The following is a 54,940-nucleotide window of genomic DNA, read 5'->3' on the forward strand; positions in this document are numbered from 1 at the left end:
CGCCTCTGTCGTCGTGGCGCTCCCATGAAGAACCTGGCCCATAGCGCATCCTTTGATTCGGACGAAAAGTATGCGCCATCAAAGCTTGGGATCAAACACCTAGAGCGTTTCACCGTTCACGGAAACGGCGAACCGCTCGATCTGCTTGTTTTTTGCAATCCCCAGGGGAAAGCGCTACGCGCTTTTCCCGAGAAAACCGCTCACACTGCGATCCTCGCCTTCATTGCCCGACTGCCAGTTGGCTCCTTTCGGCCTGCTGGAGGCAGTGCTCAAGGAGAGGGAGCCATTCCTCAACCAAGGCCCTTTACCTAGACACTCCCCAAACGAAACCTCCAGCGCTTCCCTGCACCATGACCGCCGCTTCCCAGCCATCCTGCGGTCCATGGGTGTCCCACCAATGCGTCTCGCAGTACAGTAAGGTTCTCCGCTAGCTTTTTATTTACTGCTCTTTATGGTTTAATTCTTGTCGCTTGGGGCTTATCCCGAGTTTCAGAACAAGGGGGGAGTAATTGATGGCACCGGTTAAACCGACGATAGAACAACGCGTGGCAGAGCTAGAAAGAGCACTTAAACTGCTTACTCCGCGAGTTGACATCATGGAAAAAGGGGAAGTTCGTATCGTCGCAAAAGAGATGTCCGAGAGACCCTTTGACCTCGCCCTGTGGACAGCGGGCTACGGCGTCGCGCTTGAAAGATGGCCCACTACCGACCCTAAGGCGAACTTCACTTTAGTGTGGGGCGCAGGCAAGAGGAAGAAGCCCAAAAAGAACTAGTCTATCGGAAGATGCCGCCCTAGCGGCGGCGATGGCGCAGCGGCGCGTACTCACTTGGGGCGCGCCCTGCGCTTGTCCAGCTTTTGAGAACAAACTTCGGGTTCTGTCAGTCGGCTCGCACGGGACATGACTAATGCGCCACGAACAGAGGCGCCTCTTGGATTACAGTTTTGGCGCTACCATTTGTCATGCGGGCAAATAGCCGCCAAAGGGGGTGAACGATTGTGGGTGTGTTCTTTGAACCCTATTCGCCGGATCGCTGCTGCCTCTGCGGCTCTCCTGATGGCCTCACGGGTGAGCATAAGATCAAGGCTTCTGCGCTAAGATCAATATTTGGTCGTGATGCTATGGTGATTGGCCACTTCGACGGCCTACGTGCGCCGCGAGCCGCTCAGGGGCCAAAGTCACGCGAGTTTCATTTTTCAGCTAAGCTATGTGGCGAATGCAACTCAGTTCGAACTCAGCCAGCCGACAATGAGTTCGTTAGGTTTCATGAAAGCGCACTGGCACTTTATTCAGCAGGAGATGATCCGGCGCAGGCCTTTCGTCTCGATCGCTACCGCATCGGCTCTGAGCCATATTTGAACGTGTTCCGGTATCTGGCCAAACTTATGGCGTGTCACATTGCTGAATCGAAAGGGCCACGATCGCTATCGATTGCAAGATTCGCGAGCGGCGATTCGGATTTCAATCCAATCAAGCTCTTTATGGACCCTGATCCGACTTATCGCGAGTTTGCAAATCTAACTGGCGACCATAGCTTCGCTGCTCATGGCGGATTGGTAGTTAAAACGGACCCGAAAACTGAGCTTCCGACTGGCTTTCACACTTTCCTCACACTTGGCCAACTTCGTTATGTTTTCTCGGTTGATTTTTCTCCACTTGTCGCGATCGCATTGAAGATGTTCCATCGGGATTTCTTCAACAAATGTCAGGCTGCTTACCGAGCAGCGCTAGCAGAACCGATCTCGGCGGATACACTGACAAAGCTTGGCCTTGACAAATCGCTAGCCCAAGATGAGCAGATCTGTAGCGAGGAAGATCGCGAAAGCTGTTGAACGTCCCATGGATGTTCCGAGAGCCTATCGAGAATTGCTGCAGCAAAGCAAACTGGCGGAGAGGGAGGGATTCGAACCCCCGATGGGCTTGCACCCATGCCGCATTTCGAGTGCGGTGCATTCGACCACTCTGCCACCTCTCCGCGGTCATGGTCGGCCGTTGCCGGCGCGGCGCACTAGATAACGGCTGGGCGGGCAGGTTACAAGGCCAAATTCACTGGGAAATTCAGCTTCCTGTGCGGGCTCTGTCTGGAGGGCTGCGTTGCGGCCACGTCGGCAGATGGGGCCAACCGGTCCTCGACCGGAGGGATCGGGCGCGGCAAGGAGGTCGCATGGCCAAGGAATCCGGCCGTTTGCCTTGACTCGTACCGAACCTTCGGTTAGGGGAAGCGCGCAATCGGCGTGGAGGGTTCTTCCACGCCGCTTGTTTTTCGAACCCGCAGACTGACAAAAAGACGGCCGAACCGCGTGACGCGGTTCATCGAGGCCGACCGAACAGCGAAAGGCAAAAAATGTTCGCAGTCATTAAAACGGGCGGTAAGCAGTATCGCGTTGCCGCCAACGATCTCCTGAAGATCGAGAAGCTCGAAGCCAATGTCGGCGATATCGTCGAAATCGGCAGCGTCCTCGCCCATGGCGAAGGCGAAAATGTCACCTTCGGCGCCCCGTTCGTCGATGGCGCTCTGGTCACGGCGGAAGTCGTCGAGCAGGGCAAGAACCGCACCGTCATCGCTTTCAAGAAGCGCCGCCGGCAGAATTCGCGCCGCAAGATCGGCCACCGCCAGCTTCTGACCACCGTGCGGATCGCCGAGATCCTGCTGGGTGGCGCCAAGCCTTCCAAGAAGGCCTCAGCCAAGGTGGAAGCCAAGGAAGTCAAGGCTGACGTAGCGCCCGAGGCGAAGGCCGAGGCCGCGCCGAAGGAAGCCAAGGCGAAGAAGGAAGCCAAAGCCGAGGCTGCTCCGAAGGATGAAGCCAAGACGGAGACCGCCGTCGCCGCGCCGCTGTTCAAGGCGCCGAAGGGCGAGCCGGACGATTTGGCCGTGATCAAGGGCATCGGCCCGGTTGCCGCCGGCCAGCTGCACGAGCAGGGGATCACCACCTTCGCCCAGCTTGCCAAGCTGTCGGACAAGGACGTGGCCAAGATCGACGCGCACATGCCCTTCAGCACCGACCAGATCAACGACTGGCGCGAGCAGGCCAAGGAACTGGCGAAGAAGTAAAACGAACCGGCGACAAGGTTGCCGGATCGGACTTGAAACGGAACGCGAACGCGTTCATAAGACCATTCAAGCGCCCCAGGGCGCATCGGAGTTAGTTAGATGGCACACAAGAAAGCTGGCGGCTCGTCGCGCAACGGTCGCGACTCGCATTCCAAGCGTCTGGGCGTGAAGAAGTTCGGCGGCGAAGCCGTCATCCCGGGCAACATCATCATCCGTCAACGCGGCACCACCTGGCATCCCGGCGTCAATGTCGGCATGGGCACGGACCACACCCTTTTTGCGCTCGAGACCGGCGCAGTCACCTTCAACAAAAAAGCCAACGGCCGAACCTACGTATCGGTCAACCCGATTGCCAAAGCCGCGGAGTAGCCGGTTCCGCACTATAAAACCGGCGCCCATCTCGGGAACCGGTGTCTGGCCAAACCAGTGAATGGAGCCAGGAAAAGGATCAGGGGAGATGGGTTTTCCATCTCCCCTTTTTTCTTGCCTGGAGGACGTCGAATGGTTGCCGAAGCGGAAGACACCGAGGACGAAAGTTACGCGATAGACTGCCCGGTGCTGGCCACGGAGCGGCTGGTGATGCGCGCTCCCTGCGAAGCCGATATCGCCCAACTGGTCGAGCTTGCCGACAACCGTCATGTCGCCGAGATGCTGGCCCGCATGCCGCACCCCTATGGCGAGGCCGAGGCACGCGCCTTCCTGGCTATGACGAGATCGCGCCGGGCCGGCATCGCCTATGCGCTGACGCTGGCCAGTACCGACATTTTCGTCGGCTGCGCCGGCCTCAACATGACCGACCGCGGGCTGGAGCTCGGCTACTGGATCGGCGAGCCCTACTGGAAGCGCGGCTATGCGACGGAGGCCGCGCACGCGTTGGTCGACCTCGCCTTCCAACGGACCTCGATCCAGGTGCTGCAGGCTTCGACGCGGGTGATCAATCCGGCCTCGCGCCGCGTCATCCACAAATGCGGCTTCCAGTATGCCGGCCAGGGCATGCTGAACTCGATCGTCGCCGGCCAGGTGCCGGTCGAGCGGTACCGGCTGGACAGAAAGACCTGGATCAGTCTTCGAAACTGGGTGCATTTCTAGGTGTTTTGATATTCAGGTGAGGCCGGCCTGCAAACGCGGGTTTATGCGCTTCCGGTGCACGTACTTAAGTACGCTCCGCTCCGGTTCTCGAAAACCAGTGTTTTCGGCTCGGCCTGACCTGAATCTCAACACACCTAGCGCGTGCCTCCAAACGACAGGTTTGGCAACGTTGGTTGTGGATCGGACTCAACTCAGCCCATCTCGACCCAAATCGGGAGATGGTCCGAACCGACCGCTTGCGGGTCGACCCACAGGCGCTTCAGCGATCCGGCGAGCGAGGCCGAGGTAAAGATGTAGTCGATGCGCTTGTGGCGGCTTGTGTCTTCGGGTCGCGTGGGATCGACCCAGGTGACGACGTCCGGCGTGTTGAGGCGCTGGGCGACGTCGACGGCGAGATCGGCGGTCAAGGGCATGCCGAATTCATGATCCGGGCGGCCGACGAGTTCGACATATTCGGCCGAGCCGGGCAGCATGTTGAAGTCGCCCATGACGATGAAGGCTTCGGGATAGGGCAGGTCCGGCAGGCCGATCTCGGGAATGCCGGAGAGACCGCCGCCCTCGAAGGCATAGTTCAACAGGCGCTGGCGCAGGAACCGGATCTGGCTGGCGCGCTCAACCGGACTGCGATGGTCAAGATGCGTGGAATAGAAGCGGATGAAGCCGAGCGGGGTCTCGACCAGCGCCTCGAGTGCGCCGCGCTGGAAGTTCATCGCCTCCAGGCTACGGCTGCGCGGCAAAAGCAGATTGCGCGACAGATGGATCGGTGTCTTCGACAGCACCATGTTGCCGAGCTGGAAAGTGGTGGTGATGGCGCGGCCGGCCTCCAGGCGCGAGCCGACATTGACCTCGAAATTGCTGCCGTAGGCGACAAAATATTCGGGCAGCGCCTCGCCGATCTCGGCGACCATGTCGCGGTTGCCGTTCCTCGGATTGTTGCGGGTCACTTCCTGCAGCGCGATCACGTCGGCGCCGCGAACCGCCTCGGTGATGCGGCCGAGATCGTAGCGGCCATCCAGACCGATACCGTACTGGATGTTGTAGCTTACAACCTTCATTCCCGCGCCCCTCAAGCTCCGTCCGCGAACACTGCTACCGCGTCCCCGACAAAAGGGCATCCGGCGCTTTAGTCGCAAAACGGCCTCGCCCTTGGCCGCGCCTTGGTTTAGAGCAAGGCGCAAGATCTAGAGCAAAGCCGCAAGGCCAACAGAAACTGCGTAGTCCAATGAAATTTCTCGATCAAGCCAAGGTTTATATCCGCTCCGGCGACGGTGGCGCCGGCTCTGTGTCGTTCCGGCGCGAAAAATTCATCGAGTTCGGCGGCCCGGATGGCGGCGACGGCGGCCGCGGCGGCGATGTCTGGCTGGAAGCGGTCAACGGTCTCAACACGCTGATCGACTATCGCTACCAGCAGCACTTCAAGGCCAAGACTGGTGTCCACGGCATGGGCCGCAATATGACCGGCGCCAAGGGCGCCGATGTGACGCTCAAGGTGCCGGCCGGAACCCAGGTGTTTGCCGAGGACAATGAGACGCTGATCTGCGACCTGACCGTGGTCGGCCAGCGCTTCCTGCTGGCCAAGGGCGGCAATGGCGGTTTCGGCAACCAGCATTTCAAGACCTCGACCAACCAGGCGCCTCGCCGCGCCAATCCCGGCCAGCCCGGCGAAGAGATGAATGTCTGGCTGCGGCTGAAGCTGATTGCCGACGCCGGCCTGGTCGGGCTGCCCAATGCAGGCAAGTCGACTTTTTTGGCAACCGTCACCGCGGCCAAGCCGAAGATCGCAGACTACCCCTTCACCACGCTGCATCCCGGCCTCGGCGTTGCCCGCATCGATGCGCGCGAATTCGTCATCGCCGACATTCCGGGCCTCATCGAGGGCGCGCATGAGGGTGTCGGCATCGGCGACCGGTTCCTCGGCCATGTCGAGCGCACGCGTGTACTTCTGCACCTGGTCTCGGCGCAGGAGGAAAACCCGGGCAAGGCCTACAAGACCGTGCGCGCCGAGCTCGACGCCTATGGCAATGGGCTGATCGAGAAGGTCGAAATCGTCGCGCTCAGCCAGGTGGATATCCTTGACGCCGATGAGCGCAAGAAGAAGGTTGCGTCCCTCAAACGCGCTGCCGGCCGCGCGCCGATGCTGCTGTCGGCGGCCACCGGCGAGGGCGTCGAAGCGGTGCTGCGCGCGCTGATGGCAGTTGTCGGCGAAGCGCGCGACAGGGCTGCCGCTCCCGTCGAGACCCGCTGGGACCGATAGCGATGACGGCGCAGTCGCTGACAAAATACCGGCGCATCACGGTCAAGATCGGTTCGGCCTTGCTGGTCGACCGCACCAGCGGCCTGAAGCGCGACTGGCTGGCTTCGCTTGCCGAGGATATTGCGGTGCTGGCCAATGGCGGCGCCGAGATCCTGGTCGTGTCGTCCGGCGCCATTGCGCTCGGCCGCACCATTCTCGGTCTCGGAAAACGGGCGCTGAAGCTCGAGGAGAGCCAGGCGGCGGCCGCCGTCGGGCAAATTGCGCTCGCCGGCGCATGGTCGGATGCGCTGGGCAAGGGTGCGCTGAAATCGGGCCAGATCCTGCTGACGCTCGGCGACACCGAGGAGCGCCGACGCTATCTGAATGCCCGCGCGACGATCTCGACGCTGCTCAAGATGAAGGCGGTGCCGGTCATCAATGAGAACGACACGGTAGCGACCTCCGAAATCCGCTATGGCGACAATGACCGGCTGGCGGCACGCGTGGCAACCATGATGGGCGCCGACCTGCTTGTGCTGCTCTCCGACATTGACGGGCTCTATACGGCGCCGCCGGCGCGCGATCCCGATGCGAAATTCATTCCGGTGGTCGACCGCATCACGCCCGATATCGAAGCGATGGCGGGGGCGGCCGCTTCCGAACTGTCGCGCGGCGGCATGCGCACCAAGCTCGACGCGGGCAAGATCGCCACCGCCGCCGGCACCGCCATGATCATCACCTCGGGCACCAGGCTGTCGCCGCTGATGGCGATCGAGCGTGGCGAGCGCGCCACCTTCTTCAGGCCGAGCGCCAATCCGGTGAAAGGCTACAAGAGCTGGATCGCCGGCCAGCTCGAACCGGCGGGGCGGCTCACCGTCGACGCCGGCGCCATCGGTGCGCTGCTGTCCGGCAAATCTTTGCTGCCGGCCGGCGTCAGGCTGGTCAGCGGCAATTTCTCGCGTGGCGACACGGTGGCGATCCTGTCGCCCGAGGGCCGCGAGATCGCGCGCGGGCTGGTTGCCTACGATGCCGCCGATGCCGTAAGGATCGCAGGCCTGAAGACCGCCGAGATCGAAACCGTGCTCGGCTACGAGGCGCGCTCGGCGATGATCCACAGGGACGATCTGGTGGTGAGCGATCCGGGTGACCAGATACGGCCTGCCGGCCAGCTATGGGCCGGGGGCGACGTAAGCGGAGGATGAGCCATGCTGAAACTGCATGAACAATCCGGGGATGACACCGTCGCGCTGATGGCGGGTATCGGCCGCCGCGCCCGCGCGGCCGCCCGACCGTTGGCCATTGCGACCGCCGCCGCCAAGAATGCCGCGCTTCTCGCCATGGCCGACGCGATCATCGCGCGCCAGCAGGAGATTCTCGACGCCAACGCCATCGATGTCTCTAACGGACACGAATCCGGACTGTCCGGCTCCTTCATGGACCGGTTGAAGCTCGATCCGGCGCGCATCCGCGCCATGGCGGATGGCATCCATGAAATCGCCGGGCTAAGGGATCCGGTCGGCGATGTGATTGCCGCATGGGACCGCCCCAACGGCCTGCAGATCGAGCGCGTGCGCACGCCGCTCGGCGTTGTCGGCGTCATTTATGAAAGCCGGCCGAATGTGACGGCGGATGCCGGTGCGCTCTGCCTCAAGGCCGGCAATCCGGTAATCCTGCGTGGCGGCTCGGACTCGCTCAATTCGTCCGCCGTCATTCATGCCTGCCTGGTCGAGGGGCTGAAGGCCGCCGGCCTGCCGGAAGACGCCATTCAGCTGGTGCCGACCACCGACCGCGCCGCCGTCGGCGAAATGCTGAAAGGGCTTGGCGGCAATCTCGACGTCATCATTCCGCGCGGCGGCAAAAGCCTGGTCGGGCGCGTCCAGAGCGAGGCGCGGGTGCCGGTCTTTGCCCATCTTGAAGGCATCTGCCATCTCTACATCGACCGCTCGGCCGATCTCGACATGGCGGTCAGGATCGCCGTCAACGCCAAGATGCGGCGCACCGGTGTCTGTGGCGCTGCAGAGACTTTGCTGGTCGACCGCGCGGTGGCCTCCACGCATCTGGTGCCGATCCTCGACGCGCTACGCGCCGCCGGCTGCGAGATCCATGCCGATCAGGAAGTGATGAAGCTGTTCTTCGACGCCAAGCCGGCGACCGATGCCGACTGGGTGACCGAATATCTCGAGGCCATCATCGCGGTAAAGCTGGTAGACGGAATTGCCGGTGCCATCGACCATATCGAGACGTTCTCCTCACACCACACAGAGGCGATCATCGCCGAGGATGCAAAGGCTGTGCAGCGCTTCTTCAGCGAGATCGACTCGGCGATTCTCCTGCACAATGCCTCCACCCAGTTCGCCGATGGCGGCGAGTTCGGCATGGGCGCCGAGATCGGCATCGCCACCGGCAAGATGCACGCGCGCGGACCGGTTGGTGTCGAGCAGCTGACCTCGTTCAAATACCGCGTGCGCGGGTCGGGACAGGTGAGGCCTTGAGCGCTGGCCTTACCCTCCCCCTTGTGGGGAGGGTGGCGAGCGCAGCGAGCCGGGTGGGGGTACGACGCTGAATTCTGCAATCCCCCCACCCCGCTCCGCTTCGCGGATCGACCCTCCCCACAAGGGGGAGGGTGGGGCGCCTCTTTCCTCGCACTACCTCCGCATGCCGCATGCCGAAAAGGGCCTTGCCGTCGGCCTGTTCGGCGGCTCGTTCAACCCGCCGCATGCCGGTCATGCGCTGGTGGCGGAAATCGCGCTCAGGCGGCTGGCGCTCGACCAATTGTGGTGGATAGTGACGCCTGGCAATCCGCTGAAGAGCACCAGGGAATTGGCGCCGCTGAGCGACCGGCTGCTCCAGTCGGAGCAGGTCGCCAAGAACCCGAAGATCAAGGTCACCGCCTTCGAGGCGGCGCATCATATTCGCTTCACCGCCGACACGCTGGCGCTGGTCAAGGCACGCAATCCCGGCGTCGACTTCGTCTGGATCATGGGCGCCGACTCACTCCGCGATTTCCACCGTTGGCAGCGCTGGCGCCAGATCGTCATGACCTTCCCCATCGCCGTCATCGACCGCCCGGGCGCGACGCTGTCCTTCCTGTCCTCGGTCGTGGCCAAGACGTTCGACTATGCCCGCGTCGACGAGGGTGACGCGCCCCGGCTCGCCCGCATGAAGGCGCCGGCCTGGACCTTCATCCACGGCCCACGCTCGTCGCTGTCATCGAGTGCTATTCGCCAGCAAGCCAAGGGGTAACTCCGTAAGACCAGATCGCCGATGTCGCTTTTACGGCGGCCTTTCGCGATTGGCTGGGCGATGCTGCGCTGGATATGGCCAATTCAGTGAACCAGACCGACATCGACCACAATCATGGCGCCCCGCCGGCGCCCGTGATCGCCATTGCCAGCGTAATCGTGTCTATGGCGCTGATCGCGGTCGGCAACGGGTTGATGTTCGCCTATATCCCGGTCCGGCTTGGGGTCGAGCGCTTCGATCCGACCTGGGCCGGGCTGATCATCACCGGCCTTTCCGCCGGCGGACTTGCCGGCTGTATCCTGACCGGGCCGCTGGTGCGCCGCGTCGGGCACGCCCGCGCCTTCATGGTGCTGTCGGCGCTGATAGCGCTGTCGAATGCTGCCATTGGCGCCGGCACCTACCCGCTGCTGTGGATCGCGGCGCGCGCGCTTTACGGTTTTGCAATATGCGGCCTGTTCATCGTCGCCCAGAGCTGGCTCAACGATGCCGTCGCAAACGCCATTCGCGGCCGGGTGATGGCGGTGTTTTACGTCGCCTATGTCGCCGGACTTGGCGTCGGCTATGCCCTGCTGGCGGCGGTCGACATCGCGACGGCGCAGGCGCCGCTGATCGGCATTGCCTTCACCGCGGTGTCGATCCTGCCGGTCGGCATGACGCGGTTGGCTCAACCGCCGCCACCTCGCGCAGCCTCCGTGGCGCTTGGCCGCGCCTGGCGGATCTCGCCGGTCGGCGTGGCCGGCATGCTGGCCGTCGGCGGCCTGTCGATGGCGATCGCCGGGTTCGCACCGATCCATGCCACGGCCAAGGGCTACAGCCAGGCCGATGTGGCGCTGCTTTTGTCGGCCATGCCCGTCGGCACGCTGATCCTGCAGATACCGCTCGGCTGGATTTCCGACCGTACCGATCGCCGTTACGTGCTGGCCGGCGCTGCGGCACTGGCCATCGTTGCCGGTATTCTGGCTATCGGCTTTGACGGTGGCGCTCTGGCGGTGCTGGTGGTGATCTATGTGATCTGGGACGGCGCTTCGGAATCGATCTATTCGCTGGCCAGCGCACACGCCGCCGATCGCGCCGGCAAGGACGACATGGTGGCGCTGTCGAGTTCGCTGCTGTTTGCCTGGTCGCTGTCGGGTTTCATCGTGCCAGGTATCGTGACGGCCCTGTCGGCCGTCTATGGAACGCAGGCCTTCATCTATGTGGCGATCATCATCGCCACCGTGTTCTGCCTGTTCGTGCTGTGGCGAGTGGCGACGACGCAGGCCGTTCCCGCCACGGCGACCGGCAGTTTCGCGCCGATGTCGGCGCAGGCGCCATTGCCGGTGGAGCTCGCCTACGCCCCGGAAGATCAGCGCTGAACGGTTTCACAGCTCCTACTGCCTGGTGGCGGCAGTTTCCTGTCGGGCCTCCGGCGGAGGTGCGGGAACCGAAATGGCCTCGGCGTCGAACGCCTGCTTGACGCGTTTGGTGAGATCGATCTGGGTGGCGAAGAAATCCGCCGCCGTGGTCCAGTAGCGCAAGGTGATGGCGACGCTGGCATCGCCCACCGTGGCGACGAAGGCGATCGGCGCCGGCTCTCGCTTGACGCGGCGCTCGCTGCCGGCAACGCCCAGCATGGTTTTCTGCGCCAGGTCGATGTCGTTCCAGGAGCCGATGCTCAGCGTGATATCGCCGCGGCGCACACCATTACGGGTAAAATTGCGCACCGGCTGGTTCCATAGCGTCGAATTGGGCGCCAGCACATAGACGCCGTCTGTCGTGCGGAGCTTGGTGGCGAACAGGCCGATTTCCTCGACGGTGCCGGAAATGGCGCCGACCTCGACATATTCGCCGATGCGGAATGGCCTGAGCGCCAGAAGCATGATGCCTGCGGCGATGTTCTGCAGCGTGCCTTGCAGCGCCAGGCCGATTGCCAGCCCGATGGCGCCGATGGCGGCGATGATCGAGGCCGTCTGAACGCCGAACTGGCCGAGCACCATGATGATGACCAGGATCAGGATGGCGTAGCGCACGATCTTCGAGAAGAAATGGCGCAGCGTCGCGTCGAAACCATGGATATGGCCGAGGCCGGCTGAGATCGATCGTTCTGCGAGCCCGGCGACGAGATAGCCGACGACCAGCAGGATGATGGCGCCGATGGCGGAGAAGGAATAGGAAACGATCAGCGTGCTGAGTTGCGCAAGGCCAGCCTGCACGGTGAGCAGCGTGTTCTGGGGGTCGATCGGCATCAGGAAAATCCGTTTGGGGGTGTGTCGATAACCTCTGCCGCGGCCATGGGTTCCGATTTTTCTCAAGGCTCCGGAACCGGAAGTCGTGCACTGCGTTCGCGCTGGCAGGGCCTCCCGTCTTGAAACTGCAAGGGAACTCTGCCTATCTATAGGGTGTCACCTGATTTCGTGGGTGATTTGGTTGTTCTTGCTGCGAAAGGAAATACACTGAGAACAGCATTGCGGAAGAAGGCTGACATCATGCCTTCGCCGGCCAGGATCAGCGTAGATGACGCCGTGTCCCGTGCCATCAAGACAGTCCTTGCCAGTCTGGAAGACTCCAAGGCCGAAAATATTGTCTCAATCGACATTCAGCGGAAATCGAGCCTCGGCGACTATATGGTCATCGCGTCGGGCCGGTCGCACCGTCATGTCTCGGCTGTCGCCGACCACCTCCTCAAGGCGCTCAAGGATGCCGGTCTCGGCACGGCGCGCGTCGAGGGGCTGTCCGGCGCCGACTGGGTCCTGATCGATTCAGGCGACATCATCGTCCATGTCTTCCGCCCAGAAGTCCGCGAATTCTACAATCTTGAAAAGATGTGGCAGGCGCCGGACCTCGAGGAAGAGACCTTGCACTGAGCTCCGTCTCATGTCGTAACCATCCTGGGTGCGACATGGATTGAAAGCTCGCCGAGGCAGGGATGAAGATAGCAGTTCATGCCGTGGGCCGGATGAAGGCCGGCCCCGAGAGAGAACTCGCCGACCGCTATTTCGAGCGTTTCGCCAAGAGCGGCCCGGCGATCGGGTTCGAATTCTCTGGTGTCGCCGAGATCGCCGAGGGACGAGCCCAGAACGCCAATGAGCGCCGCCGCGAGGAAGGCCAGAAGCTGCAGGCACAGCTGCAGCCGGGCACGGCGCTGTTCCTGCTCGACGAACGCGGCAAAAACCTGTCCTCAGACGATTTCGCCAGCCGTATCGGCCAGCTGCGCGATGGCGGACGCAAGGCGTTGGTCATCGCCATTGGCGGCGCCGACGGGCACGACCAGTCGATTCGCGATCAGGCTGAGCTGATAGTCTCGTTCGGCGCGGCGACCTGGCCGCACCAACTGGTGCGCGTCATGCTGGGCGAGCAGCTCTATCGGGCGGCAACGATTCTTTCGGGACATCCCTACCACCGTTCGTAAATCAGTGGGTCGAGGATCAATCGTCCGGATTTCCGCCCCAATGCGCGGCTGTTTTGTGCTAGGCTTCGGTTCGATCATGGTTGATGGTTCGTTAACGAAGCCACGCATAGAGTCGGGCTTCAATGGCTGACAACGGGAAATCACGAACGGGCTTCCGGCACGCGCGCTGCGGCATCGCTGCAGCAGTGGTTTTGCTGTCGCTCGGGCTTGCGCGGGCCGAAAATACGCTGGACGTGCCCGACCCCGATCTGAGCCGTGCCGAATATGAGAAGGTGTCGGCCGAGATCACGCTGTCGTCCGAACGGCTGGCCAAGCTCGCCGCCGACATTGCTTCGGTCAAGAAGGACCATGCCTCGATCACCGCGGCGCTTATCCAGTCGGCGATGACCGAGCAGAAGCTCGGCCAGGACATCGAGGATATCGGCGCCAGGCTCGAAGGACTGAAGGGCGAGGAACAGAAGATCCGTGTCTCGCTGGCGGCGCGGCGCGACGTGCTGGCCGAGGTGCTGGGGGCGCTGCAGCGCATGGGGCTCAATCCGCCGCCGGCGATCCTGGTCAAGCCGGAAGACGCACTGTCGTCGGTGCGCAGCGCCATCCTGCTCGGCGCAGTGGTGCCGGAACTGCGCCAGCAGACCGACAAATTGCTGGCCGACCTCAGGGAACAGACCCGGGTGACGGCCTCGAGCGAGGCCGAGCGGACGCGGCTGACAGCGGCGGGCGGCGAGCAGACGGCGGAAAAGAAACGCCTCTCCATGCTGCTCGAAGCCAAGCAGAAGCTCGAGGCGGACACCTGGACGGCGATGGCCGCTGAAAAGCAGCGGTCCCAGGCGCTTGCGGCCAAGGCCGGCAGCCTGAAAGAGCTGATCGCTTCGCTTGAAGCCGACAAGAGCCGCAAGGCGGCGGATGCCGTCAAGGCAGGCGAACAGAAAGCGGCCGACAGCGATAAGCCGGACGCCGATAACGCCGATGCAGGCACAACCGCGTCGACGGAGCTGGCTTCGCTGCCCGTGCCGGAAGGCAACCGCCTCACCGCCGCCGCGCCGTTTTCGGCACTTCAGGGACAAGTCTCGCTGCCGGTCACCGGCAAGATCAAGCTGCGTTTCGGGGCCGATGACGGTAACGGCGCGGTGATGCTTGGCGACATGGTTGCGACACAATCGGGAGCCATCGTCACGGCACCGGCGGACGGAAATGTGCTTTATGCGGGGCCTTTTCGCTCCTATGGTCAACTCTTGATCCTCAATGCGGGAGACGGCTATCATGTCGTCCTGGCGGGGATGAGCAGAATCAGCGTCGCGTCTGGCCAGTCGGTGCTCGCAGGAGAGCCGGTCGGCGCGATGGGAGAGGCCCGGGTGGCAAGCACCTCGGCCTCGAAGAATGGAAATGCCACGCCGGAACTCTATGTCGAGTTCCGCAAGGATGGAAAACCCGTCGATCCGACCCCATGGTGGGCGGACCGCTTCTCTGGAAGGACGTGAAATGATGCGGAAACTGTCGCTTCTTATTGCCGGTGCGCTGATGGGCGCGTCAGCGATGAGCCTGGTCTATGGCGCCCCCGGCTCGACGGCGAACGCTGCAGGCTCCGAGACCTACAAGCAACTGGCGATCTTCGGCGACATCTTCGAGCGCGTGCGGGCGCAGTATGTGACGCCGCCGGACGACAAGTCGCTGGTCGAAAACGCCATCAACGGCATGCTCACCTCGCTCGACCCGCACTCCTCCTACATGAATGCCGAGCAGGCGCAGGACATGCGCGTGCAGACCAAGGGTGAGTTCGGCGGCCTCGGCATCGAGGTCACCATGGAGAACGATCTGGTCAAGGTGATCACGCCTATCGACGACACCCCGGCTGCCAAGGCAGGCGTGCTGGCCGGCGACTATATCGCCAAGATCGACGGCCAAGAGGTTCGCGGCCTGACGCTCAACGATGCAGTCGAAAAGATGCGCGGCCTGGTCAACACGCCGATCAAGCTGACCATCCTGCGCCAAGGCGCCGACAAGCCGATCGAGCTGACGGTGGTGCGCGATATCATCAAGGTCAAGGCGGTCAAGTTCCGGGTCGAGAACGACATCGGCTACATGAAGATCACCTCCTTCACCGAAAAGACCTATGACGACCTCGAGAATGCCATCGACACCATTAAGAAGCAGGTGCCGAACGACAAGCTCAAGGGCTATGTGCTCGATCTCAGGCTCAACCCGGGCGGCCTGCTCGACCAGGCGGTGAGCGTGTCCGACGCCTTCCTCGACCGTGGCGAGATCGTCTCGACCCGCGGCCGCGACCCGAAGGACGTCACACGCTTCGACGCCAAGGCAGGCGACGACATCGGCGCCAAGCCGCTGATCGTGCTCGTCAATGGCGGTTCGGCCAGCGCCTCCGAGATCGTCGCCGGCGCGCTGCAGGATCTGCGCCGCGCCACAGTGGTCGGCACGCAGTCGTTCGGCAAGGGCTCGGTGCAGACCATTATCCCGCTTGGCGAGAACGGCGCGCTGCGCCTGACGACGGCGCTCTATTACACGCCGTCCGGCAAGTCGATCCAGGGCAAGGGCATCACGCCCGACATCAAGGTCGACCAGCCGCTGCCGCCCGAACTGCAGGGCAGGGACCTGACGCGCGGCGAATCGGACCTCAAGGGCCATATCAAGGGCGCCGACGAGAGCGATACCGGCTCGGGCTCGGCTGCCTATGTGCCGCCGGATCCGAAGGACGATCTGCAGCTGATCTATGCCGAACAGCTGCTGCGCGGCCAGAAGACCGATCCGGCATTCCCGCCGAATCCGGAGAAGGCAGTGCTTAACCAGTGAAATCGACTGGTAGCTCTGGCTGCCCAATCGAAGCGATGCAATGCTGCCGGGACCGTGAGGTTCCGGCAGTTTGATTCGGGGACCGCTGGGCGCTGCGCCTCAAAAGGCGCAGGGGACGCGCCGTCAGTTTTGGATCTGCGCATGGCGAAAAGATTTCGCCGATCATGCGCCCGGGGATGCGGCTTGGCTGACATCGGCAAGGACATCGAACGCCCACTCGGACAGGCCGCCCGACCGCGTGCTGCGTCGCGCGGGATCAGCGCTGGCGCCGTCGCGGCGACGCTGGTCGTGCTGGCCGCGGTCGGCATCTCCGGCGCGATCGCGCTGCGCGAGAAGCCGTTCCGCAAACCGGAAGCAATCGCGGTCTCGACGCCGAAGGTGACGGCGGCGGCCGAGCCCGCGGCCGCAGCACCCACTGCTCAAGCGACGGCGGCAGCGCCGAAGGCGGAAACGCCCAAGGCCAGCGGTCCGCAGATCATCCATGTGCAAACCCAGGAGGGTGACGGCCCGCCCAATGCAGCCATCGTCATCCACGACCCGTCGACGATCGGCCAGAACCTGAAGATCGCGCATATCCCCGACAGGGCGCTGATCGAGGCCAGCGACACCGGCCCACTCCCGGTTCGCGCCGCTGACGGCCGGCGGCCGTTCGATGTCTATGCACGGCCGTGGTCGGGTTCGCGCGGCGCTCGCGTGGCAATCGTCATCGGCGGGCTTGCGGTGTCGCAGACCGGCACGCAGGCGGCGATCGCCAAGCTGCCGGCCGAAGTGACGCTGGCTTTTGCGCCGCAAGGCAACAGCATCGGCCGGTGGATGCAGGCGGCACGGCAGAGCGGGCATGAGGTCGTCATGCAGGTGCCGCTCGAACCGTTCGACTATCCCAACGTCAATCCCGGCCGCAACACGCTGACGGTGGCGGCAAGCCCGGACGACAATCTGAAGAATCTGCGCTGGGCGCTGTCGCGGACCACCAACTATACCGGCGTCATGAACTATATGGGGGCGCGCTTTTCGGCCGACGCGACAGCGATGGGGCCGTTCATGGCCGAACTCGGCAAGCGCGGCCTTGCCTATGTCGATGACGGCTCGTCCGCGCGGAGCCTGGCGTCCGATCTCGCCTTGAAGGACGGTGTGCCGTTCGTCGCCGGCGATACGGCAATCGACGCCGTGCAGGACCGCGGCGCCATACTGAAAAAGCTCGACGCGCTGGAAGCGACCGCGCGTGCCAAAGGCTCCGCCGTCGGCATCGGCTCGGCCTTCGACCTCACCGTCGATACCGTGGCGTCCTGGGTGGTCGAAGCGAAAAAGCGCGGCATCGAGATCGTGCCGATCTCGGCGGTGGCCATCGACCCGGAAAAAGGCTGACCATGACGAAGAAACCTGTCGACCCCGAGACGCTGCCATACCGCCCCTGTGTCGGGCTGATGATCCTCAATGGCGACGGGCTGGTCTGGGTTGGGCACCGCATCGCCGAGCCGGACAGCGAATTCGCCGGCACCACGCAGCTCTGGCAGATGCCGCAAGGCGGCATCGACGAGGGCGAGGAGCCGCTGCAGGCGGCCGGGCGCGAGCTCTATGAAGAGACCGGCATGCGCTCGGTCACGCTGCTGGCCGAGGTGCCGCACTGGATCAATTACGACCTGCCGCCCGATCTGGTCGGCATAGCCCTCAAGGGGCGTTATCGCGGCCAGACGCAGAAATGGTTCGCCTACCGCTTTCACGGCGGGACCAGCGAGATCCAGATCAATCCGCCGCCGGGCGGCCACACCGCCGAATTCGATGAATGGGCATGGCGGCCAATGCAGGACCTGCCCGATCTGATCGTGCCGTTCAAACGCAAGGTCTATGAGGATGTGGTGGCGGCGTTCCGTCATCTTGCCTAGCTGGATGTGACGGTTCGCACGGCAGCTGATTCGTGCTTTATTGATCGCGACACCCGCAGCCACGAGACCCATATGAACGACGCCGGGCAATGGCCTCTTAGCGCAGCGTCTGGGCTGCCCCTCACCTGCCTGCCGACTTTCGTCACTCGAAAAGCCAAGCAGTTGGCTTTTCGTTCGCCTTACGCGGACCGCTCTTCAACTCCCCGTATAGGGACGGGGAGAAATATCCGGCAGGACAATGAGGGGCAGCGCCGACTTCAGCGGGTCTGCAATGCATAAAGCCAAAGATACGATCAGCGAAGCGGCGGCCGGCGCCATTCTCACCATCGATCTCGGCGCTATCCGAGAGAATTACCGGCGGCTGAACGCGAAGCTCGGCGGCGTGCGCTGCGCCGGCGTCGTCAAGGCCGACGGCTACGGGCTCGGCGCGCGGCAAGTGGCGGCGGCACTGGTTGCCGAAGGCTGCGACAGCTTCTTTGTCGCGCATCTCACCGAGGGTGTCGCGCTGCGCGACGCACTCGGACCGAAGCTGGAAATCCATGTGCTGAATGGCCTGCCGCCGGGCTCGGAACCTGAAGCGGTGGCCGCCGACCTTATTCCCGTCATCAACAGCACCGGGCAACTGAAGGCGTGGAGCGAGGCAGGCCAAAAGGCCGGCCGCAAGCTCAAGGCCGCCATCCAGGTCGACAGCGGCATGTCGCGGCTGGGCATGGCGCCGGCAGAGGTCGAGGCGCTTACGGCCGATGCTTTCGCCGGCGTCGATGTCGTCCTCGTCATGAGCCATCTGGCCCGTGCCGACGAACCGACCAATGCGGCCAATGACGCGCAACTCAGGGAGTTCGAACGGCTGCGCAAAATGCTGCCCAAGGCGCCGGCGTCGCTGGACAATTCCTCCGGCATCTTTCTTGGGCCGCGCTATCAGTACGACCTCGCGCGTCCGGGCGCTGCGCTCTACGGCATCAATCCGACGCCTGATGAGGCGAACCCGATGCTACCGGTGGTGCGGCTCGAGGCAAAGATCATCCAGACACGCGGCATCGATAAGGGCGCGGGCGTCGGCTACGGACATGCGTTTCTGGCCAGCGGTCCCTTGCGCGCGGCCACGATCTCGCTCGGCTATGCCGATGGCTGGCACCGGCGCGCGGCTTCGGCTGCCTGGCTCGACGGCGTGCGACTGCCCTTTGTCGGGCGGGTGTCGATGGATTCGATCATACTTGACATCTCGGCCCTGCCGGCCGGCCGGCTGCGAGAGGGTGACCTTGTCGAACTGCTAGGCCCCTCGCAGAGCGTCGATGACGCCGCCGGTCATGCCGGCACGATCGGTTATGAAATCCTGACCAGTCTCGGCCCCCGCTTCCACCGCCGCTATATCAACGAATAGAGCCGCGACACGCCGCCCCTTGGCGGACGCCGCAGAATCCGGCAGACAGGAGGCGGCGGCCCTCTGACGGAAGTCGTCGTGGAGAGTGATGCGATGAAGATCTTCGTGTTGGGCGGCGGCGTTATCGGGGTCACCACTGCCTATTATCTCGCCGAGGCCGGCCACGAGGTGACGGTGTTCGACCGCCAGAAAGGGCCGGCGCTGGAAACCAGCTTCGCCAATGCCGGCGAGATCTCGCCGGGCTATGCTTCGCCCTGGGCCGGCCCCGGCATCCCGCTGAAGGCAATCAAGTGGCTGTTGATGAAGCACGGCCCGCTGGTGGTGCGGCCGGCCTTCGATCCGTATATGTGGACATGGCTCATCAAGATGCTGCGCAATTGCACCGCGGATCGCTACGCCATCAACAAGGCGCGCATGGTGCCGCTCGCCGAATACAGCCGCGACACGCTGAAGGCGCTGCGCGAGGCGACCGGCATCGCTTATGACGAGCGGACCAAGGGCACGCTGCAGCTGTTTCGCACGCAAAAGCAACTCGACGGCACCGGCGGCGATGTAGAGGTGCTGAAGAAATATGGCGTTCCCTACGAGTTGCTCGATCCCGAAGGCTGCATTGGCGCCGAACCTGCGCTGGCCGGCGTGCGGGAAAAGTTTGTCGGCGGGCTGAGATTGCCCGGCGACGAAACTGGCGACTGCAAGATGTTCACCGATCGGCTGGCCGAGCTCTGCGTGGCGCGCGGCGTCACGTTCGAGTACGGCACGCAGATCCGGCGCTTCTCCAAGAACCGCAATCGCATCGTCAGCGTCGGCACCGACCAGCGCTCGCGCGCGGCCGACGCTTATGTGCTGGCGCTGGGCAGCTATTCGGCGCGCTTCATGCGCCTGCTCAGGCGCCCGATCCCGGTCTATCCGGTCAAAGGCTATTCGATCACCGTTCCGATCAAGGACGCGGTCGCCGCCCCGGTGTCGACGGTAATGGACGAAACCTACAAGGTGGCGATCACCAGGCTCGGCGACCGCATCCGCGTCGGCGGCACGGCGGAGATTTCCGGCTTCGATCTCAGGCTGCATGAATCGCGCCGGCGCACCCTCGAACATTCGGTCGGCGATCTGTTCCCGGATGGCGGCGACCTCAAGGCGGCGTCCTTCTGGTGCGGGCTGCGGCCGATGACGCCGGACGGGCCGCCGCTGGTCGGCCGCACCGAGTTCTCCAACCTCTATCTCAACACCGGGCACGGCACGCTTGGCTGGACCATGGCCTGCGGCTCGGCCAAGGTGCTGTCCGACATCATCTCCAGCAAGGTGCCTGATATCGATGTGCGGGAGCTGGGGCCGGAGCGGTATTTGAGGTAGGGGTGCTTTTTAAAGCTCGCGGGCCAGCACCCCCTCTGTCCTACCGGACAGAGGGGGTGTAAAGGATCGCTACAGAACGGCATTCCTTCAGCCTCGCCAGCCTCTCAAAACGCCTCCTTCACCCAGCCCTTCGAGAACAGCCACCGGTAGGCCCAGGGGATCATTACCTTGGTCGATACCGGATTCGAATGGGCGACATAGTCGTCGTAGACCGGCTGCATCCTGGCGTAGAAGGCAGGGTCGAGCACCGTCATGCCGTTCTCCAGATCGTGGAAGAAACTGCGGTTGTTGAGATTGACCGACGAGATCGTCACCAGCCTTTCGTCGATCATCATGATCTTGGAGTGCAGCACGACATCGGGCGCCTTGAATTCGCGGATGTTGATGCGGTCGCCATATTTCTCGACGAACAGCTTGTTGAGCGCGGTCAGCAGCTTGCCGCCAATATCGCCCTTGAGGTCGATGCGGCCGACAATGTCGATCCTGACGCCGCGCGCCAGCGCCCGCTCGATGGCCAGGCTGAGCTTCGGCGTCAGATTAAGGTAGGGATTGACGATCTCGATATGGTGCCGGGCAGTGTCGATCAGCTCGACGAAATAGGTCTCGAGCGCATGGTTGTCCTCGTAGGGCACGGAAATGAAATGGCGCACCGTGCCCGGCGGGCGCCGGCTGTCGGAGCGCACCGGAATGGAGAAGGGTCTTGCGATGTTGGTGTCGGCGTCGCGCAGCCACAATGTCGAGAGATGCGCGGCCAGCGTCTCGACCGTGGCCGGGTCGGCAAACTCGATGTCGAAATCGCTCCAGTTCGAATAGTAGTTGAGCGAGAGGCCGTCGGTCTTGCCGTATTGCTCGAGGTTCGGATAGCGCGACAAGTCGATCGGCTTGTGGAACAGGAAGCCGTCATGAATGTTGCGGCCGCCGATGATGACGCGCGAGCGGGCGGGATCCTCGGCAAGTGTCGCCAGCATCTTGACGTGATGAGTCTTGTGCAGCTGCGACAGCTGCTCGTCGACCGGCGCGCCGTGGTCGGCCCGCCAGCGATATTCCTGCAACTCGACATTGGGATAATCGGCCGCCAGCCGGTGCAGCAGGGCATCGTCCTTGTCGCGCTCCAGCACGTCTGTGACCATGATGCGCACTTTGGTGCCGAGGGCTGCGTGATGGCGGATCAGCCGCTCGATGACGCGGCCGGAAAAATCGGCCTTGAACTCCAGCGACGACAGATAGACCAGCTTGAGTTTCGGCGCGCGCGAGAAATCGAGCGGCAGTTCGGGGTCGGCCTTGTCGAAGGCGCTGTCGGGTAAAGGCGCGCCGAGCAGCGCTTCGACCTTGGCGTTGAAGCCGTCGCGCGACTTGCGTAACAGGCGCGGTGACCCGAGCGGCAGCGAACAGCTCTGCGACAGCCAGCCGCCGGCGTAGAAGACGCGGGCGAGTTCATCCAGGCCGGATGGACCGGGCACTGGACAACGCTCGTAGCGGCTGTCGAGCGCGGCTATCGCCGGATAGGCAACCTCTTCGCGCAGGATGGTGAGCGGGGCGCCTGCCGGCGCCAGACTGGAGCTGAGCTTGAGACTGCAGCGGTTCAAACCATCGCTGGGGAACAGGCTGGCGGTTTGCCCGGCCGACAGGCGGAGGCGGAAGGCGGCACCGTTCGCCACGCTGCGCGAGCCACCGCCGGCGCGAATCGCCAGCGCCCCGTCGCAGGCGCCCGATATCTCAACCGGCTGCTTTCCCGCCTGGCGCATCACGATCTCGATCGAGCGCGCCTGCAGGCCGGAAAAGCTGAACGTCTTTGGCGCGGAGGGCCGCGCGGCGGCGTTGACATAGAGCGTCTGCCGCGACACGCGCCAACGGCCGTTGAAATGGCCTTCGCCGGCTGTGCCGCTCACTGCCGGCATCTGTTCGGCGGTAACCGGCTTCGCCAGCCGTTCCAGCGTCCGGTAGGTGGCCTGGAAATCGCGGTTGGCGATGGCGTGGCGGTCATGTCCGAACGGACCGGTGCCGTTCGCCCTGTCGATGGCGCCGATCTGGTTGTGGGCGAGCAGCGCCAGAAACTGCCTTTCATAGTCGCTGGCACCGGCATCGCCGAAAAACGCTGCTGCTGCAGTCTGCGGTCCGGGCGTGCCGGCCGATACCGACGGCCGGCCGCAATCCTTCGCATCGGGGAAGAAATCGCAGCTGTGCCGGATCGGGGCGGCGCAGCCGGCAAGGGCCGCCAGCCCCAGCCCGGCCAAGGCCAGGCAGATGGCGCGGTTCATCCGGTCGCACCGTTCATCGTCTTCAGTTCAGCCGGATCGCGCGGCGGCAGGAAGCCATGCGGAAACACCTTACAGACGGGAAGCGCGAAAGTGGCGATCAAAAGCTCGGCCTCGCCGCGCATCTTTTTCGGCGCTGTCTTGTCATCACGGATCGCCTTTGCCGAGGCGACGAGCGCGCCGTCGCAGTCGCAATGATTATGGCGCGCGATGTAGCAGGCGTCATGGATTTGGCAGGCGCTGTCGAGGCGATTGACAGGGCGAGCCGAGAGGTCGCCGGTGCGGGTGCCGGGACCGCAGTAATTGCCGAAGACGAAAGGCGACGGGCGGGCCATTGCGATGCGGACCGGCTTGGGCAATTCGGCTTCCGGAACTTCGGTCCATGGATTGGCGCAGGCGGAAAGCGCGACAAGCGGCAAGATGGCGAGCACCGCTCGCATTTTGATCCGCACCAGCTTTGCAAAAAAGTGTCCCACCCGGCGCAGCCAATCCTTAATGATAGGCGACATCGCGCTTGTTGCCACACTGGCCGATTTTGTGGCGAGGGCAAGGCGGCGCGGCCATCAGACAAACAGCCCGCGCTCTCTCTCGACCGCCTTGGTGATGAAGTTGGCGACGATCTGCACGCGGCGCAGCGGCCGGACCGATTCATGATAGACCAGCCAGTAGGCGCGGCGGATCGGCGTCACGATGTTGACGGGGATCAGCTCGGGCATCGAGCGGGCGACAAAGGTGTGCAAGATGCCGATGCCGGCGCCCGACCGCACCGCTTCGGCCTGGCCCAGCGCTGAGGAGATGGCGAAGCTGGTGCGCCAGTCCGGGCTGAACTCTGCCGCATAGTCGAGCGACGGGCTGACGATCAGGTCTGGGACATAGCCGATCAGCGTATGCTGGCCGAGTTCGGCAGCGGTCTCGGGTAAGCCGTGCGCCTGCGCATAGGCGCGCGAGGCAAACAGGCCGAGTGTGTAGTCGACCAGCTTTCCCGCCACCAGCCTGCCTTCGCTCGGCCGCTCGACGGTGATGGCGATGTCGGCCTCGCGCCGCGACAGCGAGAAGGAGCGCGGCACCGGCACCAGCTGGATGGTGAGTTCGCGGTGCAGCGCGGTCAGCGCGCCAAGACGCGTGGCGAGGAATGCAACGCCAAACCCGTCGGGCGCGCCGATGCGCACGGTGCCTGAGATATCGTCGCCTTCGCCCGACACGGCGGAGCGCGCGGCGATCATGTCGGCTTCCATACGCTCGGCAATGTCGAGAAAGCGCTGGCCGGCCGGCGTCAGCTCGCTGCCGGTGGTAAGCCGGCGAAACAGTTTTGTGCGTAACGCATCCTCAAGCGCTGCGATGCGGCGCGAGACGGTGGCGTGATTGAGTTCCAGCCGCTTGGCGGCGCCAAGGATCTGCCCGGCGCGGGCCACGGCGAGGAAGATGCGGACGTCATCCCAGTTCATGGGGGTGGTCCGGGCTAGCGGCGAACGCGGCGTTCCCGCCCACCCCCCTCTGGCCTGCCGGCCATCTCCCCCGCAAGGAGGGAGATTGGCAGCTCCGCCACCTGCGTCTCTTTTGGTGCGTTGAAGATTTGCGAAGGCGGCAGCCACATCTGATCTCCCCCCTTGCGGGGGAGATGTCCGGCAGGACAGAGGGGGGTGTGACGGAGCGCAAGCTTCGGGCCTTTCAGCAATCTGTAATTTGCGGCAATTAATGCACACTCGTCCTTCGTTGTCTATTTCTTGCACAACGGTTGCGTTTCCCCTCGCGTTGCCTTCGCGCCTGCAAAGGGGTTGAATGCGCCATCACAAACTCAGGGAGAGAAACCATGATCGAATACGGTCATTTCATCGGCGGCAAGCATGTCGCCGGGACCAGCGGGCGCAAGCAGGACGTCATGCAGCCCATGGACGGCTCGGTGCGCGGCACGGTGGCGCTGGCTTCGCCGGCGGAACTGCGTGCGGCTGTCCTGAATGCCAAGGAAGCACAGATCAAATGGGCTGCGACCAACCCGCAGCGGCGTGTGCGCGTGCTGATGAAGTTTCTTGAACTGGTTGCCCGCGACTATGACGAACTGGCCGATCTCCTGGCGCGCGAGCACGGCAAGACCATCGCCGACGCCAAGGGCGACATCCAGCGCGGCCTCGAAGTGGTCGAAGTCTGCATCGGTGCGCCGCACATGATGAAGGGCGAGTTCACCGACGGCGCCGGCCCCGGCATCGACGTCTATTCGATGCGCCAGCCGCTTGGCGTCGTTGCCGGCATCACCCCGTTCAATTTCCCGGCGATGATCCCGCTGTGGAAGATTGCCCCGGCGCTGGCCTGCGGCAACGCCTTTATCCTGAAGCCTTCCGAGCGTGACCCTGGCGTGCCGATGCGCATCGCCGAACTGTTCCTCGAGGCTGGCCTGCCGGCTGGCGTTCTCAACGTCGTCAATGGCGACAAGGATGTCGTCGACGCCATCCTCGACGATCCTGATATCAAGGCTATCGGCTTTGTCGGCTCGACGCCGATCGCGCATTACATCTACTCGCGCGGCACGGCCGCGGGAAAACGCGTGCAGTGCTTCGGCGGCGCCAAGAACCACATGATCATCATGCCCGATGCCGACATGGACCAGACCGTCGATGCGCTGATCGGCGCGGGCTACGGCTCGGCCGGCGAGCGCTGCATGGCGATCTCGGTTGCCGTTCCCGTCGGCAACGACACCGCCAACCGGCTGATGGAAAAGCTCATCCCGCGTGTCGAAAGCCTCAAAGTCGGCCCGTCGACGGATTCGTCCGCCGATTTCGGCCCGCTGGTGACGGCGCAGGCATTGGAACGCGTCAAGGGCTATGTCGACACCGGCGTCAAGGAAGGCGCCAAGCTGGTCGTCGATGGCCGCGGCTTCTCCATGCAGGGCTACGAGGATGGCTACTATATGGGCGGCTGCCTGTTCGACAATGTGACGGCTGACATGCGCATCTACAAGGAAGAGATCTTTGGTCCGGTGCTGTCGGTGGTGCGTGCGCCGACCTATGAGAGCGCCATCAAGCTCGCCAACGATCATGAGATGGGCAATGGCGTGGCCATCTTCACCCGTGACGGGGATGCTGCTCGTGATTTTGCTTCGCGCGTCCAGGTCGGCATGGTCGGCATCAACGTGCCGATCCCAGTTCCGATCGCTTACTACACGTTCGGCGGCTGGAAGGCGTCGTCCTTCGGCGACCTCAACCAGCATGGTCCGGACGCGTTCCGCTTCTACACCAAGACCAAGACGGTGACCTCGCGCTGGCCCTCAGGCATCAAGGACGGTGCCGAGTTCGTCATCCCGACGATGAACTGACCGGACGATTTCGAAGATCGGCAAGACGGCCTGGGTTCAACGTCCCGGGCCTTTCTTTGTACGAAACCGACATTGGCCATCACGTTTAAGCGATGGAACCAAGAGCCGGTCATCTGCCTTAAATTGCATTCCTGCCGTGGTGCAGGCCATCAAAATAGCGCCGGTAGCAGCCGGGGTTCTCGTCTGGCGCAAGGAGGTGTCAGATGACACGACGTCTTGTGGCGGCGATGTTCTTTGCGGTGTTCGCGATGTCCGGCATCGCCCAGGCTAAAGCCGATCAATGCGCGGCGCGGACCGACTTGGTCAAGGCGCTCGGCGAGAAGTTCCACGAAAACCAAGCCGCTCGTGGCCTGGTGAACCCAAATGTGGTGCTTGAGATATTCGTCTCCGACCAGGGCACCTGGACCATCCTGGCCACCGACACACACGGCCAAAGCTGCATCATCACGGCTGGCGAAGGCTGGGACGGGGCGACCATGGCCGCAGTCTTGCCGGGCACCTGATAAAGACCGGTCGGAAGTCTGGAGCAGAGACGGAGTTCAGCGTGTGGCGGCCACTTCGGCATGGCCGCGCAGCAGTGCCATAAGGCGTTTGGCGTCCTTGGCGGCAGCCTCTTCGTCACCGGCCAGGATCGAGCGGATTAGCGCGACGTGGTGTTCGGCCGATTCGGCCAGTCCTGTGTCGGCCTTGTAGCGGAACCAGAAGCGGCGGCTGTGGGTCTGCAGGGGCGCGGCCAGACGGGCCGCAAAAGGGTTGTCGGCGGCCATCGCCAGGGCCTCGTCGAGCGCCTTGTCGGCCTGGATGAAGGCCAGCACATTGCCCGAGATGACGGCCTTCTGCATGGCAAGGGCTGCCTCATGAAACAGGTCGGCGGCCTCGCGGGTGACGAAGCGGGCGGCCGAGCGCGCCAGCACCACCTCGACACCGCGCCTGGCATCCAGCACGCGCAGCCAGTCGCCGGGATGAAGCGGGGCAATTGCGATTCCGGCGCGTGGCCTGACGTCGAGCAGTCCTTCCCAGGCGAGGCGCTGGATTGCTTCGCGGACCGGCGTACGACCGAGCGCCAGCTTTTCGATCAGCGCGCCTTCCGTCACGAAGCTCGCCGGCGCCAGTTCCAACGTCACGATCATATGCTCGAGTACATGGTAGGCCTTGGCAGCGGCCGGCTCGGGGTATGCTGTCTCACGGGATATCAAAGGTGGGCTCCTGATATATCTTACATATATCATAACGAATTCCGCGTTGACAGCCGGTTTTCAAATAGATATACGGCTGATATATCAGATGGAGAGACGATTATGTGGACCGGAGTTTTTCCCGCCGTCACGACCAAGTTTACTGATGACGACCGCCTCGATCATGCCGAGATGGAGCGCTGCTTTGCTTTGCAGATGGAGGCAGGCTGCGACGGTATCATCGTCTGCGGTTCGCTCGGCGAAGGGCCGATGCTGTCGCATGACGAGAAGATCGAGGTGCTGAAGACTGCCCAGAAAGTTGCAGGCAACAAGCCGGTGCTGCTGACGGTCAACGAGGCGGGCACCCGCGAGGCGGCGAGCATCGCAAAGCGCGCGAGCCGGGAAGGCGCCAACGGGCTGATGGTGGTGCCGAGCCCGATCTATCACACCAACCCGGAAGAGACGGTCGCCGCCTTGCGCGCCGTCGCTCAGGCCGGCGACCTGCCGGTGATGATCTACTCCAACCGCCTCGCCTACCGCGTCGACGTCACCGTCGACCAGATGGAGGAACTGGCCGCCGACAAGCGCTTCGTCGCCATCAAGGAGTCCTCCGACGACATCCGCCGCTCGACAGAGATCATCAACCGCTTCGGCGACCGCTACGATCTGTTCACCGGCGTCGACAATCTCGCCTTCGAGGCGCTGTCGGTGGGCGCCATCGGCTGGGTGGCGGGTCTGGTCGTCGCCTTCCCGCGCGAGACCGTCGCCATCTACCAGCTGATGAAGCAGGGCCGCCGCGAGGAGGCGCTTTCGATCTACCGCTGGTTCCGGCCGCTGCTCGATCTCGATGTCTCGACCTATCTGGTCCAAAACATCAAGCTTGCCGAAGTGCTCGCGATCGACACAAATGACCGCGTGCGCATGCCGCGCCAGCCGCTGTCGGGCGAGCGCCGCAAAGCGGTCGAGAAGATCGTCAAGGACGCGCTGGCGGTACGGCCGAAGCTGCCGCAGTTCTGAAGGCTTTCTTCTCCCCATTCACGGGGAGAAGATGGCGGCAGCCGGATGAGGGGCAGCGCCGACGTGCAAGGAAATTCCAGGGACACAGAGGAGGGCCGCCGCCCCTCATCCGCCCTTCGGGCCCCTTCTCCCCGTGAACGGGGAGAGAGGGTAGATATCGCCATTGTCGGTGGCGGCATTGTCGGCATCTGCGCGGCGGCCATGCTGGCCGAGGCCGGGCGCAGCGTCACGGTCTTCGACCGCACCGGCATCTGCGAGGAGACGAGCTCCGGCAATGCCGCCGCCTTCGCCTTCTCCGACGTGCTGCCGCTGGCGCATAAGGGCATGATGCGGCACTTGCCGAAATGGCTTGCCGATCCGCTCGGGCCACTCAGCATCCCGCCGGCCTACTTGCCGAAGCTGTTGCCTTGGCTGTTGCGCTTCTGGCGCGCTGGCGCACCAGAAAAATATGAGGCGAGCCTTGCTGCTCAGGCAGGCATGATGAAGCTCGCCGAGGCTGAATGGATGGGCCTGCTCGACCGTTCCGGCACGCGGCTGATGCTGCGCGAGGACGGCTCGCTGGAGCTTTATGAAAGCGAGGCCGAATTTCAGGCCGGGCTGCCGGGCTGGGCGGCGCGCGAGCGCTTCGGCATCGGCTTTCGCCATGTCGAAGGCGACGAACTGGCGCGGCTGCAGCCGGGACTGTCGCCGCGCTTCATCAAGGGCACCTTCGTGCCGGGCTGGAAGACCGTCGCCGATCCGAAACTGCTCGGCAAGGGGGTGTGGGCCTATGCCGAAGGGTTGGGCGCGCGTTTCGAAAAGGCGCGCATAGAGCGCGTCGCCGCCAATCCTGATGGCGCGACGCTGGCGCTGACCGACGGCACGACCAGGCAGGCAAGACATCTTGTCGTGGCCGCCGGGGCATGGTCGCATCGGCTGGCGAAGGCGCTTGGCGACACCATCCCGCTCGAAACCGAGCGCGGCTACAACACCACACTGCCGAAGACCGCTTTCGACGTGCAGCGGATGCTGATCTTTTCCGGCCATGGCTTCGTCATCACGCCACTCGACACGGGCTTGCGCGTCGGCGGCGCCGTCGAGTTGGGCGGTCTCGACCGGCCGCCGAATTTTGCGCGCTCGAAGGCCATGCTGGAAAAAGCCAGACAGTTCCTTCCGGGGCTGGACGCGTCAGGTGGCCGCGAATGGATGGGCTATCGCCCGTCGCTGCCGGATTCGCTGCCGGTGATCGGCACGGCGCGAACCGCGCCCAACGTTGTCTACGCCTTCGGCCATGGCCATCTCGGCCTGACCCAGGCGGCGGCCACCGGCCGCTTGATCCGCGATCTTGTTCTCGGGCAGACTTCGCCGATCGATCTTGCTCCCTTCAGCCCGCAACGGTTTTGAGTTCGAGGAAATCATGGCCAAAAAATCCTTCTTTTGCATCGACGGCCATACCTGCGGCAATCCGGTGCGGCTGGTCGCCGGCGGCGGTCCCTTGCTCGAGGGGTCGACGATGATGGAGCGGCGGGCGCATTTCCTGGCGGAGTATGACTGGATCCGCACCGGGCTGATGTTCGAGCCGCGCGGCCACGATGTCATGTCGGGCTCGATCCTCTATCCGCCGACGCGCGAGGATTGCGACATAGCCATCCTGTTCATCGAGACGTCGGGCTGCCTGCCGATGTGCGGCCACGGCACGATCGGCACGGTGACGATGGCCATTGAACATGGGCTGATCAAGCCGAAGACACCCGGCGTGCTCCGGCTCGACACACCGGCCGGGCTGGTTATCGCCGAATACAAGCAAGTCGGCGACTATGTCGAGGAGGTGCGCATCACCAATGTACCGTCCTTCCTTTATGCCGAGGGACTGACGGTCGACTGCCCGCAGCTTGGCGAGATCACCGTCGATGTCGCCTATGGCGGCAATTTCTACGCAATCGTCGAGCCGCAGGCGAATTTTCGCGACATGGCTGATTATTCCGCCGGCGATTTCGTCGCCTGGAGCCCTGTGGTGCGGCAGCGGCTCAACGAGAAGTACTCGTTCGTGCATCCGGAAAACCCCGGCATCAACCGGCTGTCCCACATGCTGTGGACCGGCGAGCCGACAGTGGCGGGCGCGGATGCGCGCAACGCGGTCTTCTATGGCGACAAGGCGATCGACCGCTCACCTTGCGGCACCGGCACCTCGGCGCGCATGGCGCAGCTCCATGCCAAGGGCAAGCTCAAGGCCGGCGACAGTTTTGTCCACGAATCGATCATCGGCTCGCTGTTCAAGGGCAAGGTCGAGAAGGACGTCACTGTTGCCGGCAAGCCGGCCATCATTCCCTCGATCGGCGGCTGGGCGCGGATGACCGGCCTGAACACCATATTCATCGACGACCGCGATCCGTTCGCGCACGGTTTTGTGGTTAAGTGATACGGTAGGCTGCCGATCATCCACCGAGACGAAGACTTGGACCCAGAGCGGGACCTCTTGGCGAAACCAGTCAGCGAAAGGTTAGCGCGTTGGGCGAGGCATCCACCGCCATAGTCGGGAAGTAACCCATGTTGCAGCTGGTCAGTACGGAATGTGGCAAAAAAACGAAGTCCGCCAACAACGCAAAGATTCGTCTCATCATCGAATTTTGACCGGGATTTCTTCGAAATGAGGTCGCTGGTCCGGCTGAATCGTCAAAGACATTGCGTTATGCCAATGATAGGGTCCGCGATAGTCCAGGGGTCGGGGGCAAAAAAACGGGCAATCGGAAGGCGTGCCGGCAAAACACGCTCGACGTTTGAAAAATCACGTTGCAATCCGGGCTCGAAACTTTACGACTAGGGGAAATACGAAAAGGAATGCGTCTGCATGGGCGACATTCCAGGGGAGCCATGTACACATGCAGTACTTTGTCCAGCAGCTTATCAATGGGCTGACGCTGGGATCGATCTATGGGCTGATCGCAATCGGCTACACGATGGTCTACGGCATCATCGGCATGATCAACTTCGCCCACGGCGACATTTTCATGGTCGGGGCATTCGCCGCCCTCGTCGTCTTCCTCATCCTCGGCTCCTTGTTCTATTCAGTGCCGGTCGTCCTGGCGCTGCTGATCATGATGATCGTGGCGATGCTGCTCACCAGCCTCTACAACTGGACGATCGAGAAGGTGGCCTACCGGCCGCTGCGCGGTTCGTTCCGGCTGGCGCCGCTGATCACCGCCATCGGCATGTCGATCGCGCTGTCGAACTTCATCCAGGTGACGCAAGGCCCGCGCAACAAGCCGATCCCGCCGATGGTCAGCCAAGTCTACAACATCAACGGCATCAGCGTGTCGCTGAAGCAGATCATCATCGTCGTCGTCACCGCCCTGCTGCTGGCGCTGTTCTGGTACCTGGTCAACAGGACTTCCCTCGGCCGGGCGCAAAGGGCGTGCGAGCAGGACCGCAAGATGGCGGCGCTGCTCGGTGTCGATGTCGACCGTACGATCTCGATCACCTTTATCATGGGTGCAGCGCTTGCGGCCGTCGCGGGCACGTTGTTCCTGATGTATTACGGCGTCATCGCCTTTTCCGACGGCTTTGTGCCGGGGGTCAAGGCCTTCACCGCGGCCGTTCTCGGCGGCATCGGGTCTCTGCCGGGCGCGGTGCTTGGCGGGCTTTTGATCGGCTTCATCGAGAGCATGTGGTCGGCGTATTTCTCGATCGACTACAAGGACGTCGCGGCGTTCTCGATCCTGGCGATCGTGCTGATCTTCCTGCCTTCCGGCATTTTGGGCCGGCCAGAAGTCGAAAAGGTCTGAGACAATGGCGGTTTCCGTATCCTCGGAGCGCGACACCGTCGCCTCCCCCGTGCAGCGTGCATTGCGCGAAGCGTTCTATGCCGGCGCCATCTCGCTGGGGTTGTTCATTCTCTTCATCGGCCTGAAGACCGACCAGAACATAAGCAACCAGCTGATCCTGGTGCAGCGCTGGTTGCTGCTCATCACCGTGGTCGTGCTGACCATGCTTGGCCGCTTCTTCTACATTGCATATGGCCAGCCGTTCATGGCCAATCAGAAGATCACCAATGTCGCCACCGGCCTGTTGCCGGCGAGCGTCGCGTCGCGCTTCTTCCTGCTTCCGGCCTTCATCGTCGCCGTCGTGCTGGCGGTTGTCCTGGTTGCGTTCGGCAGCGCCCTGCCGGTGTTGGTGGGACCCGATCTGGCCGGCTACCTTCAGTTCCTGCGCGCATTGGCCGTCATTTACGCGCTCGCTTGCGTGATCTTCTATTTCCGCTCCTTCATCCACGCCAATTTCACCAAGCTCGGGATTGCGGCGCTGGTGCTATACCCGATCCTCGTCGTCGTGGTGCTGTCGATCTACGCGTGGTCGATAACCGGCGGCCTGCAGGGCTCGTTGAAGTGGGTCGACAATTTCGGCATCCAGATCCTGATCTATGTGATGCTGGCCTGGGGACTGAACATCGTCGTCGGCCTCGCCGGCCTGCTCGATCTCGGCTACGTCGCCTTTTACGCGGTCGGCGCCTATGCCTATGCGTTGCTCGGTTCGCAATACGGCCTGTCGTTCTGGATCCTGCTGCCCGCCGCCGGCGCCATGGCCGCCTTCTGGGGCGTTATGCTCGGCTTTCCGGTGCTCAGGCTTCGTGGCGATTACCTAGCGATCGTGACGCTGGCCTTCGGCGAGATCATCCGCCTGGTGCTGATCAACTGGCGTGAAGTCACCAACGGCTCGGCCGGCATCTCCGGCATCCCGAAGGTCACCTTCTTCGGCCTGATGACGTTCAATTCGACGGACCCGAACTACATCGGCAAGGTGCTGCACATCGCCCAGTCGAGCGCCTACTACAAGATCTTCCTCTACTATCTGATTCTCGGGCTGGCGCTGCTGACCGCCTTCGTCACCATCAGGCTCAGGCGCATGCCTGTCGGCCGCGCCTGGGAGGCGCTGCGCGAGGACGAGATTGCCTGCCGCTCGCTCGGCATCAACACCACCACCACCAAGCTCACCGCCTTTGCCACCGGCGCCATGTTCGGCGGATTTGCAGGCGCCTTCTTCGCCGCACGGCAAGGCTTCGTCAGCCCTGAATCCTTCGTCTTCCTCGAATCGGCGATCATCCTGGCCATCGTGGTGCTCGGCGGCATGGGCTCGCTGGTCGGCATCGCGGTCGCGGCGCTAGTGATGATCGGCGGCACCGAGGCGCTGCGCGAACTCGATTTCCTGAAAAGTGTCTTCGGAAAAGATTTCACGCCGGAGCTTTACCGCATGCTTTTGTTCGGCATGGCGATGGTCATCGTCATGCTGTGGAAGCCGCGCGGCTTTGTCGGCAGCCGTGAACCGACGGCCTTCCTCAGTGAACGAAAAGCGGTCTCCTCCTCCTTCACCAAGGAAGGGCACGGCTGATGAGCGCGACCTCCATTCAGAAGACCAATCCGGGTATGAAAGACGCCATCCTCCAGGTCGAGCATCTTTCGATGAAGTTCGGCGGCCTGATCGCCATCGGCGACCTGTCGTTCCAGGCCAAGCGCGGCGAGATCACCGCGCTGATCGGACCCAATGGCGCCGGCAAGACCACCGTCTTCAATTGCATCACCGGCTTCTACAAGCCGTCGGAAGGCATGATTACGCTCAACCGGGCCGACGGCTCGAGCTTCCTGCTCGAACGGCTGCCCAATCATGAGATCCCGGCGCGCGCCAAGGTGGCCCGCACCTTCCAGAACATCCGCCTGTTCTCGGGCATGACGCTGCTGGAGAATCTGCTGGTTGCCCAGCACAACAAGCTGATGAAGGCATCCGGCTATACGATCCTGGGCCTGTTCGGGATCGGCGGCTACCGCAGGGCCTCGGCTGAATCGGTGGAGCTTGCCAAGCACTGGCTGGAGAAGGCCGATCTTGTCGATCGCGCCGACGATCCGGCCGGCGACCTGCCCTATGGCGCGCAGCGGCGCCTCGAGATTGCGCGCGCCATGTGCACAGGGCCCGAACTTCTGTGCCTCGACGAGCCTGCGGCCGGTCTCAATCCGAAGGAGTCGGCTGCGCTGAATTCGCTGCTGATGGACATCAAGAGCAGTACCTCGATCCTGCTGATCGAACATGACATGTCGGTGGTCATGCAGATTTCCGACCATGTCGTGGTGCTTGAATATGGCCGCAAGATTTCCGACGGCAGCCCGCAATCGGTGCGTACCGACCCGCGCGTCATCGCCGCCTATCTCGGCGTCGACGACGAGGAGGTCGAGACGGTGCTGACCGAGGTCGGCGATGAAGACGTCATCGAGCAGCTGGACATCGGGCCGGATTCGGCTCACGGACCAGGCACATCGTCTTCCTATCTCGCCGGCCCGGTAAGCGACACGATCGGCCACAGCCAGGGCGAGCGGGTCACAGTGTCGAAGGGAGCTTCAAAGGCCACCCAATACGATACAAGAGCCAACTCCGCGCCAAGAGCACCGTCCGAGCGTCTAACGGCCAAGTCCAAGCCGGCGGCCACCAAATCCCCGACAGGCAAGCCGCGCGGAGGGCGTAAGTGATGGCCGAGACAACGCTGCTCGACATCAAGGGCGTCGAGACCTACTACGGCAACATCAAGGCGCTGAACGGCGTCGATGTCCACGTCAACCAGGGCGAGATCGTCGCGCTGATCGGCGCCAACGGCGCCGGCAAGTCGACGCTGATGATGACCATCTTCGGTGCGCCGCGCGCTCGTGCCGGCTCAATCACTTTCGCCGGCACCGACATCACCCAGATGCCGACGCACGAGATCGCCCGCATGCGCATTGCGCAGTCGCCGGAAGGCAGGCGCATTTTCCCGCGCATGACGGTGATGGAAAACCTGCAGATGGGCGCCGGTCTCGACAATCTCAAGCACTATGACGAAGATGCCGAGAAGGTGTTCGCGCTGTTCCCGCGCCTCAAGGAGCGCATTGCCCAGCGCGGCGGCACGCTGTCGGGCGGCGAGCAGCAGATGCTGTCGATCGGACGTGCGCTGATGGCGCGGCCGAAGCTGCTGCTGCTCGACGAGCCGTCACTGGGTCTGGCGCCGCTGATCGTCAAGCAGATCTTCGATGCCATCCGCGAGCTGAACCGCACGCAAGGGCTGACCGTGTTCCTGGTCGAGCAGAACGCCTTCGGCGCGCTCAAACTCGCCACGCGCGGCTATGTCATGGTCAACGGCAACGTGACCATGAGCGGCACAGGCAAGGAATTGCTCGCCAATCCGGAAGTGCGGGCGGCCTATCTCGAAGGCGGCCATCACTGATTTTGGAGCGGAATGTATGCATACGGTATTCCGCTCCAACTTGTTTGTTTGTCGCATGACCTTTGTCCGAAAAGTCTGCAACTTTTCGGGATCATGCTAGGAGTCTTCATCATGCAAGGCATTCTTCACGAGGAACCTTCCATCTGGCAGTTCTTCTTCGTCACCTGTCTGCTCGGCGGCTGGGCGGCATGGATGACCGGCAAGGCTAGCGCCCAGACATGGCGCAGCCTGCCGGCGCTGTTCGCCTATCTGCTGGGTCTCGGCATCGGCATCAGGTTCATCCATCATGCCTTGTTCGGCGGCACGATGTTTTCGCTGCAATACTATGTCGTGGACACAATCGTGCTCATGATATTGGGGTTTGTCGGCTATCAATACACGCGTACGAACCAGATGGTGACGCAGTATAATTGGCTTTACGAACGGGCTTCGATCTTAAGCTGGAAACCGAAAGGTTGACGTTCATCATTAACGCCGTTCCGGGGATGAATCGGCGTGACAAGGGCCTGAAAATCGGCAAAGTACGCTTTCTGCGATAAGGGTGGGCATCGCATGAAAGTTTCATCCACGCCCACCTCGTAAATGGGAGCGTTTAAATGAAGAAATCACTTTTGTCCGCCGTTGCCCTGACCGCGCTTGTCGCGTTCGGTGGCAATGCATGGGCTGACGTTATCGTCGGCGTCGCAGGTCCGATCACCGGTCCGAATGCGGCCTTCGGTGCGCAGCTGCAGAAGGGTGCGGAAGCGGCCGTTGCCGACATCAACGCAGCAGGCGGCATGAACGGCGAGCAGATCAAGCTCGAAGTCGGCGACGACGTCTCCGATCCGAAGCAGGGCATTTCGGTCGGCAACAAGTTCGTCGGCGACGGCGTGAAGTTCGTGATCGGCCACTTCAACTCGGGCGTCTCGATCCCGGTTTCGCAGGAAGTCTACGTCGACAACAACATCGTCGAAGTGACGCCTGCGGCGACCAACCCGAAATTCACCGAGCGCGGCCTGTGGAACGTGTTCCGCACCTGCGGACGCGATGACCAGCAGGGCGGCATCGCCGGCGGCTATATCGCGACCAACTTCAAGGACGCCAAGGTTGCCGTCATCCACGACAAGACCCCCTATGGTCAGGGCCTTGCCGACGAGACCAAGAAGGCGATGAACGCAGCCGGCCTGACCGAAGTCATGTACGAAGGCGTCAATGTCGGCGACAAGGACTTCTCGGCGCTGATTGCCAAGATGAAGGATGCCGGTGTTACCCTGATCTATTGGGGCGGCCTGCATACCGAAGCCGGCCTGATCATCCGCCAGTCGGCGGACCAGGGCCTCAAGGCTACCCTGATGTCGGGCGACGGCATCGTCACCGACGAGCTGGCTGCGATCGCCGGCGATGCGGTTATCGGCACGCTCAACACCTTCGGTCCCGATCCGCGCCTGATCCCCGAGAACAAGGCACTGGTCGAGAAGTTCCGCGCTCAGGGCTTCGAGCCGGAAGCCTACACTCTCTACTCCTACGCCGCCATGCAGGTGATCGCCGAGGCTGCTGCCGTGGCCAAGTCGAACGACCCCGTGGAAGTGGCCAAGGCGCTGCACGAGAAGGGCCCGTTCAAGACCGTTCTGGGCGATCTCGCCTATGACGCGAAGGGCGATCCGAAGCTCCCGGGCTACATCATGTACGAATGGAAGAAGGGTCCGGACGGCAAGATCTCCTGGTTCCCGAAGTCGTAATTCGAAACGCAGCTCTATGGAATGCCCGGCGCTCGCGCCGGGCATTTTTGTTGGTGACAGGGCGGCAGCGAGGGTGGCTGGACAAGCCGTTAGCCGGGGTCGAATTTGTGCGGGCACGACAATTAGCGTCACCTCGCGGCGCCAATCGCACGCAGCTTTTCGAGCCGTGGTGCTAGAATCGCATTTAAATCGGTTTAATCTCTCCTCGATTTTGGTTGCACTGCAGCATTTTCGCGTTAATCATGCCTCCGCCCCATCCCTCCCTGTCCGGAGCCTCCTTCCTTGGCCATCACGAAGATCCTCGTCGCCAACAGGTCCGAAATTGCCATCCGCGTCTTTCGCGCGGCAAACGAGCTCGGCCTCAAAACCGTGGCGATCTGGGCCGAGGAGGACAAATATTCACTTCATCGGTTCAAGGCCGATGAAAGCTACCAAGTCGGGCGCGGGCCGCATCTGGCCAGGGACATGGGGCCGATCGAAAGCTATCTGTCGATCGAGGAAGTGATCCGGGTCGCCAGGCTGTCCGGCGCCGACGCCATCCACCCGGGCTATGGCCTCCTGTCGGAAAGCCCTGAATTCGCAGATGCCTGCGCCGAGGCCGGCATCACCTTCATCGGACCGAAGCCCGACACGATGCGCCGGCTCGGCAACAAGGTCGCCGCGCGCAATCTGGCCATCGAGGTTGGCGTGCCGGTGGTGCCGGCAACCGAACCGCTGCCGGACGACATGGAAGCAGTCAAGCAGCTCGCCAAGACAGTCGGCTATCCGGTGATGCTCAAGGCATCATGGGGCGGCGGCGGGCGCGGCATGCGCGCCATCCGCGCGGAAGCCGACCTCGCCCGCGAGGTGATGGAAGGCAAGCGCGAGGCCAAGGCCGCCTTCGGCAAGGACGAGGTCTATCTCGAAAAGCTGATCGAGCGCGCTCGCCATGTCGAGGTCCAGGTGCTCGGCGACACGCATGGCAACGCTGTACATCTGTTCGAGCGCGACTGCTCGATCCAGCGCCGCAACCAGAAGGTCGTCGAACGGGCGCCGGCGCCCTATCTCAGCGAGGCATTGCGCCAGGAGCTTTGCGGCTATGCGCTCAAGATCGCGCGCGAGACCAGCTATATCGGCGCCGGTACGGTGGAATTCCTGCAGGACGCCGACACCGGCAAATTCTACTTCATCGAGGTCAATCCGCGCATCCAGGTCGAGCACACCGTCACCGAGCAGGTGACCGGCATCGACATCGTCAAGGCGCAGATCCACATACTGGACGGCTTTGCCATCGGCACGAAAGAGTCGGGCGTGCCGGCGCAGGCCGACATCAGGCTGAACGGTCACGCGCTGCAGTGCCGCATAACGACCGAGGATCCGGAGCATAGTTTCATTCCGGACTACGGCCGCATCACCGCTTATCGCGAAGCCGCCGGTTTCGGCATCCGCCTCGACGGCGGCACCGCCTATTCGGGCGCGGTCATCACCCGCTTCTACGATCCGCTGCTGGAGAAGGTGACTGCCTGGGCGCCGACACCGGGCGAGGCGATCGCCCGCATGAACCGGGCCTTGCGCGAGTTCCGCATCCGCGGCGTGGCGACGAACCTCACCTTCCTCGAGGCAATCATCAACCACCCGCGCTTCGCCGACAATTCCTACACGACCAGGTTCATCGACACGACGCCGGAGCTGTTCGCGCAGGTGAAGCGGCAGGATCGCGCCACCAAGCTGCTCAACTATCTGGCCGACGTCAGCGTCAACGGCCATCCCGAAACCCGCGGCCGACCGATGCCCAAGATCGATGCGGCAGCGCCTGTCGTGCCCTATCTCAACGGCAATGTGCCTGATGGCAGCAAGCAGAAGCTAGACGCGTTGGGGCCGGAGAAATTCGCTGCCTGGATGCGTGAGCAAAAAGAGGTGCTTGTCACCGACACGACGATGCGCGACGGTCACCAGTCGCTGCTCGCCACCCGCATGCGCACGCATGACATTGCCGGCATTGCCGGCACCTATGCGCGCGCGCTGCCGCGGCTGCTGTCGCTGGAATGCTGGGGCGGCGCCACTTTCGACGTCGCCATGCGCTTCCTCACCGAGGATCCGTGGGAGCGGTTGAGCAAAGTGCGCGAAGCGGCCCCCAACCTTTTGCTGCAGATGCTTCTGCGCGGCGCCAATGGCGTCGGCTACACCAACTATCCCGACAATGTCGTGCAACATTTCGTCAGCCAGGCAGCGGCCGGTGGGGTCGACCTGTTCCGCGTCTTCGACTGCCTGAACTGGGTCGAGAATATGCGCGTCGCCATGGACGCGGTGGGCGCGGAGGGCAAGCTGGTCGAAGCGGCGATCTGCTACACCGGCGACATCCTCGATCCGGCGCGCGCCAAATACGACCTTAAATACTATGTCGGGTTGGCGAAAGAATTGCAGGCAGCCGGCGCCCATATCATCGCCGTCAAGGACATGGCCGGGCTTTTGAAGCCTGCCGCCGCCCGCGTGCTGTTCAAGGCGCTGCGCGAAGCCACCGACCTGCCGATCCATTTCCACACCCACGACACGTCAGGCCTGTCGGCGGCGACGGTGCTGGCGGGCGTGGAAAGTGGCGTCGACGCCATCGACGCGGCGATGGATTCCTTCTCCGGCAACACCTCGCAGCCTTGCCTGGGCTCGATCGTCGAGGCGCTGAAGGGAACCGAGCGCGATCCCGGCCTCGATCCGCAATGGATCCGCAACATCTCCTTCTACTGGGAAGCGGTGCGCAACCAGTATGCGGCCTTCGAAAGCGATCTCAAGGGGCCAGCCTCGGAAGTCTACCTGCACGAGATGCCGGGCGGTCAGTTCACCAACCTCAAGGAGCAGGCGCGTTCGCTCGGGTTGGAAACGCGTTGGCACGAGGTGGCCCAGGCCTACCACGACGTAAATTTGATGTTCGGTGACATCGTCAAGGTGACGCCGTCGTCCAAGGTGGTCGGCGACATGGCGCTGATGATGGTGAGCCAGGATCTGACCGTTGCCGACGTCGAAAACCCGGCCAAGGACATCGCCTTCCCGGACTCGGTCGTCTCGATGCTGCGCGGCGATCTCGGCCAGTCGCCCGGCGGCTGGCCTGCGAAGCTGCAGAAGAAGGCATTGAAGGAAACCAAGCCGATCACCGTGCGGCCGGGCTCGCTGCTCAAGCCAGCCGACCTCAAGGCCAGCCGCAAGGAGATCGAGCAAAAGCTGGAGCGCAAGCTCTCGGAGTACGAATTCGCCTCCTGGCTGATGTATCCGAAAGTGTTTACCGACTTCGCCGCCGCGCAGGAAACCTACGGGCCGGTCAGTGTGCTGCCGACGCCGACCTATTTCTACGGCATGAAGTCCGAAGACGAGATCTTCCTGGACATCGAAAAAGGCAAGACGCTTGTAGTGCGCTGCCTTGCGATCGGCGACGTCGATGAGAAGGGCATGGTCACCGTGTTCTTCGAGCTCAACGGACAGCCGCGCCGCGTCAGGGTGCCGGACAGGGCGCATGGCGCCTCGGCGGCCAAGGCTCGGCGCAAGGCGGAGCCCGGCAACGAGGCGCATGTCGGCGCGCCGATGCCGGGCGTGGTCTCCGCCCTTTCGGTTGCCGCCGGCCAAGCGGTCAAGGCCGGCGACGTGCTGTTGTCGATCGAAGCCATGAAGATGGAGACGGCCCTGCATGCCGAGCGCGACGGCACAGTGGCCGAAGTGCTGGTCAAGGCCGGCGATCAGATCGATGCGAAGGATCTGTTGATCGCGTTTGGCTGACGCGCGGATCCATCACACTGGGACGGCTGGCAGCAGCCGTTGATGGAGCATCGATAATGGCTTGACCCGCCGCGCCTGCTCGGGCATCGAACCCGCTCCCAATTTACCGCGCCAGAATCGCGGTGCTTAAAAAGTAGCGGAGAAAAAACATGGCCGACGACATCACAGATACCAGCCAGACTGTTGCCGCCGGCCAGTTGCGCGCTTTCATCGAGCGCATCGAGCGGCTCGAGGAAGAAAAGAAGACCATCGCCGACGACATCAAGGAAGTGTTCGCCGAGGCCAAGGGCACAGGCTTCGACACCAAGGCGATGCGGTCGATCATCCGGCTGCGCAAGAAGGACCAGGCCGAGCGCCAGGAAGAGGAAACCATCCTCGATCTCTACAAGGCCGCGCTCGGCATGGTGTAAGGCTGTCTGGAAATTCTACTCCGGCTGATATCGCCGGAGCGAATTTCGAAACAGTCTCGGGCCAAGGAATGATGCTGGAACGGGCATCGAACCATGAGCGAATTCGACTTCGGCGCCCGCCGCGCCTCTGAATTCCGCCAACGCAGCTTCTGGGCGCTGTTCGCCGAACGGCATCCGGAGGAACGCGCTTCCATGGCGCGGCGCGGACCCTGGTTCTGGCAGCGCGGGCTGCCTGACTTCGCTCTGGTCCTGTCCATGTATGTCGCGCCGGCGCAAAGCCAAGTTGGCGTCTTTTTCGGCCGTAACGAGAAGTTCGGCGCGACCGGGGTCTGGTCGCGGCTGAAGCCGTTCCAACCGGCAATCGAAGACAGGCTGAAGCTCAGGCCGGAGCAGAGCTGCGAGGGCCTCGGCATCAATTCGATGTGGCGGGTGAACTGCTATGCCGAGGACAACTGGCCGGCCATGGCCGACTGGCTGGTGACGGAATGCTCGCGCTTCGAGCGCGCCGTCACCGACGTGCTGAGAGAGGGATAGCTATCAGGTGTTGGTGCAAAGCATCGGATCCTTCTTCGGCTCGCGCTGGCAAGGCGCGGTGCCGGTCGAGCGGTTGTTCTGGCGCGATCTGGTCCTTGTCGGCACGGCGATCAACATCGCCTCGTCGGTGGCCGCGCTCATTCTGCTCGGCTTGAAGCTGCCGCTCGCCGTCGTCCTGGCGGTGCATTTCGCGCCCGTGCCCTACAACATCTTTCTGACCTTTGCCGTCTGGCGAACCACGGAAAAATCCAGTGGCGCCAAGGCTTCGTTGATGACGCTCGGGGCTACGCTTTGGCTGATCCTGGTGGTGGTTGTCTGAGAAGATTGACACGAAAAAGGGCGGCCGAAGCCGCCCTTCGAAGATGGTGGTCAAGCGGCGGCTTAAGCCGCCGGCTCGAATTTCAGCGCCACGCCGTTGATGCAATAGCGCAGGCCGGTCGGCGGCGGGCCGTCGTCGAAGACATGGCCGAGATGGCTGCCGCAGCGGGCGCAGTGGCATTCGGTGCGGACCATGCCGTAGCTGCGGTCGACGGTGTTTTCGACCGAACCGGGCACCGGATCATTGAAGCTCGGCCAGCCGGTGCCGCTCTCGAACTTGAGCTTGGATTCGAACAGCGGCTGGTCGCAGCCGACGCAGGAAAAGGTGCCGGCGCGCTTTTCGTAGAGCAGCGCGCAGCTTCCGGGCCGTTCGGTGCCATGGCCGCGCATGACCGCATATTGCTCGGGCGTCAGGCGGGCGCGCCATTCGGCGTCGGTGCGGGTGACAGGGTAGGTGTGGGTGTCCATTTGATCTCCTCAGCCTTGGCGGCTTGTTTTTGATTGCAAGCTATATTCGCACAGAGATAGGCGTTTGTTACAGGTTCGGCCAGCGTCGCGATGTGCTCGAGCCTCAATGCTTGCGTGAGAGCTGCTTCGTCGCGGCTTCCAACCCGGCCAGCGTCAGTGGGAACATGCGGCCGCCGAAGAGATCGCGGATCATCGCGATCGAATGGGTGAAGCCCCAGTTTTTCTGATTTTCGGGGTTCAGCCAGACCGCATTCGGCCATTGCTGGATGAGGCGGTCAAGCCAGACACTGCCGGCTTCCGGGTTCCAATGCTCGACCGAACCGCCGGGATGCGCGATCTCGTAAGGGCTCATCGAGGCATCGCCGACGACGATCACCTTGTAGTCGGGGCCGTATTTGTGAAGCAGATCGAAGGTCGGGATGGTCTCGGCATGCCTGCGCCGGTTGTCCTTCCAGACGCCCTCGTAAAGGCAGTTGTGGAAGTAAAAATATTCGAGCTGGCGGAATTCGGCGCGGGCGGCCGAAAACAGCTCCTCGACGCTTTTGATGTGGTCGTCCATCGAGCCGCCGACATCGAAGAACATCAAGAGCTTCACGGCGTTGCGCCGTTCGGGGCGCCTGCACATCGAGATAGCCGTGCTCGGCGGTGGCATGGATGGTGCCGGGCAGGTCGAACTCTTCCTCCGCACCCTCGCGCACCCAGCGACGCAGGCGCTTCAGCGCCACCTTGATGTTGCGGGTGCCGAGCTCGACGGCGTCGTCGAAATTTTTGAACTCGCGCTTGTCCCAGACTTTCACCGCACGGCGATTGCGGCTTTCATGCTGGCCGATGCGCACGCCTTCGGGATTGTAGCCATAGGCGCCGAAAGGCGAAGTGCCGCCGGTGCCGATCCATTTCGAGCCGCCCTGGTGGCGGCCTTTCTGTTCCTCCAGCCGCTGCTTCAGTGTCTCCATCAGCTTGTCGAAACCGCCGAGCGCCTCGATCAGTTTCTTCTCTTCCTCGGTCAGGTGCTTTTCGGCGAGCCGACGCAGCCATTCCTCAGGGATGTTGGCGTCACCGACGGCATCGGGGCCGGTGAGCGCCTCGATCCCCTTGAAGACATGCGCAAACACCTGGTCGAAGCGGTCGATATGGCGTTCGTCCTTCACAAGCGCGGCGCGGGCGAGGTAGTAAAAACCCTCGACGTCATAGTCGACCAGCCCGGCCTCCAGCCCTTCCAGCAGCGACAGATATTCCCTGAGCGAAACGGGAACGCGCGCGGCCTTTAGTTCGAGAAAGAAGGGGAGGAACATGGTTGGCCGTTATCTATGCCGAACGGTCACGGCTGAGTCGCCACGGGCACTGTCGATTTCGCCGGATTGCAGAAGATTTGCCACAGTACGTGGGTTGGGCATGGGCAAGTGCTTTGCGATGCGGGCTTCCGCCCATTCGCGCATAGCCGAGGCGGCATCGGCTATCGCTTCCGCCGGGTTTGCGCCGGCCCCGTGGCAGCCGGCGAGATCGGGCATCCGCACTCCCCAAACGCCGTCACTGCCATCCAGGATTCCGACATAGCGGATCATTCGGCTCCTTCCGCGTTATTTCGATCGCGCTCGCATCATAGCAGATCATACTCGATAAAACCTGTCCGCCGCGCGACATGGTCGTAGAGCTTGCGCGCTGTGGCGTTGGTTTCGTGGGTCATCCAATAGACGTTCTTGACGCCGATCTTGTCGGCTTCCTGCTTGACCGCTTCAATGAGGGCCGCACCGATGCCCTTGCCGCGCACATCAGGGTCGGCGAACAGGTCCTGCAGGTAGCAGTTGTTTTTCTCCGACCAGCCGGAGCGGTGATAGAGATAATGGGTCAGGCCGACCGCCTTGCCGTCGAGCGTGGCGATAAACCCCTTCGGTTCGAATTCACCTTCCGTGAACAGTCGTTTCCAGGTGATGTCGTAGACCTCGTCCGGCAGCTTGGTCTCGTAGAAGGTGAGGTAGGCAGTCCACAGCCGCCGCCAGTCGGCATGGTCGGCCAGCGCCAGCGGGCGGACGGTGATCTCGGTCATTTCGGTTCCTCCAAAGCCTTATCGGATTCCGGCGGAATCAGATCGGAAACACCATCGCCTAATCGACCGGCGAATTGTACTCGCGAAATGCGGTCGCCAGCATCTGCAGCGCGTCACGCGCGCGCGGCGCCAGATTGTGCGAATGCAGCACCACTTCGGAAGGGTCAAGCGATGGAAGACCAAGTTTGCGGCCAACCTCGATCAGGCCGGGCGGAGCGACGCAGTGAGCCAGCGCCGAAACGGCAAAGCCCGCCGATATCGCAATGTTGACGGCCGCGCCGCCGCCGCCGACGAAGGCCTCCTCCCAGGCGATGCCTGCTTTGTCCAGCGCCTCGACCGCCCGCACACGATCCGGACAGTTGCACACGGTGCTTAAGAGCGCGAGGCGCAACGGCGTTCCGCGCTGCCACTCGAAGGAAGGTGCGGCGAACCAGCCATAGTGGTTGCGCGACAAGGTCCGGCCAGGACGGCTGTCGCCTTCGCGGTGCACGATAACCGCGTCGAGCTCGCCGTGATCGAAAGCTTCCTTGAGCACCGTGCTGGTATCGATCCTCAAACTGAGCGTCAGCGATGGATCGTGCGCATGGAGCTGGGCAATCAGAATGGACAGCGCCGGACCGGCGGCATGATCGACAAAGCCGAGCGCAAGCCGGCACGGTGCTGACGCAAACTCCGCCATGGCGCGCTCGTGCGCGGCAAGGAAGTCGCGCGCGGCGGGGAGGAAGACGGCGCCTCGTGCCGACAGGCTGACGCGGCGCGGCGTTCTTTCAATCAATCGCGCGCCCAGCTTCTCCTCAAGGCGGCGCAGCTTGACGCTGATCGTCGCCTGCGTGCTGCCCAGCGCCGTGGCCGCCTGGGTGAAGCTCTGCAGATCGGCCACCATCACAAAGGTTCGTACGGCGTCCACATCAAGACTGGTCATCGCAGCACTCCATTGGGCCAATCATTCCGTTTTGTCATTTCTGATATAGCCGAACATAGCCTTTTTTCATGGTCGAGTCTCCTCTATCTCAAACTGGTCGCGGTTTGAAGAGCGCCTCATGCTCGGATGGAAAGAGATCGATATGCCAATTCAACGAAACACCATAGCGCTCACCGGCGTGTGCCTGGCGTCGCTGCTGTTCGGGCTCGAAATCTCCAGCGTGCCGGTGATCCTGCCGAAACTGGAAAGCGTGCTCGCCGCCGATTTCAAAGACCTGCAATGGATCATGAACGCCTACACCATTGCCTGCACCACGGTGCTGATGGCGACAGGGACATTGGCCGACCGTTTCGGCCGCAAGAGCGTGATGGTGATCACCACCGTCGCCTTCGGCCTCGCCTCGCTGCTGTGCGGCCTGGCGCCGAGTGCGGCGCTGCTGATCGCCGCCCGCTTCCTGCAAGGTCTCGCCGGCGGCGCGATGCTGACCTGCAGCGTCGCCGTGCTGTCGCATCAGTTCCAGGATGGCCGCGAACGCGGCAAGGCTTTTGTTGCCTGGAGCGTCGTCTCAGGCATCGGGCTTGGTTTCGGTCCCGCCATTGGCGGCCTGATCGTGGCGCTGTCGAACTGGCAGTGGGTGTTCCTCATCCACGTGCCGCTGGCGCTCCTGGCGCTCGCCTTTATCGGCGCCGGTGTCACGCAATCGCGCGATCACAATGCCCAGAAGCTCGACTGGGCCGGCATGCTGACGCTGTCGGCTTCTGTGTTCGGCTTCTCCTATCTGATTACGCAGGGTGCGGATCTCGGGACCAGCGCCCGCATCGGCGTGATATCAGCCTCCGTGGCTGCGTTCATCGCTTTCCTTGTCGCCGAGAGGGTCAATCCCTATCCGATGTTCGATTTCTCCGTGTTCCGCATCCGCCAGTTTTCCGGCGCGATCATGGGCGCCATCGGCATGAATTTCAGCTACTGGCCGTTCATCATCTATCTGCCGATCTATTATTCCGGCGTTCTCGGCTACGACAGCACGACGACCGGCCTGCTATTGCTCGTCTACACGCTGCCCTTCATGGTGATGCCGCCGATCGCCGAGCGCATTCGCGCACGCTATCAGGCACGAATTGCCATCCCGCTCGGTCTGCTGACGCTAGGGATCGGTTTCATCGCCATGTGGATCGGCTCCAGGCTCGAGGGCGCCACCTGGCTGACCATGCTGCCGGGCACGCTGATTGCCGGCATCGGCATCGGTCTCACCAATTCGCCGACCACAAACACCACGACCGGCGCGGTATCGCCGGATCGCGCCGGCATGGCGTCCGGCATCGATATCAGCGCACGCCTGATCACGCTTGCCATCAACATCGCGGTGCTTGGCCTGCTGCTGACGCAAGGTATCGTTTCCCACCTGCGGGCCACACTCGGCGCGGCTTTGGAGCCGGATGAGTTGCGGGCACTGGCGGAAAGGGCCGCCACCGGCAATCTGGAGGGCCTTGCGCAGGGGACGCCGAAGCTCGCAGCCCTTGACCCATCCGGCGCCATCGTGCATGCCGCGCTGGTCAATGGTTTCGGCTGGGTCATGCTCTATTGCGGGATCGGCGTTCTCGCCCTGTCGGTCATCGGCTTCGTCATCTTCGGGCCGAAGCGCGTCGCGCCGCAGGAGACAGGGCTTGCGGCGGCCGAGTGATCGGCCGAAGCCCGCTCATAGCGCTCAGCCCGCCCGCCGATCCTTATCCCTGCCGCCTGGCCATGAAAGCAAGGCGCTCAAACAGATGCACGTCCTGCTCGTTCTTGAGCAGCGCGCCGTGCAGTTTCGGCAGCGCGTTCTTGGGGTCGGCGCGCAGATCCTCGGGTGCGATGTCGTCGGCGACCAGCAGGCGGATCCAGTCGAGCGCCTCGGAGGTCGACGGCTTCTTCTTCAACCCCTGCACATCGCGGATCTCGTAGAACTGGGTCAGGGCAGCACGCACCAAATTCTGCTTTATGCCGGGATAGTGCACGTCGACGATTTTGTGCAGCGTGTCGACACCGGGAAAGCGGATGTAGTGGAAGAAGCACCGGCGCAGGAAGGCGTCGGGCAGTTCCTTCTCATTGTTGGAAGTGATGATGACGATGGGGCGCACAGCGGCGCGGATCGTTTCGCCGGTTTCGTAGACGAAGAACTCCATCCGATCGAGTTCCTGCAGCAGGTCGTTGGGGAATTCGATATCGGCCTTGTCGATCTCGTCGATCAACAGCACGACCTTCTTACCGGCCGCGAAGGCGTGCCAGAGCTTGCCGCGCTTGATGTAGTTTTTGATGTCGTTGAACCTGGCATCGCCGAGCTGGCTGTCGCGCAGCCGCGAGACAGCATCATATTCATACAGTCCCTGCTGCGCACGGGTGGTCGACTTGACGTGCCATTCGATCAGGTCGAGGCCGAGCGCCGATGCCACCTGGCGGGCAAGCTCGGTCTTGCCGGTGCCCGGCTCGCCCTTGACCAGCAATGGCCGCTCCAGCGCGATCGCGGCGTTCACCGCCACCATCAGATCCTTGTCGGCGACATAGGCCGCCGTACCTTCGAAACGCATACTTGCTCCTCGGTTGGTGAGCGCGACCGTAAGGACGCTGCTTGACCTGTGCAAGGGCGAGCCGGCTGCGACCAAAGCGTGTGAGATCGAAATGGAAACATACTCATGTCACTAGCGCTTGACCGACCAGCCGCCTATATTGGGCTTGGCGGTCTGCGCTTCCCGGCAGGAGAACATTTTCCCCGGGGCCTTAACGATCCTTAGGGAGCTGTCCCTGGGAAGACCCGTGGGTTTTCTCATACGGCGCCCACCTACTTTGTAGGTTCCCGGGATCGCTCTCTCCACCGGTTGTGTGGATCGTCACTTACCTGTATCCGCCCAGTTTGGCGGATGATGTGGTAGAAAACGTCGCTCATGAAACGTCACCCAGATCCGACCTTTTCTATCGTCCGCGCATGACATCTCCCAAAGACCTGAAAAAGCAGTTGCGCCTCGAGGCACTCGGCCGTCGCGATGCGCTCGATCCGCTGTGGCGGGTGGAGATGGCGCTTGAAATGGCCGAGACGGCGCGCGACCACCTCGCCATCGAGCCGGGTCAGATCGTTTCAGCTTTCTGGCCGATGCGATCGGAAGTCGACGTCAGGCCGCTGATGTTTGCCTTGCGCGAGAAGGGAGCCAGGCTTTGCCTGCCGGCCATCCTCGACAAGACCACCATCGTCTTTCGCGAACTGGTGCGCGGCGCGCCGATGGTCGAGATGGGTTTTGGCACGGTCGGTCCGCATGCGGAGGCCGAGGTTCTCGATCCCGCGGTGATGCTGGTGCCGCTCGCGGCCTTCGACAGCCGCGGTCATCGCATCGGGTATGGCGCCGGCTATTACGACCGCGCCATCGCCAGGCTGATCGACAAGGGCCAGCCGCCACGACTGATCGGCATCGCTTTCGATTGCCAGGAGGTGGGTCTGGTGCCGGATGAGGCGCACGACGTCATCATCCCGGAAATACTCACCGAGAGCGGTTTGCGCCGCTTCGACATCGCTTAAAATACCGCGATCCCGCTTAACGCGTTTCCAAGACGTGCCGGATAGTATTCCGGCAACACAGTCCGAGCCGATGGCGGCCATCATGTTTGTCTTCGCACGCTTCCTGCTGATGCCGTTCGTCCTCATAGCGGTGACGCTGTTCGCGATGGCATTGCACATTTCCGGAACGGCCCTGCACCACCAGTTCGCCTGGCATCAGACGGTTGCCACAGTGACGGATGTCAGTTCCTACAGCGAAGCCCAGGGTAATGGCCTCACCACGAAAGGCATCAACGTCGCTGTCACCTATGTCGCGAACGATGCACCGATGACGTGGTCCGGCAAGGGAAAGGACATCGGCCTCTACACGGCGTCGAAAGGCGACGCGGTGGAGTTGTATTACAACCCTGCCAATCCATCGATCCTCGATACCGCGGCGATGAAGGGCTGGCGCGGCGGGCTGTTGCTCCTGGCCGCTACTGGTGGGTTCACTGTTTTCTACGTGTGGTTCTTCTGGCTGCGCGGACGCACCGCACCGCCGGCGTCACCGATGATGCCTTCGGCAGTTCGCGTTGCGGGCGCGAGCGCCAAGCCGCCTCAACAGCAGCGTGGTACTTTCGGCCGGCGTTAGCGCCAATCGCCTGGGTAGCGCTTGCCTAGCGTCCGTGCCTCTGGATAGAAGTGGGCATGAGACTTCTCTTCCTCGGCGACATGGTGGGCAAATCGGGACGTACGGCGGTGTGGGAACAACTGCCCGGCCTGATCTCGGATTTCAAACTCGACTTCGTCATCGTCAATGGCGAGAACGCCGCCGGCGGCTTCGGCATCACCGAAGACATTTTTCGCGACACCATCGCCGCCGGTGCCGATGTCGTCACCACCGGCAACCATGTCTGGGACCAGCGCGACGCACTGATCTTCGCGCCGCGCGAGGAGCGCTTTTTGCGCCCGTCCAACTTCCCCAAGGGAACGCCGGGGCGCGGTTCCGGCGTCTATATCGCCAAAAACGGCGCGCGCGTGCTGGTCGCCAACATTATGGGCCGGGTGTTCATGCATCCCGAGCTCGACGATCCGTTCCAGGCCGGCGAGCGCGAGCTGGCCGCCTGTCCGCTGGGCGAGCAGGCCGATGCCGTGGTCATCGACTTCCATGCCGAAGCGACCTCGGAGAAAATGTGCTTCGCGCATTTCGTCGACGGCCGCGCCAGCCTCGTCATCGGGACCCATACGCACCAGCCGACGGCCGACCACCAGATCCTCAGTGGCGGCACGGGCTATATGTCCGATGCCGGCATGTGCGGCGACTATGATTCCTCGCTCGGCATGGACAAGGAAGAACCGCTCAACCGCTTCCTGTCGAAAGTGCCGAAGGGCCGCTTCGAAGCAGCGACCGGACCGGCGACATTGTGCGGCGTCGGCGTCACTATTTCCGACCGCACCGGCCTGACCGAGAAGATCGCGCCTTTTCGTCGCGGGCCTCGGCTTGAAGAAACCGCGCCATCCTTCTGGTCGTGACATTGATATGGTGGAATATAGTACCTAACTGGCGACGAAACTGCTCTAGATCGTAGAGGGGACGACCTCCATGCAGCTCGTTGACTTCCTGGCGCCGCATTTTCAATTTGTTTCCGATCCAACCGCGTGGGTCGCGTTGCTGACGCTGATCGTGCTCGAGGTCGTGCTCGGCATCGATAATCTGATCTTCATCTCGATCCTGACCAACAAATTGCCTGAAGCGCAGCGCGCCCGCGCCCGGCGTCTCGGCATCTCGGCGGCGCTGATCATGCGGCTGGTGCTGCTCGCCACCATTTCGATCATCGTCCAACTGACCACACCGGTGTTCACCGCTTTCGGCCATGGCTTCTCCTGGCGCGACCTGATCCTGATTGCCGGCGGCCTGTTCCTGGTCTGGAAGGCGACCAAGGAAATCCACCACACCGTCGATCCCGACGACCACAAGGATACGATGATGGGCGAGACGCTGCAGATCTCGCTTGCCGGCGCCATCTTCCAGATCCTGCTGCTCGATCTCGTCTTTTCGATCGATTCGATCATCACCGCCGTCGGCATGACCGACGAGATTGCCATCATGTACATCGCCGTGATCGTGGCGGTGAGCGTGATGATGCTGGCGGCCGGGCCGCTGGCCAACTTCATCGCCAAGAACCCGAGCATCGTCATGCTGGCGCTGGGCTTCCTGCTGATGATCGGCATGACGCTGATCGCCGACGGAATGGGCTATCATGTGCCGAAGGGCTACATCTACGCCGCCATGGGTTTTTCCGCCCTGGTCGAGGGCCTGAACATGCTGGCGCGGCGGCGCAAGAAATCCGGCGGCGGGCATTGAGGCTGGCGCCGCAGGGGCGGCCCTAGCGCCCCGGCACGCCGTTTGGGTAGCGGTCGCCGATCAGGCCAAGCGACAGGCCCTGTTCCAGCCATGCCTTTGCGCCGGCAAGAACCAGTGCGAAGCCGTCGGTCGAGCCGACCGCCTGCTTGACCTGGTCGTCGGCGGTGCCGGCGAAGCCGAAATTGCTGACCTCAAGAAAGGTCGCACCGTCAGGCGTTTCGGCGCCGGGCATCTCCGTGAATGTCCAGACCACAGTGGTCGGCGGATCGCTCCATTGCATGACGATCTTCTTGTTCTCGACGATCTCGCTGACATTGACCATCGCCGAGGCGCCGTACATGCGCCACTCCCAGCGAACCTCTTTGCCGCTATCCAGCCGGCCGCTACTGTGGGTAAACCAGAATTTCGTGGTGATGGCCGGGTTGACGATCGCCTCGAAGACCTCGTCGACCGGCCGCTTAATCAGCATGCCGGCTTCGGCAGTCGGCGTTTTGTGAATTTCCATCGATGCTCCTTCTTGTCCGGTTTGCGCTCACCAGGCGTCAGGCTCGCGCACCATGTGAACGATGCTGGCCGGGTTGGCGATCCAGAAGCCGCGAAAGCCTTCGCCCAGGGGCTCGACCGCGTCGCAACGGACGACGCCGGCCTTGGCGAGATGATCCGCAATGGCTGCAGAATCGTCGGTGAAAAGCTCAAGCCAGACTTCGGCCTGGCTCAGCATCGGCGCCTCGTCGATCCACAGACGGTTTGGGCCAAGCTCGAAGCCGATGGCCGGCGTCTTGGCGGTGACTGGCTTCAAGCCGACGACATCACGATAGAAGGCGATCGTCGCCTCGTACTGGTGCGGCGGCACCTTCATGGCGATGTTGATGCCACCGGTGATCTTCGCGGTCATTGCGGGCTCCGTTGCGCGGTTCATCTGTTTGTCTCGTTGGCCGGCTCGCCCCTCATCTCGCCGCGGTAGTAGCCGTCGCGCAGGTTGATGCCGTATTCGACATAGGCCTTCATGCAAGCCAGCATCTGCGACCAGCCCTCGCAATTGAGGTAGGATTTCTGCAGGCCGACCACGCCTTCCGGCCAGCCGGATTCAGCAATGGTCACAAGGGTGCCGCCATCGTCCAGCGGCTCGAAGTTCATCTCGATGCGTGTCTTGTAGGCCGGCCTGTCGTCGGCATCTGTGGCATCCCAGCGCAACACGATGCGGCTGTCCTTGACCACTTCATCGACCTCGACCGGCACTTTTCCCCACCAGACGACACCGATGCCGGCTTCCAGCGGGGCGCTGGCGCCGCCGATGGTGGTGAAATAGCCGCTGAGCTTCTCCGGATTGACGACTGCGTCGAAGACTTCTGCGACCGGTTTGCCGATGCGCCCGGAAACTCTGAATCCAAGAGACATATCCACAGCTCCTTTCTTGATTGGCTCGACGATATGTTATAAAAACATAACATGTCAAGCCAAACCGCGGACGATCACGTTTTCAAGGCGTTGGCGCATCCGCGCCGTCGCGAATTGCTGGATCGGCTGAAGGATGCGCCGCAGACGACCGGCATGTTGTGCGAGGCGTTTCCCGACATCGATCGCTGCACCGTCATGCTGCATCTCAAGGTGCTGGAAGAGGCCGGGCTGGTCGTGGCAAAGCGCGAAGGGCGAGAGCGCTGGAACCATCTCAACGCGCTGCCGATCAAGCATATTCATGACCGCTGGATCAGCCAGTATGCCGGCCATGCGCTCAGGATTATCGACCGGCTGAAGTCCGATCTGGAGGGCTGAACCGGCGCGGCTGGACGAATTGAGCCGATTTATCTATAAGCCGGCCATTCCGACAGAGAACGCCGTGCATCCATCGCGTTGCACCTTGGACGGCTCTGAAAATTTGAATTCGAGTACCCGGGAGGACGAGGTGAGACCACCTCGCTCCGGGATGCTCTAGCCGAAGACGACAGGGGTGCCATGGCTGGCCATTCACAGTTCAAGAACATCATGCACCGCAAGGGCCGGCAGGACGCGGTGCGGTCGAAAATGTTTTCCAAGCTGGCGCGCGAAATCACCGTCGCCGCCAAGAGCGGGACGCCCGACCCATCGATGAACCCGCGTTTGCGCCTGGCCATCCAGAACGCCAAGGCGGTGTCGATGCCGAAGGACAACATCCAGCGCGCCATCAACAAGGCGTCGATGGGCGATGCCGAGAATTACGAAGCGGTGCGCTATGAAGGCTATGGGCCGGGCGGCGTGGCGCTGATCGTCGAAGCGCTGACCGACAACCGCAACCGCTCGGCCTCGAATGTGCGCGCCGCCTTCACCAAAGCCGGCGGTGCGCTTGGTGAAACCGGCTCGGTGTCGTTCATGTGGAACCGCGCCGGCGAGATTTACTATCCGGCCTCCGCCGGCAGCGCCGACAAGGTGATGGATGCGGCCATCGAGGCCGGCGCCGATGACGTCGAGTCCGACGAAGAAGGCCACACCATCTACTGTGCGTTCGAGAGTATGGGCGAAGTGTCGAAGGCGCTGGAAGCCTCGCTTGGCGAGGCCGAATCGGTGAAGCCGATCTGGCAGCCGCAGAACAATGTCCCGGTCGACGAAGAGCGGGCGCAATCGCTGATGAAACTGGTGGCAACGCTCGAGGACGATGACGACGTGCAGAGCGTCTACGCCAATTTCGAGGTTGACGACGAGACTATGGCCAAGCTCAGCGCGGCATGAGTTTCTGACCGTCACACGGAAGTGTAGGCGAACGTCGTAGCCAAGGACTCCCCACCCAACGTATAGATCAGTCAGTGATCGACGGGAGGGGAGATGACCGGCGAAGGGATTCCACTTGCCGCTGCGATGGCTTGGCCTCGCCGCGGTGGCTTCTGGCGTCGGTTCCTTGCTTCGTTTATCGACTACCTTGTCGTGTTGATACCTCTCTATTTTCTGGTGGCTGGCTTGTTCGCGCTGACCGACGGTGGGGTGAAAGGTCACTTCTGGCTCTTCCTAAGAATATGCAGCTCGGCCAAGGTGCACGGCGGTCCGTCGCTTGGACGGTACGATTGGCAGGTGTGCAAGTCGTCTCTCTTCGGCTTTCCAGTAGCCGATCGGGCAGTTGGCACCGGACCCAATCTGCGAAGCCCGAGACGGTTTCAATCGATCTTAATTCGAAGGGGAATTTTCGACCTACGGCGTTGGATCTGGGTTTCCTCCAAGTACCCGCTCTGGCGATCTATCTTCTTCTTATGGAGATGGCCTCGGGCCGATCAGTCGGCAAGCGGGTTTTGGTGCTCGTCGTTTATGACGAGAATGACTGGCAGAGAAGAGGCTTGCCCTTGCGAAAGGCGTTTCGTCGACAGGTGATCAAGTTTCTCGGCACTTTCCCCGTCGTACTGACAGGGGCCTGGTTTGCCTTTCAGACCTGGGGGAGCTTTCCGCGACCTGCGCCGAGCAATGCCTGGTTGGAATTCGTGCCCGCCTTGGTCGCGATCGGCTTGTCTTTGGTCTGGCCGGTCTGGATCGGAATAACGATAGCGTCGGGCAATGAGCCGATCC

The 54,940-nt window shown here is 62.8% G+C and carries 55 protein-coding genes, 1 tRNA gene, 1 other RNA gene and 2 pseudogenes (1 of these 59 cut by a window edge); 43 read left to right on the forward strand and 16 right to left on the reverse strand.

The features are described 5' to 3' along the window. From NKI35_RS22210 to NKI35_RS22220, 3 genes are all read left to right on the forward strand, one after another. The coding region (locus NKI35_RS22210; protein ID WP_352741511.1) for a hypothetical protein at positions 1-312 on the forward strand (312 nt) is incomplete at its 5' end. Positions 313-512: 200 nt separating this feature from the next. After that, on the forward strand, positions 513-773 hold the full coding sequence (locus NKI35_RS22215) for a hypothetical protein (protein WP_023806592.1): 261 nt from the start codon (positions 513-515) through the stop codon (positions 771-773). Between the two features lie 224 nt (positions 774-997). Beyond that, complete coding sequence (locus NKI35_RS22220; protein ID WP_156941062.1) at positions 998-1,831, forward strand: hypothetical protein; 834 nt, start codon at positions 998-1,000, stop codon at positions 1,829-1,831. 53 nt (positions 1,832-1,884) lie between these two features. Here NKI35_RS22220 and NKI35_RS22225 read toward each other — a convergent pair. Beyond that, positions 1,885-1,974: transfer RNA gene (locus tag NKI35_RS22225), tRNA-Ser, on the reverse strand. Positions 1,975-2,343: 369 nt separating this feature from the next. Between NKI35_RS22225 and NKI35_RS22230 the strand changes: the two genes are divergently transcribed. The 3 genes from NKI35_RS22230 to NKI35_RS22240 all read left to right on the forward strand — a co-directional run bounded on the left by NKI35_RS22230 (position 2,344) and on the right by NKI35_RS22240 (position 4,140). Beyond that, positions 2,344-3,051, forward strand: coding sequence for a 50S ribosomal protein L21 (locus tag NKI35_RS22230; protein WP_023693165.1), 708 nt, complete (start codon positions 2,344-2,346; stop codon positions 3,049-3,051). Positions 3,052-3,150: 99 nt separating this feature from the next. Then, positions 3,151-3,420 carry a 50S ribosomal protein L27 gene (gene rpmA, locus NKI35_RS22235; protein WP_013529063.1) on the forward strand — a complete coding sequence of 90 codons (270 nt, stop codon included), beginning with the start codon at positions 3,151-3,153 and terminating at the stop codon, positions 3,418-3,420. 132 nt (positions 3,421-3,552) lie between these two features. After that, positions 3,553-4,140, forward strand: coding sequence for a GNAT family N-acetyltransferase (locus NKI35_RS22240; RefSeq protein WP_023700237.1), 588 nt, complete (start codon positions 3,553-3,555; stop codon positions 4,138-4,140). Positions 4,141-4,331: 191 nt separating this feature from the next. Here NKI35_RS22240 and NKI35_RS22245 read toward each other — a convergent pair whose 3' ends face one another. After that, positions 4,332-5,195 carry an endonuclease/exonuclease/phosphatase family protein gene (locus NKI35_RS22245; RefSeq protein ID WP_023715954.1) on the reverse strand — a complete coding sequence of 288 codons (864 nt, stop codon included), beginning with the start codon at positions 5,193-5,195 and terminating at the stop codon, positions 4,332-4,334. 167 nt (positions 5,196-5,362) lie between these two features. Between NKI35_RS22245 and obgE the strand changes: the two genes are divergently transcribed. From obgE to NKI35_RS22270, 5 genes are all read left to right on the forward strand, one after another. Further along, a complete protein-coding gene (gene obgE, locus NKI35_RS22250; protein WP_023668691.1) occupies positions 5,363-6,394 on the forward strand; it encodes a GTPase ObgE in 1,032 nt (343 codons plus the stop codon). Between the two features lie 2 nt (positions 6,395-6,396). Further along, positions 6,397-7,575, forward strand: coding sequence for a glutamate 5-kinase (gene proB, locus NKI35_RS22255; RefSeq protein WP_352741512.1), 1,179 nt, complete (start codon positions 6,397-6,399; stop codon positions 7,573-7,575). Positions 7,576-7,578: 3 nt separating this feature from the next. Next, entirely contained in the window at positions 7,579-8,865 is a 1,287-nt protein-coding gene (locus NKI35_RS22260; protein ID WP_352741513.1) for a glutamate-5-semialdehyde dehydrogenase, read from the forward strand. 163 nt (positions 8,866-9,028) lie between these two features. Beyond that, positions 9,029-9,616: a nicotinate-nucleotide adenylyltransferase gene (locus NKI35_RS22265; protein ID WP_023693161.1), complete on the forward strand. Its 588-nt coding sequence runs from the start codon at positions 9,029-9,031 to the stop codon at positions 9,614-9,616. Positions 9,617-9,702: 86 nt separating this feature from the next. Next, a complete protein-coding gene (locus NKI35_RS22270) occupies positions 9,703-10,971 on the forward strand; it encodes an MFS transporter (protein WP_502897164.1) in 1,269 nt (422 codons plus the stop codon). 15 nt (positions 10,972-10,986) lie between these two features. On the opposite strand, the gene NKI35_RS22275 is transcribed toward NKI35_RS22270, so the two are convergent. After that, complete coding sequence (locus NKI35_RS22275; RefSeq protein WP_286439560.1) at positions 10,987-11,841, reverse strand: mechanosensitive ion channel family protein; 855 nt, start codon at positions 11,839-11,841, stop codon at positions 10,987-10,989. Positions 11,842-12,081: 240 nt separating this feature from the next. Here NKI35_RS22275 and rsfS point away from each other — a divergent pair, with 240 nt between their 5' ends. The 8 genes from rsfS to NKI35_RS22315 all read left to right on the forward strand — a co-directional run bounded on the left by rsfS (position 12,082) and on the right by NKI35_RS22315 (position 20,423). Further along, positions 12,082-12,459: a ribosome silencing factor gene (gene rsfS, locus NKI35_RS22280; RefSeq protein WP_023668698.1), complete on the forward strand. Its 378-nt coding sequence runs from the start codon at positions 12,082-12,084 to the stop codon at positions 12,457-12,459. 62 nt (positions 12,460-12,521) lie between these two features. Then, entirely contained in the window at positions 12,522-13,004 is a 483-nt protein-coding gene (rlmH, locus tag NKI35_RS22285; protein ID WP_023684125.1) for a 23S rRNA (pseudouridine(1915)-N(3))-methyltransferase RlmH, read from the forward strand. 122 nt (positions 13,005-13,126) lie between these two features. Beyond that, positions 13,127-14,482 (forward strand): murein hydrolase activator EnvC family protein, encoded by a 1,356-nt coding sequence (locus NKI35_RS22290; RefSeq protein ID WP_352741514.1) that lies wholly within the window; start codon positions 13,127-13,129, stop codon positions 14,480-14,482. Between the two features lies 1 nt (position 14,483). Next, on the forward strand, positions 14,484-15,809 hold the full coding sequence (locus NKI35_RS22295; RefSeq protein ID WP_023668701.1) for a S41 family peptidase: 1,326 nt from the start codon (positions 14,484-14,486) through the stop codon (positions 15,807-15,809). A 183-nt stretch (positions 15,810-15,992) separates the two neighbouring features. After that, on the forward strand, positions 15,993-17,174 hold the full coding sequence (locus NKI35_RS22300; RefSeq protein ID WP_352741515.1) for a divergent polysaccharide deacetylase family protein: 1,182 nt from the start codon (positions 15,993-15,995) through the stop codon (positions 17,172-17,174). After that, on the forward strand, positions 17,171-17,692 hold the full coding sequence (locus NKI35_RS22305; protein WP_352741546.1) for an RNA pyrophosphohydrolase: 522 nt from the start codon (positions 17,171-17,173) through the stop codon (positions 17,690-17,692). The genes NKI35_RS22300 and NKI35_RS22305 overlap by 4 nt, the downstream gene beginning before the upstream one ends. Before the next feature lie 271 nt (positions 17,693-17,963). Next, positions 17,964-19,073 (forward strand): alanine racemase, encoded by a 1,110-nt coding sequence (alr, locus tag NKI35_RS22310; protein WP_352741516.1) that lies wholly within the window; start codon positions 17,964-17,966, stop codon positions 19,071-19,073. A gap of 93 nt (positions 19,074-19,166) precedes the next feature. Further along, on the forward strand, positions 19,167-20,423 hold the full coding sequence (locus NKI35_RS22315; RefSeq protein ID WP_023668705.1) for a D-amino acid dehydrogenase: 1,257 nt from the start codon (positions 19,167-19,169) through the stop codon (positions 20,421-20,423). A 104-nt stretch (positions 20,424-20,527) separates the two neighbouring features. Here NKI35_RS22315 and NKI35_RS22320 read toward each other — a convergent pair whose 3' ends face one another. From NKI35_RS22320 to NKI35_RS22330, 3 genes are all read right to left on the reverse strand, one after another. Beyond that, on the reverse strand, positions 20,528-22,681 hold the full coding sequence (locus tag NKI35_RS22320; protein ID WP_352741517.1) for a phospholipase D-like domain-containing protein: 2,154 nt from the start codon (positions 22,679-22,681) through the stop codon (positions 20,528-20,530). Continuing rightward, a complete protein-coding gene (locus NKI35_RS22325) occupies positions 22,678-23,118 on the reverse strand; it encodes a phospholipase A2 family protein (RefSeq protein WP_352741547.1) in 441 nt (146 codons plus the stop codon). Before NKI35_RS22325 ends, NKI35_RS22320 begins: the two co-directional genes overlap by 4 nt. Positions 23,119-23,241: 123 nt before the next feature. After that, positions 23,242-24,123, reverse strand: a complete 882-nt coding sequence (locus NKI35_RS22330; protein ID WP_023806585.1) for a LysR family transcriptional regulator — start codon at positions 24,121-24,123, stop codon at positions 23,242-23,244. Between the two features lie 365 nt (positions 24,124-24,488). Between NKI35_RS22330 and NKI35_RS22335 the strand changes: the two genes are divergently transcribed. Then, the gene (locus NKI35_RS22335) at positions 24,489-25,985 is read left to right on the forward strand and encodes a CoA-acylating methylmalonate-semialdehyde dehydrogenase (RefSeq protein WP_023698411.1); all 1,497 of its coding nucleotides are present in this window, start codon (positions 24,489-24,491) and stop codon (positions 25,983-25,985) included. A 203-nt stretch (positions 25,986-26,188) separates the two neighbouring features. Continuing rightward, positions 26,189-26,488, forward strand: a complete 300-nt coding sequence (locus NKI35_RS22340) for a hypothetical protein (protein ID WP_023688917.1) — start codon at positions 26,189-26,191, stop codon at positions 26,486-26,488. A 36-nt stretch (positions 26,489-26,524) separates the two neighbouring features. Here the strand turns inward: NKI35_RS22340 and NKI35_RS22345 are convergent, their stop codons facing one another. Next, positions 26,525-27,214, reverse strand: coding sequence for a GntR family transcriptional regulator (locus NKI35_RS22345; protein WP_352741518.1), 690 nt, complete (start codon positions 27,212-27,214; stop codon positions 26,525-26,527). Positions 27,215-27,283: 69 nt separating this feature from the next. On the opposite strand from NKI35_RS22345, the gene NKI35_RS22350 reads away from it, so the two are divergent. From NKI35_RS22350 to NKI35_RS22410, 13 genes and pseudogenes are all read left to right on the forward strand, one after another. Then, positions 27,284-28,177, forward strand: coding sequence for a dihydrodipicolinate synthase family protein (locus NKI35_RS22350; RefSeq protein ID WP_023700249.1), 894 nt, complete (start codon positions 27,284-27,286; stop codon positions 28,175-28,177). Between the two features lie 45 nt (positions 28,178-28,222). After that, entirely contained in the window at positions 28,223-29,560 is a 1,338-nt protein-coding gene (locus NKI35_RS22355; RefSeq protein ID WP_352741519.1) for an NAD(P)/FAD-dependent oxidoreductase, read from the forward strand. A gap of 13 nt (positions 29,561-29,573) precedes the next feature. Then, positions 29,574-30,575 carry a 4-hydroxyproline epimerase gene (locus tag NKI35_RS22360; RefSeq protein WP_352741520.1) on the forward strand — a complete coding sequence of 334 codons (1,002 nt, stop codon included), beginning with the start codon at positions 29,574-29,576 and terminating at the stop codon, positions 30,573-30,575. A 460-nt stretch (positions 30,576-31,035) separates the two neighbouring features. After that, complete coding sequence (locus NKI35_RS22365; RefSeq protein WP_023668715.1) at positions 31,036-31,938, forward strand: branched-chain amino acid ABC transporter permease; 903 nt, start codon at positions 31,036-31,038, stop codon at positions 31,936-31,938. 4 nt (positions 31,939-31,942) lie between these two features. Next, the gene (gene livM, locus NKI35_RS22370; protein ID WP_023668716.1) at positions 31,943-33,538 is read left to right on the forward strand and encodes a high-affinity branched-chain amino acid ABC transporter permease LivM; all 1,596 of its coding nucleotides are present in this window, start codon (positions 31,943-31,945) and stop codon (positions 33,536-33,538) included. Then, positions 33,538-34,644 (forward strand): annotated as a pseudogene (locus NKI35_RS22375) (ABC transporter ATP-binding protein); the annotation flags it as partial. The gene livM and the pseudogene NKI35_RS22375, both read left to right, overlap by 1 nt. Positions 34,645-34,664: 20 nt before the next feature. Continuing rightward, the gene (locus NKI35_RS22380; protein ID WP_023668718.1) at positions 34,665-35,393 is read left to right on the forward strand and encodes an ABC transporter ATP-binding protein; all 729 of its coding nucleotides are present in this window, start codon (positions 34,665-34,667) and stop codon (positions 35,391-35,393) included. A gap of 111 nt (positions 35,394-35,504) precedes the next feature. Further along, a complete protein-coding gene (locus tag NKI35_RS22385) occupies positions 35,505-35,852 on the forward strand; it encodes a DUF6867 family protein (RefSeq protein ID WP_023668719.1) in 348 nt (115 codons plus the stop codon). A 137-nt stretch (positions 35,853-35,989) separates the two neighbouring features. Beyond that, positions 35,990-37,111, forward strand: coding sequence for a branched-chain amino acid ABC transporter substrate-binding protein (locus NKI35_RS22390; protein ID WP_023668720.1), 1,122 nt, complete (start codon positions 35,990-35,992; stop codon positions 37,109-37,111). Positions 37,112-37,393: 282 nt separating this feature from the next. Beyond that, positions 37,394-40,852, forward strand: coding sequence for a pyruvate carboxylase (pyc, locus tag NKI35_RS22395; RefSeq protein WP_352741521.1), 3,459 nt, complete (start codon positions 37,394-37,396; stop codon positions 40,850-40,852). Between the two features lie 149 nt (positions 40,853-41,001). Next, entirely contained in the window at positions 41,002-41,262 is a 261-nt protein-coding gene (locus NKI35_RS22400) for a DUF2312 domain-containing protein (protein WP_023668722.1), read from the forward strand. Positions 41,263-41,355: 93 nt separating this feature from the next. Further along, a complete protein-coding gene (locus NKI35_RS22405) occupies positions 41,356-41,796 on the forward strand; it encodes a hypothetical protein (RefSeq protein WP_352741522.1) in 441 nt (146 codons plus the stop codon). Positions 41,797-41,803: 7 nt separating this feature from the next. After that, positions 41,804-42,115 (forward strand): hypothetical protein, encoded by a 312-nt coding sequence (locus NKI35_RS22410; protein WP_023688926.1) that lies wholly within the window; start codon positions 41,804-41,806, stop codon positions 42,113-42,115. 62 nt (positions 42,116-42,177) lie between these two features. Here NKI35_RS22410 and msrB read toward each other — a convergent pair whose 3' ends face one another. From msrB to NKI35_RS22435, 5 genes and pseudogenes are all read right to left on the reverse strand, one after another. Next, positions 42,178-42,582, reverse strand: a complete 405-nt coding sequence (gene msrB, locus NKI35_RS22415) for a peptide-methionine (R)-S-oxide reductase MsrB (RefSeq protein WP_023832607.1) — start codon at positions 42,580-42,582, stop codon at positions 42,178-42,180. 103 nt (positions 42,583-42,685) lie between these two features. Next, positions 42,686-43,874 (reverse strand): annotated as a pseudogene (locus tag NKI35_RS22420) (vWA domain-containing protein). Between the two features lie 9 nt (positions 43,875-43,883). Beyond that, positions 43,884-44,144 carry a type II toxin-antitoxin system HicB family antitoxin gene (locus NKI35_RS22425; protein WP_050485875.1) on the reverse strand — a complete coding sequence of 87 codons (261 nt, stop codon included), beginning with the start codon at positions 44,142-44,144 and terminating at the stop codon, positions 43,884-43,886. Positions 44,145-44,179: 35 nt separating this feature from the next. Next, the gene (locus tag NKI35_RS22430; protein WP_023684144.1) at positions 44,180-44,626 is read right to left on the reverse strand and encodes a GNAT family N-acetyltransferase; all 447 of its coding nucleotides are present in this window, start codon (positions 44,624-44,626) and stop codon (positions 44,180-44,182) included. Positions 44,627-44,684: 58 nt separating this feature from the next. Further along, positions 44,685-45,548, reverse strand: coding sequence for a LysR family transcriptional regulator (locus tag NKI35_RS22435; protein ID WP_023737887.1), 864 nt, complete (start codon positions 45,546-45,548; stop codon positions 44,685-44,687). Between the two features lie 142 nt (positions 45,549-45,690). On the opposite strand from NKI35_RS22435, the gene NKI35_RS22440 reads away from it, so the two are divergent. Then, entirely contained in the window at positions 45,691-47,229 is a 1,539-nt protein-coding gene (locus tag NKI35_RS22440; protein WP_352741523.1) for an MFS transporter, read from the forward strand. Positions 47,230-47,272: 43 nt separating this feature from the next. Here NKI35_RS22440 and NKI35_RS22445 read toward each other — a convergent pair whose 3' ends face one another. Then, on the reverse strand, positions 47,273-48,112 hold the full coding sequence (locus tag NKI35_RS22445; protein ID WP_352741524.1) for an AAA family ATPase: 840 nt from the start codon (positions 48,110-48,112) through the stop codon (positions 47,273-47,275). Between the two features lie 147 nt (positions 48,113-48,259). On the opposite strand from NKI35_RS22445, the gene ssrS reads away from it, so the two are divergent. The 5 genes from ssrS to NKI35_RS22470 all read left to right on the forward strand — a co-directional run bounded on the left by ssrS (position 48,260) and on the right by NKI35_RS22470 (position 51,415). Continuing rightward, positions 48,260-48,415: non-coding RNA, 6S RNA (gene ssrS, locus NKI35_RS22450), on the forward strand. A gap of 92 nt (positions 48,416-48,507) precedes the next feature. Beyond that, positions 48,508-49,092 carry a 5-formyltetrahydrofolate cyclo-ligase gene (locus tag NKI35_RS22455; protein ID WP_352741525.1) on the forward strand — a complete coding sequence of 195 codons (585 nt, stop codon included), beginning with the start codon at positions 48,508-48,510 and terminating at the stop codon, positions 49,090-49,092. Positions 49,093-49,174: 82 nt separating this feature from the next. Then, positions 49,175-49,702, forward strand: a complete 528-nt coding sequence (locus NKI35_RS22460; RefSeq protein ID WP_352741526.1) for a DUF3592 domain-containing protein — start codon at positions 49,175-49,177, stop codon at positions 49,700-49,702. A 56-nt stretch (positions 49,703-49,758) separates the two neighbouring features. Then, the gene (locus tag NKI35_RS22465; RefSeq protein WP_352741527.1) at positions 49,759-50,583 is read left to right on the forward strand and encodes a TIGR00282 family metallophosphoesterase; all 825 of its coding nucleotides are present in this window, start codon (positions 49,759-49,761) and stop codon (positions 50,581-50,583) included. 70 nt (positions 50,584-50,653) lie between these two features. After that, entirely contained in the window at positions 50,654-51,415 is a 762-nt protein-coding gene (locus NKI35_RS22470; protein WP_023737883.1) for a TerC family protein, read from the forward strand. Between the two features lie 22 nt (positions 51,416-51,437). On the opposite strand, the gene NKI35_RS22475 is transcribed toward NKI35_RS22470, so the two are convergent. From NKI35_RS22475 to NKI35_RS22485, 3 genes are read right to left on the reverse strand one after another with little or no spacing between them, the layout of a single operon-like run. Beyond that, positions 51,438-51,920 carry an SRPBCC family protein gene (locus NKI35_RS22475; protein ID WP_352741528.1) on the reverse strand — a complete coding sequence of 161 codons (483 nt, stop codon included), beginning with the start codon at positions 51,918-51,920 and terminating at the stop codon, positions 51,438-51,440. A gap of 27 nt (positions 51,921-51,947) precedes the next feature. After that, positions 51,948-52,310 (reverse strand): VOC family protein, encoded by a 363-nt coding sequence (locus NKI35_RS22480; RefSeq protein ID WP_023822448.1) that lies wholly within the window; start codon positions 52,308-52,310, stop codon positions 51,948-51,950. 20 nt (positions 52,311-52,330) lie between these two features. Next, the gene (locus NKI35_RS22485; protein ID WP_023684154.1) at positions 52,331-52,813 is read right to left on the reverse strand and encodes an SRPBCC domain-containing protein; all 483 of its coding nucleotides are present in this window, start codon (positions 52,811-52,813) and stop codon (positions 52,331-52,333) included. A 51-nt stretch (positions 52,814-52,864) separates the two neighbouring features. Here NKI35_RS22485 and NKI35_RS22490 point away from each other — a divergent pair, with 51 nt between their 5' ends. The 3 genes from NKI35_RS22490 to NKI35_RS22500 all read left to right on the forward strand — a co-directional run. After that, a complete protein-coding gene (locus NKI35_RS22490; RefSeq protein ID WP_352741529.1) occupies positions 52,865-53,188 on the forward strand; it encodes an ArsR/SmtB family transcription factor in 324 nt (107 codons plus the stop codon). Positions 53,189-53,368: 180 nt separating this feature from the next. Further along, on the forward strand, positions 53,369-54,118 hold the full coding sequence (locus NKI35_RS22495; protein ID WP_023668740.1) for a YebC/PmpR family DNA-binding transcriptional regulator: 750 nt from the start codon (positions 53,369-53,371) through the stop codon (positions 54,116-54,118). 461 nt (positions 54,119-54,579) lie between these two features. Further along, positions 54,580-54,940 carry the 5' portion of an RDD family protein gene (locus NKI35_RS22500; RefSeq protein ID WP_352741530.1) on the forward strand. The gene runs 50 nt beyond the window's last position, so the window shows 361 of its 411 coding nt (coding positions 1-361); it begins with the start codon at positions 54,580-54,582; its stop codon lies beyond the right edge, outside the window.

It is taken from the genome of Mesorhizobium sp. M0676, from assembly GCF_040320535.1.
Taxonomy (GTDB): domain Bacteria; phylum Pseudomonadota; class Alphaproteobacteria; order Rhizobiales; family Rhizobiaceae; genus Mesorhizobium.

What these genes read in the sequence shown, in the direction of transcription:
- NKI35_RS22390 (WP_023668720.1), top strand. Translation starts at nt 35,990, where the DNA reads ATGAAGAAATCACTTTTGTCCGCCGTTGCCCTGACCGCGCTTGTCGCG.
- NKI35_RS22335 (WP_023698411.1), top strand. Translation starts at nt 24,489, where the DNA reads ATGATCGAATACGGTCATTTCATCGGCGGCAAGCATGTCGCCGGGACC.
- NKI35_RS22265 (WP_023693161.1), top strand. Translation starts at nt 9,029, where the DNA reads ATGCCGCATGCCGAAAAGGGCCTTGCCGTCGGCCTGTTCGGCGGCTCG.
- NKI35_RS22345 (WP_352741518.1), bottom strand. Translation starts at nt 27,214, where the DNA reads ATGATATATGTAAGATATATCAGGAGCCCACCTTTGATATCCCGTGAG.
- NKI35_RS22445 (WP_352741524.1), bottom strand. Translation starts at nt 48,112, where the DNA reads ATGCGTTTCGAAGGTACGGCGGCCTATGTCGCCGACAAGGATCTGATG.
- NKI35_RS22465 (WP_352741527.1), top strand. Translation starts at nt 49,759, where the DNA reads ATGAGACTTCTCTTCCTCGGCGACATGGTGGGCAAATCGGGACGTACG.
- NKI35_RS22260 (WP_352741513.1), top strand. Translation starts at nt 7,579, where the DNA reads ATGCTGAAACTGCATGAACAATCCGGGGATGACACCGTCGCGCTGATG.
- NKI35_RS22275 (WP_286439560.1), bottom strand. Translation starts at nt 11,841, where the DNA reads ATGCCGATCGACCCCCAGAACACGCTGCTCACCGTGCAGGCTGGCCTT.
- rpmA (WP_013529063.1), top strand. Translation starts at nt 3,151, where the DNA reads ATGGCACACAAGAAAGCTGGCGGCTCGTCGCGCAACGGTCGCGACTCG.
- NKI35_RS22240 (WP_023700237.1), top strand. Translation starts at nt 3,553, where the DNA reads ATGGTTGCCGAAGCGGAAGACACCGAGGACGAAAGTTACGCGATAGAC.
- msrB (WP_023832607.1), bottom strand. Translation starts at nt 42,582, where the DNA reads ATGGACACCCACACCTACCCTGTCACCCGCACCGACGCCGAATGGCGC.
- NKI35_RS22425 (WP_050485875.1), bottom strand. Translation starts at nt 44,144, where the DNA reads ATGATCCGCTATGTCGGAATCCTGGATGGCAGTGACGGCGTTTGGGGA.
- NKI35_RS22490 (WP_352741529.1), top strand. Translation starts at nt 52,865, where the DNA reads ATGTCAAGCCAAACCGCGGACGATCACGTTTTCAAGGCGTTGGCGCAT.
- alr (WP_352741516.1), top strand. Translation starts at nt 17,964, where the DNA reads ATGCATAAAGCCAAAGATACGATCAGCGAAGCGGCGGCCGGCGCCATT.
- NKI35_RS22440 (WP_352741523.1), top strand. Translation starts at nt 45,691, where the DNA reads ATGCCAATTCAACGAAACACCATAGCGCTCACCGGCGTGTGCCTGGCG.
- NKI35_RS22320 (WP_352741517.1), bottom strand. Translation starts at nt 22,681, where the DNA reads ATGAACCGCGCCATCTGCCTGGCCTTGGCCGGGCTGGGGCTGGCGGCC.
- rlmH (WP_023684125.1), top strand. Translation starts at nt 12,522, where the DNA reads ATGAAGATAGCAGTTCATGCCGTGGGCCGGATGAAGGCCGGCCCCGAG.
- NKI35_RS22290 (WP_352741514.1), top strand. Translation starts at nt 13,127, where the DNA reads ATGGCTGACAACGGGAAATCACGAACGGGCTTCCGGCACGCGCGCTGC.
- NKI35_RS22355 (WP_352741519.1), top strand. Translation starts at nt 28,223, where the DNA reads ATGAGGGGCAGCGCCGACGTGCAAGGAAATTCCAGGGACACAGAGGAG.
- NKI35_RS22385 (WP_023668719.1), top strand. Translation starts at nt 35,505, where the DNA reads ATGCAAGGCATTCTTCACGAGGAACCTTCCATCTGGCAGTTCTTCTTC.
- NKI35_RS22380 (WP_023668718.1), top strand. Translation starts at nt 34,665, where the DNA reads ATGGCCGAGACAACGCTGCTCGACATCAAGGGCGTCGAGACCTACTAC.
- NKI35_RS22360 (WP_352741520.1), top strand. Translation starts at nt 29,574, where the DNA reads ATGGCCAAAAAATCCTTCTTTTGCATCGACGGCCATACCTGCGGCAAT.
- NKI35_RS22325 (WP_352741547.1), bottom strand. Translation starts at nt 23,118, where the DNA reads ATGCGAGCGGTGCTCGCCATCTTGCCGCTTGTCGCGCTTTCCGCCTGC.
- NKI35_RS22230 (WP_023693165.1), top strand. Translation starts at nt 2,344, where the DNA reads ATGTTCGCAGTCATTAAAACGGGCGGTAAGCAGTATCGCGTTGCCGCC.
- NKI35_RS22365 (WP_023668715.1), top strand. Translation starts at nt 31,036, where the DNA reads ATGCAGTACTTTGTCCAGCAGCTTATCAATGGGCTGACGCTGGGATCG.
- NKI35_RS22330 (WP_023806585.1), bottom strand. Translation starts at nt 24,123, where the DNA reads ATGAACTGGGATGACGTCCGCATCTTCCTCGCCGTGGCCCGCGCCGGG.
- NKI35_RS22295 (WP_023668701.1), top strand. Translation starts at nt 14,484, where the DNA reads ATGATGCGGAAACTGTCGCTTCTTATTGCCGGTGCGCTGATGGGCGCG.
- NKI35_RS22470 (WP_023737883.1), top strand. Translation starts at nt 50,654, where the DNA reads ATGCAGCTCGTTGACTTCCTGGCGCCGCATTTTCAATTTGTTTCCGAT.
- NKI35_RS22340 (WP_023688917.1), top strand. Translation starts at nt 26,189, where the DNA reads ATGACACGACGTCTTGTGGCGGCGATGTTCTTTGCGGTGTTCGCGATG.
- NKI35_RS22480 (WP_023822448.1), bottom strand. Translation starts at nt 52,310, where the DNA reads ATGACCGCGAAGATCACCGGTGGCATCAACATCGCCATGAAGGTGCCG.
- NKI35_RS22435 (WP_023737887.1), bottom strand. Translation starts at nt 45,548, where the DNA reads ATGACCAGTCTTGATGTGGACGCCGTACGAACCTTTGTGATGGTGGCC.
- livM (WP_023668716.1), top strand. Translation starts at nt 31,943, where the DNA reads ATGGCGGTTTCCGTATCCTCGGAGCGCGACACCGTCGCCTCCCCCGTG.
- NKI35_RS22400 (WP_023668722.1), top strand. Translation starts at nt 41,002, where the DNA reads ATGGCCGACGACATCACAGATACCAGCCAGACTGTTGCCGCCGGCCAG.
- rsfS (WP_023668698.1), top strand. Translation starts at nt 12,082, where the DNA reads ATGCCTTCGCCGGCCAGGATCAGCGTAGATGACGCCGTGTCCCGTGCC.
- NKI35_RS22475 (WP_352741528.1), bottom strand. Translation starts at nt 51,920, where the DNA reads ATGGAAATTCACAAAACGCCGACTGCCGAAGCCGGCATGCTGATTAAG.
- NKI35_RS22350 (WP_023700249.1), top strand. Translation starts at nt 27,284, where the DNA reads ATGTGGACCGGAGTTTTTCCCGCCGTCACGACCAAGTTTACTGATGAC.
- NKI35_RS22245 (WP_023715954.1), bottom strand. Translation starts at nt 5,195, where the DNA reads ATGAAGGTTGTAAGCTACAACATCCAGTACGGTATCGGTCTGGATGGC.
- NKI35_RS22405 (WP_352741522.1), top strand. Translation starts at nt 41,356, where the DNA reads ATGAGCGAATTCGACTTCGGCGCCCGCCGCGCCTCTGAATTCCGCCAA.
- NKI35_RS22455 (WP_352741525.1), top strand. Translation starts at nt 48,508, where the DNA reads ATGACATCTCCCAAAGACCTGAAAAAGCAGTTGCGCCTCGAGGCACTC.
- NKI35_RS22215 (WP_023806592.1), top strand. Translation starts at nt 513, where the DNA reads ATGGCACCGGTTAAACCGACGATAGAACAACGCGTGGCAGAGCTAGAA.
- NKI35_RS22495 (WP_023668740.1), top strand. Translation starts at nt 53,369, where the DNA reads ATGGCTGGCCATTCACAGTTCAAGAACATCATGCACCGCAAGGGCCGG.
- obgE (WP_023668691.1), top strand. Translation starts at nt 5,363, where the DNA reads ATGAAATTTCTCGATCAAGCCAAGGTTTATATCCGCTCCGGCGACGGT.
- NKI35_RS22430 (WP_023684144.1), bottom strand. Translation starts at nt 44,626, where the DNA reads ATGACCGAGATCACCGTCCGCCCGCTGGCGCTGGCCGACCATGCCGAC.
- NKI35_RS22460 (WP_352741526.1), top strand. Translation starts at nt 49,175, where the DNA reads ATGTTTGTCTTCGCACGCTTCCTGCTGATGCCGTTCGTCCTCATAGCG.
- proB (WP_352741512.1), top strand. Translation starts at nt 6,397, where the DNA reads ATGACGGCGCAGTCGCTGACAAAATACCGGCGCATCACGGTCAAGATC.
- NKI35_RS22485 (WP_023684154.1), bottom strand. Translation starts at nt 52,813, where the DNA reads ATGTCTCTTGGATTCAGAGTTTCCGGGCGCATCGGCAAACCGGTCGCA.
- NKI35_RS22315 (WP_023668705.1), top strand. Translation starts at nt 19,167, where the DNA reads ATGAAGATCTTCGTGTTGGGCGGCGGCGTTATCGGGGTCACCACTGCC.